Origin of the sequence: Pseudomonas sp. NPDC088368, assembly GCF_044753445.1 — a bacterium.
GTDB classification, from domain to species: domain Bacteria; phylum Pseudomonadota; class Gammaproteobacteria; order Pseudomonadales; family Pseudomonadaceae; genus Aquipseudomonas; species Aquipseudomonas bambusae.
This window is the reverse complement of record NZ_JBIVNG010000012.1, coordinates 1-57,671: the sequence shown is the minus strand read 5'-3', so window position 1 is coordinate 57,671 and position 57,671 is coordinate 1. Positions and strand designations below refer to the sequence as shown.

48 protein-coding genes, 1 tRNA gene and 1 pseudogene (1 of these 50 running past the window's edge) are annotated in these 57,671 nt (G+C 58.9%); 18 read left to right on the top strand and 32 right to left on the bottom strand.

The window, feature by feature from the left end; genetic code table 11:
- The 4 genes from ACIQAL_RS24835 to ACIQAL_RS24820 all read left to right on the top strand — a co-directional run.
- Positions 1-85, top strand: partial view of a pyrroloquinoline quinone biosynthesis protein PqqE gene (locus tag ACIQAL_RS24835; protein WP_166595640.1) — the final stretch only. 212 nt of this gene lie to the left of the window's left edge; 85 of the gene's 297 nt are visible here — the last part of the coding sequence; the start codon falls outside the window, past its left edge; its stop codon occupies positions 83-85.
- A 368-nt stretch (positions 86-453) separates the two neighbouring features.
- Complete coding sequence (locus ACIQAL_RS24830) at positions 454-2,259, top strand: phenylacyl-CoA dehydrogenase (protein ID WP_401150209.1); 1,806 nt, start codon at positions 454-456, stop codon at positions 2,257-2,259.
- A 205-nt stretch (positions 2,260-2,464) separates the two neighbouring features.
- Positions 2,465-3,760 (top strand): GGDEF domain-containing protein, encoded by a 1,296-nt coding sequence (locus ACIQAL_RS24825; protein WP_166595638.1) that lies wholly within the window; start codon positions 2,465-2,467, stop codon positions 3,758-3,760.
- Positions 3,761-3,982: 222 nt separating this feature from the next.
- A complete protein-coding gene (locus ACIQAL_RS24820) occupies positions 3,983-5,761 on the top strand; it encodes an acyl-CoA dehydrogenase C-terminal domain-containing protein (RefSeq protein WP_401150207.1) in 1,779 nt (592 codons plus the stop codon).
- Positions 5,762-6,008: 247 nt separating this feature from the next.
- Here the strand turns inward: ACIQAL_RS24820 and ACIQAL_RS24815 are convergent, their stop codons facing one another.
- Positions 6,009-6,917, bottom strand: a complete 909-nt coding sequence (locus ACIQAL_RS24815) for a LysR family transcriptional regulator (protein WP_401150206.1) — start codon at positions 6,915-6,917, stop codon at positions 6,009-6,011.
- Positions 6,918-7,099: 182 nt separating this feature from the next.
- Between ACIQAL_RS24815 and ACIQAL_RS24810 the strand changes: the two genes are divergently transcribed.
- Complete coding sequence (locus ACIQAL_RS24810; protein ID WP_401150205.1) at positions 7,100-7,801, top strand: aminotransferase class III-fold pyridoxal phosphate-dependent enzyme; 702 nt, start codon at positions 7,100-7,102, stop codon at positions 7,799-7,801.
- Between the two features lie 190 nt (positions 7,802-7,991).
- Complete coding sequence (locus ACIQAL_RS24805; RefSeq protein ID WP_081564967.1) at positions 7,992-8,153, top strand: YqaE/Pmp3 family membrane protein; 162 nt, start codon at positions 7,992-7,994, stop codon at positions 8,151-8,153.
- 139 nt (positions 8,154-8,292) lie between these two features.
- Here ACIQAL_RS24805 and ACIQAL_RS24800 read toward each other — a convergent pair whose 3' ends face one another.
- The 12 genes from ACIQAL_RS24800 to ACIQAL_RS24745 form a co-directional block, all read right to left on the bottom strand.
- On the bottom strand, positions 8,293-10,119 hold the full coding sequence (locus ACIQAL_RS24800) for a S9 family peptidase (protein ID WP_401150204.1): 1,827 nt from the start codon (positions 10,117-10,119) through the stop codon (positions 8,293-8,295).
- Positions 10,085-11,272, bottom strand: a complete 1,188-nt coding sequence (pqqE, locus tag ACIQAL_RS24795; protein WP_401150202.1) for a pyrroloquinoline quinone biosynthesis protein PqqE — start codon at positions 11,270-11,272, stop codon at positions 10,085-10,087. The genes ACIQAL_RS24800 and pqqE overlap by 35 nt, the downstream gene beginning before the upstream one ends.
- Complete coding sequence (gene pqqD / locus ACIQAL_RS24790) at positions 11,244-11,519, bottom strand: pyrroloquinoline quinone biosynthesis peptide chaperone PqqD (RefSeq protein ID WP_166595632.1); 276 nt, start codon at positions 11,517-11,519, stop codon at positions 11,244-11,246. The genes pqqE and pqqD overlap by 29 nt, the downstream gene beginning before the upstream one ends.
- The gene (gene pqqC, locus ACIQAL_RS24785) at positions 11,516-12,271 is read right to left on the bottom strand and encodes a pyrroloquinoline-quinone synthase PqqC (protein WP_401150200.1); all 756 of its coding nucleotides are present in this window, start codon (positions 12,269-12,271) and stop codon (positions 11,516-11,518) included. Before pqqC ends, pqqD begins: the two co-directional genes overlap by 4 nt.
- A 55-nt stretch (positions 12,272-12,326) precedes the next feature.
- Entirely contained in the window at positions 12,327-13,238 is a 912-nt protein-coding gene (pqqB, locus tag ACIQAL_RS24780) for a pyrroloquinoline quinone biosynthesis protein PqqB (protein ID WP_401150198.1), read from the bottom strand.
- Between the two features lie 119 nt (positions 13,239-13,357).
- Complete coding sequence (pqqA, locus tag ACIQAL_RS24775) at positions 13,358-13,432, bottom strand: pyrroloquinoline quinone precursor peptide PqqA (protein ID WP_003422658.1); 75 nt, start codon at positions 13,430-13,432, stop codon at positions 13,358-13,360.
- Between the two features lie 174 nt (positions 13,433-13,606).
- Positions 13,607-15,979, bottom strand: coding sequence for a pyrroloquinoline quinone biosynthesis protein PqqF (gene pqqF / locus ACIQAL_RS24770; RefSeq protein WP_401150197.1), 2,373 nt, complete (start codon positions 15,977-15,979; stop codon positions 13,607-13,609).
- Positions 15,980-16,248: 269 nt separating this feature from the next.
- Positions 16,249-17,049: a carbon-nitrogen hydrolase family protein gene (locus ACIQAL_RS24765; RefSeq protein WP_401150195.1), complete on the bottom strand. Its 801-nt coding sequence runs from the start codon at positions 17,047-17,049 to the stop codon at positions 16,249-16,251.
- Positions 17,050-17,059: 10 nt separating this feature from the next.
- Positions 17,060-18,754: a flavin monoamine oxidase family protein gene (locus tag ACIQAL_RS24760; RefSeq protein WP_401150193.1), complete on the bottom strand. Its 1,695-nt coding sequence runs from the start codon at positions 18,752-18,754 to the stop codon at positions 17,060-17,062.
- Positions 18,755-18,886: 132 nt separating this feature from the next.
- Complete coding sequence (locus ACIQAL_RS24755) at positions 18,887-19,348, bottom strand: Lrp/AsnC family transcriptional regulator (RefSeq protein ID WP_341961515.1); 462 nt, start codon at positions 19,346-19,348, stop codon at positions 18,887-18,889.
- A gap of 562 nt (positions 19,349-19,910) precedes the next feature.
- A complete protein-coding gene (locus ACIQAL_RS24750) occupies positions 19,911-20,678 on the bottom strand; it encodes a class II aldolase/adducin family protein (RefSeq protein ID WP_166595625.1) in 768 nt (255 codons plus the stop codon).
- Positions 20,679-20,710: 32 nt separating this feature from the next.
- Entirely contained in the window at positions 20,711-21,748 is a 1,038-nt protein-coding gene (locus ACIQAL_RS24745) for an ABC transporter substrate-binding protein (protein WP_401150192.1), read from the bottom strand.
- Positions 21,749-22,145: 397 nt separating this feature from the next.
- Between ACIQAL_RS24745 and ACIQAL_RS24740 the strand changes: the two genes are divergently transcribed.
- The 6 genes from ACIQAL_RS24740 (at position 22,146) to ppk2 (ending at position 28,131) form a co-directional block, all read left to right on the top strand.
- Positions 22,146-22,766 (top strand): helix-turn-helix domain-containing protein, encoded by a 621-nt coding sequence (locus ACIQAL_RS24740; RefSeq protein WP_401150190.1) that lies wholly within the window; start codon positions 22,146-22,148, stop codon positions 22,764-22,766.
- Between the two features lie 172 nt (positions 22,767-22,938).
- Positions 22,939-23,943 (top strand): 2-keto-3-deoxygluconate permease, encoded by a 1,005-nt coding sequence (locus tag ACIQAL_RS24735; protein ID WP_401150188.1) that lies wholly within the window; start codon positions 22,939-22,941, stop codon positions 23,941-23,943.
- Positions 23,940-25,232 (top strand): four-carbon acid sugar kinase family protein, encoded by a 1,293-nt coding sequence (locus ACIQAL_RS24730; RefSeq protein WP_401150186.1) that lies wholly within the window; start codon positions 23,940-23,942, stop codon positions 25,230-25,232. The genes ACIQAL_RS24735 and ACIQAL_RS24730 overlap by 4 nt, the downstream gene beginning before the upstream one ends.
- On the top strand, positions 25,229-26,230 hold the full coding sequence (gene pdxA / locus ACIQAL_RS24725) for a 4-hydroxythreonine-4-phosphate dehydrogenase PdxA (protein ID WP_401150184.1): 1,002 nt from the start codon (positions 25,229-25,231) through the stop codon (positions 26,228-26,230). The genes ACIQAL_RS24730 and pdxA (ACIQAL_RS24725) overlap by 4 nt, the downstream gene beginning before the upstream one ends.
- A gap of 53 nt (positions 26,231-26,283) precedes the next feature.
- Positions 26,284-27,054: a DeoR/GlpR family DNA-binding transcription regulator gene (locus ACIQAL_RS24720; protein ID WP_341961525.1), complete on the top strand. Its 771-nt coding sequence runs from the start codon at positions 26,284-26,286 to the stop codon at positions 27,052-27,054.
- Between the two features lie 165 nt (positions 27,055-27,219).
- Positions 27,220-28,131, top strand: coding sequence for a polyphosphate kinase 2 (gene ppk2, locus ACIQAL_RS24715; RefSeq protein ID WP_401150182.1), 912 nt, complete (start codon positions 27,220-27,222; stop codon positions 28,129-28,131).
- Between the two features lie 94 nt (positions 28,132-28,225).
- Here ppk2 and ACIQAL_RS24710 read toward each other — a convergent pair whose 3' ends face one another.
- From ACIQAL_RS24710 to rpsU, 7 genes and pseudogenes are all read right to left on the bottom strand, one after another.
- Positions 28,226-29,272 (bottom strand): FUSC family protein, encoded by a 1,047-nt coding sequence (locus ACIQAL_RS24710; RefSeq protein WP_401150180.1) that lies wholly within the window; start codon positions 29,270-29,272, stop codon positions 28,226-28,228.
- A 34-nt stretch (positions 29,273-29,306) separates the two neighbouring features.
- Positions 29,307-29,882: a YniB family protein gene (locus ACIQAL_RS24705; protein WP_401150178.1), complete on the bottom strand. Its 576-nt coding sequence runs from the start codon at positions 29,880-29,882 to the stop codon at positions 29,307-29,309.
- A 111-nt stretch (positions 29,883-29,993) separates the two neighbouring features.
- A tRNA-Ile gene (locus tag ACIQAL_RS24700) sits at positions 29,994-30,070 on the bottom strand.
- 16 nt (positions 30,071-30,086) lie between these two features.
- Positions 30,087-33,044: pseudogene (locus ACIQAL_RS24695) on the bottom strand (EAL domain-containing protein); the annotation flags it as partial.
- 440 nt (positions 33,045-33,484) lie between these two features.
- Entirely contained in the window at positions 33,485-35,332 is a 1,848-nt protein-coding gene (gene rpoD, locus ACIQAL_RS24690) for an RNA polymerase sigma factor RpoD (protein WP_341961529.1), read from the bottom strand.
- Positions 35,333-35,399: 67 nt separating this feature from the next.
- On the bottom strand, positions 35,400-37,370 hold the full coding sequence (gene dnaG, locus ACIQAL_RS24685) for a DNA primase (RefSeq protein WP_401150176.1): 1,971 nt from the start codon (positions 37,368-37,370) through the stop codon (positions 35,400-35,402).
- A 247-nt stretch (positions 37,371-37,617) separates the two neighbouring features.
- Entirely contained in the window at positions 37,618-37,833 is a 216-nt protein-coding gene (gene rpsU, locus ACIQAL_RS24680; RefSeq protein WP_110951580.1) for a 30S ribosomal protein S21, read from the bottom strand.
- Between the two features lie 192 nt (positions 37,834-38,025).
- Here rpsU and tsaD point away from each other — a divergent pair, with 192 nt between their 5' ends.
- Positions 38,026-39,051, top strand: a complete 1,026-nt coding sequence (gene tsaD / locus ACIQAL_RS24675) for a tRNA (adenosine(37)-N6)-threonylcarbamoyltransferase complex transferase subunit TsaD (protein WP_401150174.1) — start codon at positions 38,026-38,028, stop codon at positions 39,049-39,051.
- A 55-nt stretch (positions 39,052-39,106) separates the two neighbouring features.
- Here tsaD and plsY read toward each other — a convergent pair whose 3' ends face one another.
- Positions 39,107-39,676: a glycerol-3-phosphate 1-O-acyltransferase PlsY gene (gene plsY, locus ACIQAL_RS24670; protein WP_401150173.1), complete on the bottom strand. Its 570-nt coding sequence runs from the start codon at positions 39,674-39,676 to the stop codon at positions 39,107-39,109.
- A 74-nt stretch (positions 39,677-39,750) separates the two neighbouring features.
- Between plsY and folB the strand changes: the two genes are divergently transcribed.
- Positions 39,751-40,104 carry a dihydroneopterin aldolase gene (gene folB / locus ACIQAL_RS24665; RefSeq protein WP_401150171.1) on the top strand — a complete coding sequence of 118 codons (354 nt, stop codon included), beginning with the start codon at positions 39,751-39,753 and terminating at the stop codon, positions 40,102-40,104.
- On the top strand, positions 40,095-40,625 hold the full coding sequence (folK, locus tag ACIQAL_RS24660; protein WP_401150170.1) for a 2-amino-4-hydroxy-6-hydroxymethyldihydropteridine diphosphokinase: 531 nt from the start codon (positions 40,095-40,097) through the stop codon (positions 40,623-40,625). The genes folB and folK overlap by 10 nt, the downstream gene beginning before the upstream one ends.
- Before the next feature lie 127 nt (positions 40,626-40,752).
- Here folK and ACIQAL_RS24655 read toward each other — a convergent pair whose 3' ends face one another.
- The 11 genes from ACIQAL_RS24655 to ACIQAL_RS24605 all read right to left on the bottom strand — a co-directional run bounded on the left by ACIQAL_RS24655 (position 40,753) and on the right by ACIQAL_RS24605 (position 54,898).
- A complete protein-coding gene (locus ACIQAL_RS24655) occupies positions 40,753-41,988 on the bottom strand; it encodes a multifunctional CCA addition/repair protein (protein WP_401150168.1) in 1,236 nt (411 codons plus the stop codon).
- A gap of 79 nt (positions 41,989-42,067) precedes the next feature.
- Positions 42,068-43,630 carry a SpoVR family protein gene (locus tag ACIQAL_RS24650; protein WP_166595604.1) on the bottom strand — a complete coding sequence of 521 codons (1,563 nt, stop codon included), beginning with the start codon at positions 43,628-43,630 and terminating at the stop codon, positions 42,068-42,070.
- Positions 43,627-44,898 carry a YeaH/YhbH family protein gene (locus ACIQAL_RS24645; protein ID WP_166595603.1) on the bottom strand — a complete coding sequence of 424 codons (1,272 nt, stop codon included), beginning with the start codon at positions 44,896-44,898 and terminating at the stop codon, positions 43,627-43,629. Before ACIQAL_RS24645 ends, ACIQAL_RS24650 begins: the two co-directional genes overlap by 4 nt.
- Before the next feature lie 160 nt (positions 44,899-45,058).
- Positions 45,059-46,981: a PrkA family serine protein kinase gene (locus ACIQAL_RS24640; RefSeq protein ID WP_062385212.1), complete on the bottom strand. Its 1,923-nt coding sequence runs from the start codon at positions 46,979-46,981 to the stop codon at positions 45,059-45,061.
- Between the two features lie 287 nt (positions 46,982-47,268).
- Positions 47,269-47,589: a thiosulfate sulfurtransferase GlpE gene (gene glpE / locus ACIQAL_RS24635; RefSeq protein ID WP_166595602.1), complete on the bottom strand. Its 321-nt coding sequence runs from the start codon at positions 47,587-47,589 to the stop codon at positions 47,269-47,271.
- A gap of 56 nt (positions 47,590-47,645) precedes the next feature.
- Positions 47,646-48,527, bottom strand: a complete 882-nt coding sequence (locus ACIQAL_RS24630; RefSeq protein ID WP_401150164.1) for a symmetrical bis(5'-nucleosyl)-tetraphosphatase — start codon at positions 48,525-48,527, stop codon at positions 47,646-47,648.
- The gene (gene apaG / locus ACIQAL_RS24625; protein ID WP_166595600.1) at positions 48,527-48,907 is read right to left on the bottom strand and encodes a Co2+/Mg2+ efflux protein ApaG; all 381 of its coding nucleotides are present in this window, start codon (positions 48,905-48,907) and stop codon (positions 48,527-48,529) included. The genes ACIQAL_RS24630 and apaG overlap by 1 nt, the downstream gene beginning before the upstream one ends.
- A 118-nt stretch (positions 48,908-49,025) precedes the next feature.
- On the bottom strand, positions 49,026-49,832 hold the full coding sequence (gene rsmA / locus ACIQAL_RS24620; RefSeq protein WP_401150162.1) for a 16S rRNA (adenine(1518)-N(6)/adenine(1519)-N(6))-dimethyltransferase RsmA: 807 nt from the start codon (positions 49,830-49,832) through the stop codon (positions 49,026-49,028).
- Entirely contained in the window at positions 49,832-50,818 is a 987-nt protein-coding gene (gene pdxA / locus ACIQAL_RS24615; RefSeq protein WP_401150161.1) for a 4-hydroxythreonine-4-phosphate dehydrogenase PdxA, read from the bottom strand. The genes rsmA and pdxA (ACIQAL_RS24615) overlap by 1 nt, the downstream gene beginning before the upstream one ends.
- Positions 50,815-52,137: a peptidylprolyl isomerase gene (locus ACIQAL_RS24610; RefSeq protein WP_401150159.1), complete on the bottom strand. Its 1,323-nt coding sequence runs from the start codon at positions 52,135-52,137 to the stop codon at positions 50,815-50,817. Before ACIQAL_RS24610 ends, pdxA (ACIQAL_RS24615) begins: the two co-directional genes overlap by 4 nt.
- A complete protein-coding gene (locus tag ACIQAL_RS24605) occupies positions 52,118-54,898 on the bottom strand; it encodes an LPS-assembly protein LptD (protein ID WP_401150157.1) in 2,781 nt (926 codons plus the stop codon). Before ACIQAL_RS24605 ends, ACIQAL_RS24610 begins: the two co-directional genes overlap by 20 nt.
- 129 nt (positions 54,899-55,027) lie before the next feature.
- Here ACIQAL_RS24605 and ACIQAL_RS24600 point away from each other — a divergent pair, with 129 nt between their 5' ends.
- From ACIQAL_RS24600 to ACIQAL_RS24590, 3 genes are read left to right on the top strand one after another with little or no spacing between them, the layout of a single operon-like run.
- Positions 55,028-56,056, top strand: coding sequence for an aminoglycoside phosphotransferase family protein (locus tag ACIQAL_RS24600; RefSeq protein WP_401150155.1), 1,029 nt, complete (start codon positions 55,028-55,030; stop codon positions 56,054-56,056).
- A 36-nt stretch (positions 56,057-56,092) separates the two neighbouring features.
- Complete coding sequence (gene murU / locus ACIQAL_RS24595) at positions 56,093-56,761, top strand: N-acetylmuramate alpha-1-phosphate uridylyltransferase MurU (RefSeq protein ID WP_401150154.1); 669 nt, start codon at positions 56,093-56,095, stop codon at positions 56,759-56,761.
- Positions 56,762-57,532 (top strand): TerB family tellurite resistance protein, encoded by a 771-nt coding sequence (locus ACIQAL_RS24590; RefSeq protein ID WP_401150152.1) that lies wholly within the window; start codon positions 56,762-56,764, stop codon positions 57,530-57,532. It begins immediately after the preceding gene.
- Positions 57,533-57,671: the final 139 nt, after the last annotated feature.

Below are 57,671 nucleotides of genomic sequence, written 5' to 3'. Positions count from 1 at the left end.
AGGGCGCATTCAGGTTCAGTTGGGCGCGAAAGTCGAAAAAGCCTCCGACGAAGCGCTCGGCACGCTGATCGACACCTTCGCCTGATTATTTGCAAAACCGCTCTTCTGACGCGCACTTCTTGTGCGCGTTTTCGTATGCGCCCCCTTTCTGAATAACGCCCTATCACCCGACCGAATCGCGGCGCTCTGACGTCTGCGTCGCGGGTTTGCTCAACTAAACTCTACTCACTGAATCAGGGGCTCGGAGCCGTGCCCGCGTGTGCGCGCTCGTGACGATCGTCTCGGCGTCGATGAAAGGTTCGCCGCGCACCCTTGACATCAATTAGGCGTAAACGTATGTTTCAAACATCTGTTTGACCATCGAATAAAAAAGACATCTCGGTGGAGGGGCAAGTCCCTACAGTGACCCTACGGTCATCCAATTCCAGGATTCATCAGCAGAGGTTTATCGCTATGCCTGACTACAAGGCCCCCTTGCGTGATATTCGCTTCGTTCGTGACGAACTGCTCGGCTACGAAGCGCACTATCAGAGTCTGCCAGCTTGCCAGGACGCCACGCCTGACATGGTCGACGCCATTCTTGAGGAAGGCGCCAAGTTTTGTGAGCAGGTATTGGCCCCGCTGAACCGTGTCGGTGACACCGAAGGTTGCACCTGGAGCGAGTCCGGCGTTAAGACTCCGACTGGCTTCAAAGAAGCGTACAAACAATTCGTTGAGGGCGGCTGGCCAAGCCTTGCTCACGACGTTGCACATGGTGGCCAGGGCCTGCCTGAGTCGCTGGGTCTGGCCGTCAGTGAAATGGTCGGCGAAGCCAACTGGTCGTGGGGTATGTACCCAGGCCTGTCCCATGGCGCGATGAACACCATCTCCGAGCATGGCACCCCTGAGCAGCAAGAGGCTTACCTGACCAAGCTGGTTTCGGGTGAGTGGACCGGCACCATGTGCCTGACCGAACCTCACTGCGGCACCGACTTGGGCATGCTGCGCACCAAGGCCGAACCTCAGGCTGATGGTTCGTACAAAGTCTCGGGCACCAAAATCTTCATTTCCGCTGGCGAACACGACATGGCCGATAACATCGTCCACATCGTGCTGGCCCGCCTGCCTGATGCGCCTGCGGGCACCAAGGGCATCTCGCTGTTCATCGTTCCTAAATTCCTGCCAGCTGCAGATGGCAGCGTGGGCGAGCGCAATGCCGTGAGCTGCGGTTCGCTGGAACACAAGATGGGCATCCACGGCAACGCCACTTGCGTGATGAACTTCGACGGCGCCACCGGCTTCCTGATCGGCCCGCCGAACAAAGGCCTGAACTGCATGTTCACTTTCATGAACACCGCACGTCTGGGCACTGCGTTGCAAGGTCTGGCTCACGCTGAAATCGGCTTTCAGGGCGGTTTGAAATACGCCCGCGAGCGTCTGCAAATGCGCTCCCTGACTGGCCCAAAAGCGCCGGACAAAGCCGCTGACCCGATCATCGTTCACCCTGACGTACGTCGCATGCTGCTGACCATGAAAGCCTTCGCCGAAGGCACCCGCGCGATGGTGTATTTCACCGCCAAGCAGGTCGACATCGTCAAATACAGCGACGACGCTGAAGCCAAGAAGCAAGCCGATGGCCTGCTGGCCTTCATGACTCCGATCGCCAAAGCGTTCATGACCGAAGTCGGTTTCGAATCCGCCAACCACGGCGTACAGATCTACGGCGGCCACGGCTTCATCGCCGAGTGGGGCATGGAGCAAAACGTTCGCGACAGCCGCATTTCGATGCTGTACGAAGGCACCACGGGCGTTCAAGCGCTCGACCTGCTGGGTCGTAAAGTGCTGATGACCCAGGGCGAAGCGCTGAAGGGCTTCACCAAGATCGTGCACAAATTCTGCCAGGCGCAAGAAGGCAACGAAGCGGTCAACGAATTCGTCACGCCACTGGCGGCACTGAACAAAGAGTGGGGCGAACTGACCATGAAGGTCGGCATGGCCGCCATGAAAGATCGCGAAGAAGTCGGCGCCGCGTCAGTGGATTATCTGATGTTCTCCGGCTACGTCTGCCTGGCGTACTTCTGGGCTGACATGGCGCGTCTGGCGGCTGAGAAACTGGCAGCGGGCACCGGCGAAGAAGCCTTCTACACCGCCAAGCTGCAGACCGCGCGCTTCTACTTCCAGCGCATCCTGCCGCGCACCCGCACACACGTTGCGGCCATGTTGTCGGGCGCGAATAACCTGATGGACATGAACGAAGAGCATTTCGGCCTGGCTTACTGAGTCAGCTGTTTAGCTTTACCTCAAAGCCGCTTGTCTTTCGGGACAAGCGGTTTTTTTGTGAGCGTCATTTTGAAGATGACAAATTAATGACGACAAAAAACAGTGATTTCTCTCACCATTTTCCTCATCAAATGAGTAAAGTGGCCGATACAGGCACAATGCCATTTGATTTGCACTTGCTCCACACGGGTAGGAGACCGTCCTCTTGCTGCGCCCTTCAGCTGCACGCCTTAGCCATTTTCTACCGTCACTGGCGTTGTTGATCGCCGGGCTCGCGGCTGCATACGTGAAGGACTTGAACGTGTTCTTCACCTCACTGTTCAACGTGCTGCCCACGTTGGTGCTGTTGCTTGGCGGTGCGTACTGCGGGGTTTACAAGCGCCAGCGCGAACTGTTCCTGATGATCACCGTGTACATCGCCTATTTCCTGCTCGACACCCAGACCGATTACTACCGTGACAATGGAAAAGTCCGAGAGGACGCCGCCGTGGTGTTTCACCTCTGCTGCCTTCTCCTGCCGGTCATGTTCGGGCTGTTCGCCGCTTGGGAAGAACGCACGCATCTGTTGCAGGATCTGGTGGCACGTCTGGCCGTCCTGGTCGCGGTCGGCAGCGTGGCACTGGGGCTGGAGCAAAGTTTCCCGGAAAGCCTCCTCGCCTGGCTCGCCGACATTCGCTGGCCTGCACTGCACGGCGAGTGGATGAGCCTGATCCAGCTTTCCTACGTGACATTCCTGATTGCCTTCGGCGTGCTGATCACTCAGTACATTCGTAAACCTCGGCCGCTGCATGCCGCGCAATTGGTAGGCTTGCTCGGGTTGTTCTGGGCATTGCCGAAAACCTTCATCCTGCCGTTTACGCTGAACATCATGTGCAGCCAGGTCATGCTGATGATTGCTGCCGGTGTGGCACACGAGGCCTATCAAATGGCGTTTCGTGATGAGTTGACCGGATTGCCGGGTCGGCGAGCGCTCAATGAAAGGATGCAGCGTCTGGGGCGCAACTACGTGCTGGCGATGAGTGACGTCGACCACTTCAAGAAATTCAACGACACCCACGGCCACGATGTGGGCGATCAAGTGCTGCGCCTGGTGGCGAGCAAGCTGTCGAAGATCACCAACGGTGGCGGTCGCGCCTACCGCTATGGTGGTGAAGAGTTCGCCATCGTATTCGCGGGCAAGACGATTGATGAGTGCATGCCGCACCTGGAAGTGATCCGCGAGACCATCGCCAACTACGCCATCCATTTACGTAATCAGGACAACCGTCCTCAGGACGATTTGCAAGGACGCCAGCGCCGTGCAGGCTCGCAGGCGTCCACGGTCTCGGTGACGGTCAGTATGGGCGTCGCCGAACGGCTGCCTGAACACCGCAATCCCGAAGAAGTCCTCAAGGCGGCTGACCAGGCGCTTTACGCGGCCAAAGGCGCGGGCCGCAACTGCGTGATCGCGCACGGTCAGACGAACAAACGCGGCGCCGTGCGAATGGCTGCTGCCAGCTAAGACTTCTTCCTTTTCAGGGGTAACTAAGGGCTTCTGTTGCAAGGCAGGGGCTTTTTAAGTGCCTTCATTTTTTTGTGACTTTAATTTGATAAATGGTCACTACTTGACCCTATGTGTCGCAAATGGTGTTCCTGTACACTCGGCCTGACTGACACATTGATGCTGCACCCTGTCTGCTGCGTCTCTTTCCCCGGGTCTCTGTTGCTGTTTGCGAGGTTTGCCATGGCCGACTACAAAGCGCCGTTACGTGATATGCGCTTCGTCCTCAATGAAGTGTTCGAAGTTTCCAGACTCTGGGCCACGCTGCCAGAGTTGTCCGAAGCAGTGGATGCGGAAACCGTCGAAGCGATTCTTGAGGAGGCCGGCAAGGTCACCAGCAAATCCGTCGCACCGCTCAGCCGTGCCGCTGACGAAGAAGGTTGTCATTGGGCTGATACCGTCGTGACGACACCCAAAGGTTTCGTTCAGGCGTACAAAACCTACGCCGAAGGTGGCTGGGTAGGCGTCGGTGGTAACCCCGAGTTTGGCGGTATGGGCATGCCCAAGGCTGTCTCGGCTCAGGTTGAAGAAATGGTCAACTCGTCGAGCCTGGCGTTCGGCCTGTACCCGATGCTGACGTCCGGCGCCTGCGTGTCGATCAACACCCACGCCAGCGAAGACCTGAAAGCCACGTACCTGCCGAACATGTACGCCGGGGTATGGGCCGGTTCCATGTGCCTGACCGAAGCCCATGCCGGGACTGACCTCGGGATCATCCGCACCAAGGCCGATCCGCAGGCGGACGGTTCTTACAAGATCAGCGGCACCAAGATTTTCATCACCGGTGGCGAACACGATCTGACCGAAAACATCATCCATCTGGTGCTGGCCAAGCTGCCGGACGCGCCTGCGGGGCCGAAGGGCATTTCGCTGTTTCTGGTGCCTAAATTCTTCGTCAATGCTGACGGCAGCCTGGGCGCGCGCAACAGCGTTTCCTGCGGTTCCATCGAACACAAAATGGGCATTCAGGCGTCCGCGACTTGCGTAATGAACTTCGATCAGGCTGAAGGCTATCTGGTGGGCGAGCCGAACAAGGGCCTGGCTGCGATGTTCACGATGATGAACTACGAGCGGTTGGGCGTGGGCATTCAAGGGCTGTCGTCGGGCGAGCGCTCTTATCAGAACGCCATCGAGTACGCCCGTGACCGCTTGCAGAGCCGCGCGCCGACCGGGGCTCAGTCCAAAGACACTATCGCAGATCCGATCATTGTTCACCCTGATGTCCGTCGCATGCTGCTGACCATGAAAGCCCTGAATGAAGGTGGTCGTGCGTTTTCCACCTACGTCGCCATGCAGCTGGACACGGCCAAATACAGCGAAGATGACGACGTTCGCCATCGCGCCGACGCGCTCGTCGCGTTGCTGACGCCGGTCGCCAAGGCGTTCCTCACTGACATGGGGCTGGACACCACGGTCCTCGGTCAGCAGGTGTTCGGCGGCCACGGCTACATTCGTGAATGGGGGCAGGAGCAACTGGTCCGCGACGTGCGTATCACCCAGATTTACGAAGGCACCAACGGTATTCAGGCTCTTGACCTGATGGGGCGCAAAATCGTCGCCACCGGTGGGGCGCATTACCGGCTGTTCTCCGACGAAGTTCGGGCATTCATTGCGGCGTCTGACGCGTCGCTGAGCGAATTCACCAAACCCCTGAGCGCCGCGCTGACAAACCTTGATGAATTGACTAACTGGGTTCTGGATCGCGCGCGCAGCAACCCGAATGAAATCGGCGCCGCCTCCGTCGAGTACCTGCACGTGTTCGGCTACACGGCGTACGCGTACATGTGGGCCATGTCGGCCAAAGCGGCGCAGGGAAAAGAGGCTCAAGAAGATTTCTACGCCAGCAAAATGGGCACCGCGCGCTTCTATTTCGCACGCCTTCTGCCGCGTATTCAATCGCTTGCGGCATCGGTTCGGGCGGGCAGCGAGTCGTTGTACCTGCTGGACGCTGCGCAGTTTTGATGGGGTAGACGTCGTGTAAGCTTTGGCTTACACGACGCGCTGACAATTGGCTCTATCGCGTTATGGGATCCAAAGTTAATCTACACACATGGACGTCGCGCAGGATGCGCAAACAGACAACATGGACACGTAGGGAATGCCTGCCAGGATGGTGGGAAGAAAGGGAAGTCAAAAGGGAAACAGTCTGGAAAACCTCGCTTCGGCGGGGTTTTCTTTTATCTGGCTTTTGTAAATGTCTGACCCCGCCTCAAGCGCCATCCGGCAATGCAGGTTTCGGATTCTCCATTTCTTTCAGCACTGACTTCAGCAGCTCCAGCGTGGCTTGCTGTCTTTGCGCATCGCGGTAAACCAGCCCGATTTGCAGGGGCACTCGTGGTTCGCTAAGCGGCTTCCAGAGCAATTCCGCGTTGTCCTGAATATCCTGCGCCCGGCCCGGCAGCACCGTTGCCAATTTCATGTGCGTGAGGCTGTCGAGAATGCCCGCCATGTTATTCAGCTCAGCCTGCACATGCGGACGACGTCCGAGATTGCTCAATTGCGTCTGCCAGATCTGCCGCACTTGAAACTCTTCGCCCAGCAGCAACATCGGCAGTTCAGCCGCTTGGGTCATCGAGACCTTCTTGAATTCCCGCAGTGGATGATTGAAAGGGATGACGAGCTTCAGTTCATCTTCATACAGCAGCATGCCGTGCAAACCCGGTTGGCGGGGCGGCAAGTAGCTGATACCGATGTCCAGCGAGCCGTTGAGCAAGCGGCGCTCGATCTCCATCGCACTCAACTCATAGATCTGCACCACCAGATGCGGTTGTGCCTTGCGCACGTGCTCCAGCATCTGCGGCACCAGGCTTGAGTGCACGGTTTGCATCACGCCAATCGCCAGAGTGCGTTGCGACTGACCCTTGAAGTTGCGCAGTGCATCCCGGGCGCGTTGCATGCCATCGAGTAGCGGGACAGCGTGGTTATAAAGCGTGTGTGCGGCAAGGGTCGGAAGCAGGCGTTTGCTGCTGCGTTCGAACAGGCTGACATCAAGGCTGTGTTCGAGCAGGCGAATCTGCTGCGAAAGCGCGGGTTGCGACAACGACAGACGCTCGGCAGCACGCCCCACATGGCCTTCTTCATAGACCGCGACGAAATAACGCAGTTGGCGGAAATCCATAAGTCATGCTTATCGAAATGGCTGGAAAATCGAAATGGTCGTTAAAGCGCTCGCGGCATAGTCTACGCCCAACTCATGAGGGTTGCAGGGGCATACGGTGCGATGAGCAGTGTTGTAACAGGCAGCATTTGCATAGGCAAAGCGGAAAACCGGATTCATGGCATTGATCAGGGGCAGCGCCTATGAACCTGTTCAACCGTCAGCGCCAAGCCAGTGCCGAGGGTATCGACGGTGCTGAATCGTTGGCATTGCTGTCACCGCTGGAGCGCCTGCGTCAACGCACGAAGAGCGACGAGGCGGGTTTGTTCTCCGCCGAGCAGGACGCCTGTGCAGCGGCCCTCACGCTGGCGCGTCGCTGGGGGGAGCTGCACCGACGGGGCGAGTGCGGCATCGTGGTCGCCAGTGGCGGACGGTTTGATCGGCTGATCGAATCGATGGCCGCTGACGTCAGTCGCGTCCCTTTCAACGATCTGTCTGCGATGGAAGCGGCCGTGGATTCACGAACGGTCGCGATCATCCTGGAGCCGATTCAGGGTTCATCCGTCGTGACACCTGCTTCGCACGCTTACCTGCAAGGTGTGGAAAGACTCTGTCGTGCGCTGAATATTCTGCTGATTCTCAACGAGGCGCGTGGCCCGATTGGACAGCACGGCGGTGTGTTGTGCGAAGACAGCTACGGTGTGCGCGCCGACATCGTCGTGCTGGGCGACCACTCAAACCGGTGTCCGCGCAGCCCTGCGTTGCTGGTTCGTGGCCAAGCCTGCGCCGGTCGGATCGACCAATTGCCGGGCTTCGTCCCAGAGCCGGTGTCGAGCCTTTCGGCGCGACGCCCGCCCGTCATAACCCCCCTACTGACGACGGTGTTCGACGGCCTGATGGCCTGAGCCTCGTTCTCGCGTAAGACTACCGTCTGGCGTTCCGTACGCTTCGCCCTGCACCAGAAGCACTGGGTGCGGGGCGTTTTTTACAGTGGGTAGTGGCTCGATGACATGGGCCGTGGAACCCCTGACGCAGCGCAGAGTCGATTAGCTGTGTGGCCTTGTCAGGCCATCTTCTTAATCTGGAGCATCACCCATGGACATCATTCGCATCATCATCGCCATCCTGCTGCCACCCCTGGGCGTGTTCCTGCAAGTCGGCTTTGCCGGCGCTTTCTGGCTCAACATCTTGCTGACGCTGCTGGGCTACTTCCCCGGCATCATTCACGCCGTTTACATCATCGCCAGCCGGAAGTAAGCACTCTGGATGCTGGGTTGGACGCCACTCTGTGGGAGCGAATTTATTCGCGAAAAATCTTACATTCGATAGAAATTTGTCGACTGTAATGACGAATCGCGAATGAATGCGTTCCCGCAGTGCATTCAAGTTGCCTGTTTTACCCCTCCATCACCTTCCGATAAAACGCCCATTCGGTTTCCAGCGCGTGGGCTTGGTTACTGGCCTTGCGGAAGCCGTGGCGCTCGTCCGGGTAGAAATGCCCTTCAGCGGGGATGCCTTTTTCCAACAGGGCGTTGAGCATGTCGCGTGTCTGGGCGGGAACAACCACGGCATCGAGTTCGCCTTGGAAGAAGATCACCGGCACCTTGATCTGGTCAGCATGTAACAACGGCGTCCGTTCTTTGTAACGGACCATGTCGATGTCCGGATCGCCGATCAGCCAGTCCAGATAATCCGCTTCAAACTTATGCGTCGCCTCGGCGAGCGCGAGGGGATCGCTGACGCCGTAAAGACTCGCGCCTGCGCGGAACACGTTCTTGAACGCCAGTGCACAGAGGGTCGTGTAGCCGCCCGCGCTGCCTCCGCGAATGAACGCGTTATTCGGATCTATCAACCCCTGATTGCCCAGGTATTCGACCACCGCGCAAGCATCCTCCACATCGACCACGCCCCATTCCAGAAACAGCGCCTGCCGATAGGCGCGGCCATAGCCGGTGCTACCTCTGTAGTTAAGGTCGGCGACCGCGAAGCCGCGCTGCGTCCAGTATTGAATGCGCGGGTCGAGCACCGGGTAGCAGGCTGACGTAGGCCCGCCGTGGATGAACACCACCACCGGCGGCTTCGTTTCGCCGTTCATGGCCGGGTAGAAGTAGCCGTGTGCTTCCTCGCCACCACTCGGATAGCGCAAGGTTTGCGGACGGCTGATGCGCTCGATTGGAAGCGGCGCCACTCCGCCCGCCAGTACCTGAACGCGCTGGTCGGCGCGACTGATCGCCAGCACCGCAGAAGGGCTGATGGCCGACGCAGCGATGCAATAGAGGTACTGATCGTCCATCGCCAAGTTGCGAAAACGGCTGTAGTCGCTGCCGAATAGGCTCACCGTATTGTCAGCCGAACGGATGCCCAACACGCCCATGCCGTCTTCCGACCATGGGGCGAGGTACGCGCCGTCATTTAACGGCAGCCAGCTTGAACCTCCCAATTGCCAAGGTGCAGGCGCGTGATCAGCGTTGGCTGTCGGCAAAGCTTCAAAACCTTCCAGAGTCTCGACCCACGGTTGCCAGAACCCGGCGCGGTCTGTCAGGCAATACAGGCGGCCTTGAGCATCGAAGCGCGGTTGTTGCAGGGCTTCAAGCCCCAATCCGCCCGCCAGACAATGGGCCCGACCCCATGTGGCATCCGCTTGGCGCTCAACGCTCAGCAGCCGGGTCGAGGTCCACGGCTGATGCGGGCGCCACCATTCGATCCACACCAGCCGGTTGCCATCCGGGCTCAGCGTCGGTGATGCGTAGAAATCGGCACCTTCGGCCAGGACTTCCCGCCGGCCATCGATCAGGTCAATCGCGACCAACCGATGAACGTCTTTTTCCTCCTCAACGGCCAGAATTTGCCCACGAGCGAATCGGACATCGCCGTAGTGCTTGTCACCTTGGGTAAGGGGTTGCGGGATGCTGGAGTCGAAAGGTTGAACGTAGATCTGCTGATCCGCCTCGTTGACGAACGCCACTGCGTCGTCCGTGAGGCAGAACGATCCGCCGCCATATTCGTAGACCCGGCTGCGAACGCTGAAGCCGTCCGGGGTCAGGCAGGTAGTGGCGCCTTTGCTCCAGCGCCAAATGCGCGAAGCCGCGTCCTGCGGGCGAAATTCATTCCAGAAAAGGCCGGCGGGACTGACGCTCAGTTCAGCGAAATCGATGCCTGCCGCCACAGCTTGGGCGGCAGAGAAGAGGTCAGGATTTGGCGATGAGGCGTGAGTTTCGTTCATTGCGGAAAGCCAGTTGCTCGATGGTCTGGCTAGCATACTCGGCTTCATCGCGCGCTTGGGTGATCAGGCTGTGTTGCGGAGATTTGCTGCATACCGGGTCGGCGTTGCTGGCGTCACCCGTGAGCATGAAGGCCTGACAGCGGCATCCGCCAAAGTCCTTCTCTTTCTCGTCACACGACCTACACGGCTCGGGCATCCATTCGTACCCGCGAAAGCGATTGAAGCCGAAGGACTCGTACCAAATGTGCTGCATCGTGTGATCGCGGACATTGGGAAACTGGATCGGCATCTGCCGCGCGCCGTGGCAGGGCAGGGCGGTGCCGTCTGGCGTGACGGTCAGGAACAGATTCCCCCAGCCATTCATGCAGGCTTTCGGACGTTCTTCGTAGTAATCCGGGGTCACGAAGATCAGCTTGACCGGATGATGCTCGGCGGCGAGTTGCACGCGGTATTCGTTGGTGATGCGTTCGGCACGCACCAGTTGATCCTTGGTCGGCAGCAGGCCCACGCGGTTTAGTTGTGCCCAGCCGTAGAACTGGCAGGTGGCCAACTCGACGAAGTCCGCTTCCAGTGCCACACACAGCTCGATGATCTTGTCGATTTTGTCGATGTTGTGCCGGTGGGTGACGAAATTCAGCACCATCGGATAACCGTGCTTTTTCACCGCACGGGCCATCTCCAGCTTCTGCGCGAAGGCTTTTTTCGACCCCGCGAGCATGTTGTTCACTTGCTCGTCACTGGCCTGGAAACTGATCTGAATGTGATCCAGACCGGCCTCTTTGAAGTCGATGATTTTCTGTTCGGTCAGGCCGATGCCAGAGGTAATCAGGTTGGTGTAGAAACCCAGTCGACGGGCCTCGGCGATCAGCTCAGCGAGGTCTTGGCGCACCAACGGCTCTCCACCGGAAAACCCGATCTGCGCCGCGCCCATCTGCCGTGCTTCGGCCATCACCTTGAACCACTGCTCAGTCGTCAGTTCCTGCCCCTGCTTGGCAAAATCCAGCGGGTTGGAGCAATACGGGCATTGCAGCGGGCAACGGTAAGTCAGCTCGGCGAGCAGCCACAACGGCAGCCCGACCGGAGGCGTAGGCGGAATGTGCACCTTGGATTCAGCTGTCGTTGGCTCAGCCAAGTTCGATCCAGTGTTCGGCACGGGCGACCTCCATGAATTGCTCGACGTCAGTGCCAAGCTCAGGAACACCAGGGAATTTTTCGTCGAGCAACGCAATGATTGCACCGACGCTACGCTGACCGTCGATCAAACCGCCGATCTCGCTGGCGCTCTCGTTCAACTTGATCATCCCTTCCGGGTACAGCAGCACGTGGCCGTTCTGCGCAGGCTCGAACTGGAAGCGATAACCCCGACGCCAGCTTGGCACCTGTTCACGATTGAAGCTCATAGCGCGATTCCTTTATGCCAGACGCGTTGGTCGGTGACGCTGTGGTAGGGCGGGCGGTTCAGCTCGTAGGCCATAGTCATGGCGTCGAGCATGCTCCACAAAATGTCGAGTTTGAACTGCAGGATTTCGAGCATGCGCTGCTGGCCTTCCCAGGTCGTGTAGTGCTGAAGCGTGATCGCCAGACCATGCTCGACGTCGCGACGGGCTTGGCCCAGACGGGTGCGGAAATATTCATAGCCCGCTGGATCGATCCACGGATAGTGCTGCGGCCAACTGTCGAGGCGCGATTGGTGAATCTGCGGCGCGAACAGTTCGGTCAGCGAGCTGCTGGCGGCTTCCTGCCAGTTGGCGCGGCGGGCGAAATTCACATAGGCGTCGACGGCGAATCGTACGCCCGGGAGCACCAATTCTTGCGAACGCAGCTGTTCAGGGTCCAAACCCACGGCTTGACCCAAACGCAGCCAGGCCTCGATGCCGCCGTCTTCGCCCGGGGCGCCGTCGTGATCGAGCACGCGCTGAATCCATTCGCGACGAATCTCGCGGTCCGGGCAGTTGGCCAGAATCGCGGCGTCTTTCAGGGGGATGTTCACCTGGTAATAGAAGCGGTTGGCGACCCAGCCCTGAATCTGCTCACGGGAGGCGCGGCCTTCGTACATCGCGACGTGGAACGGGTGATAGATGTGGTAATACGCGCCCTTGGCGCGAAGGGCCTGTTCGAATGCGGCGGGGGACAGTGGCGTTTGCTCACTCATGTCGTCATTCATCCTCAAAAATAGTGGCAGATCCCACAGGTCGAGCTGCGTTTTCCTACAACTCGATGCTCATGCCATCGAACGCGACTTCAACCTCGCGGCGGGCCAGTTCGGCGCGCTCGGGGGAGTCTTCGTCGAGGATCGGGTTGGTATTGTTGATGTGAATAAGCACCTTGCGCTGCCGTGGCAGTTTTTCCAGCACTTCCAGCATGCCGCCGGGGCCGTTCTGCGCCAGGTGGCCCATCTCTGTGCCGGTGCGCGTGCCCACGCCACGACGCTTCATCTCGTCGTCGTCCCACATCGTGCCGTCTACCAACAGACAGTCGGCGCCGCTCATTTTCTCCATGAGGGCGTCGTCCACTTTGCCCAGGCCCGGTGCGTAGAACAGTTTGCCGCCGGTTCGCGTGTCCTCGACCATCAGCCCGATGTTGTCGCCCGGGTGTGGGTCGAATCGGTGAGGCGAGTAGGGCGGAGCTGCGCTGCGTAGAGGAAACGGCGTAAAGCGCAGGTTCGGGCAGGCTGGAATCACAAAGCTGCCTTCCAGTTCGATGCGGTTCCAGACCAGTCCACCGTTCCAGTGTTTGAGCATATCGAACAGCGGAAAGCCTGTGCTCAGGTCTTCATGAACCATGTCCGTGCACCAGACCTGATGCGGGCACCCTTCGCGCAGGCTCAGCAAGCCGGTGGTGTGATCGATCTGGCTGTCCATCAGGATGATCGCGCTGATGCCGGTGTCGCGCAGGCCGCGATTAGGTTGCATCGGCGCGAAGCCTTGCAGCTGTGCGCGGATGTCCGGAGACGCATTGCACAAGACCCAGTTCACGCCGTCATCTGACAAAGCGATGGACGACTGGGTGCGAGCCTGTGCTCGCAAGCTGCCGTCGCGAAAGCCTGCGCAATTGGCGCAGTTGCAGTTCCACTGAGGAAAACCGCCGCCCGCCGCCGAGCCGAGAATCTGGATGTGCATGTGTGCTCCCTACCAAGTGAGGCCGCGAGGCCCGAGACGTGCGTGAACGCCGCGTCTGAAAATCTTGAATCCTGTAACAAAAAAGCCCCGGCGAACCGAGGCTTTTCATCGCGCAACAATCAGCGGCTTGCGAAGTACATGGTGACTTCAAAGCCGATACGCAGGTCGGTGTAAGCAGGTTTAGTCCAGGACATAAAGAACTCCTTCCGGGTGAGTGCAGCGGTGGGTGGGTACATCTTTAGTACACCTGCAAGAGGAGACGTTCAAATGCTTAGGCAGCTATGTTACTAAAAATATCAGCTCTCCAATGATGAAAGTTTGGATAAAGCTTTTTGCATTTCAGGCAATGATCGTACGGCGGAGAGTGGCTATCCGTGCGGGTTGGCGCGATTTGACAGGTTGAATACCGGGGTTTGAGACAGCGCTATCCGGTTTGCGATGTCTATCAGGTCCTCTCGACGAAGATGTGCAAATGAATGTTGCAGACGAGCGGCATAGTCGGTGCCATGTCCGGCCAAGTGAGCCTGCCACAGCGTCTCGGCTGATTGTTGAGGGTCCATGCCGGCTGGATCGACTTGGGCTTGAAGGGCAGTCAGCTGCGCGGGCAAGTCAGCGTATTCGATCCGCGCGGGCAGGTTTCTCATGAATGTTTCGATGTGCTCGACCAACTCACCGACGTTGGCGCTGGGGGATTGCACGCCGAACAACATCCCGCCGCGCCCGGCAATCTGTCGGAAGCCGCTGAATACCGCGTAGCCCAACTGCAATTCGACACGCAAACGCTGGTAGAACGGCGCCTGCACCAGATGTGAGAGAAATCGCCAGCTCGCTTCGTCTTCGATACTGTTCGTGGGCGTCGGATAGAACATCAGCACGGCATCTTCGGACGATTCCGACGGCTCGATTTGCCAGCGATGATCAGGCATCTGCTCGGCGGTTGGCGTCGCCAGGGTTTTCGGAGCACTTGTGATGCGCGTCATCGCGTGGGCCAACGCGCGTTGACCACTCTGCTGAAATCCGAAGGCTAGCCCTTCCCAGCGTGCCTGGGACCAGACGCCTTGCAGGTCGCGTGATTCGCCAGCACCGGGACTGTTCAGAAAATGATCAGACAAGGTCTTGAGCAACTGGCGGATCGGGATCGGCGTCGGTTCATGGGCTGGCACCCCGTAACGGGTGAGGGTTTCTTCAGACGGTTCGCCGAGGTGTGTCAGCGCTTGCTCCAGGACGGCAGGGATAGGGTCGGCGAAACCGCCCAGTTTGAGTTGCCAGTGAGGGCCGTACGCATCAAAAGCCAGGATGACGCCCGCTTGTTGTGCGTCGGCAATAAGGGGCTTGAGGCTTTCGGCGAGCATGCGATGCAGCTTGGGCTGCGGTGACGGCAGCGTCCAGCGCAGGTAAACCGTGGCCTCGCCGGTTGCCGGGAGGGCATCGCTGATGGTCAGTGCGGGTGGCAAAAGCGCAGCGGTTTGAGACGGCTCGCGAGGTGGCAGGAACGGGTTCGGGCTGGGCAGGTGCCAGGGGATGTCAGTGATGGCGGTGGGCGTGATCGGATGCAGCAGGGTACTTGGCGTGAGTTGATCGAGCAGCGCGTCAATGGTCTCGGCTTGCAGGCCCGATGGGGCGTGATCGGCGCTGTAATGCCGTGCAAGTGCGAGTGCGTTGCTGACGTCCAAGTGGCGCTGTTGCAGGTGCCCGAACTCGTCGAGCAGTGCGTGATAATTCGCTTTGAAGAATTCCAGCCAATTGAAGATCAGGCCTTGGATTTGAGTCGTCCGAGCTGACGCGATGACGTCTGACAGCGCCACCTCGATCTCAAGCAACATCTGCCCTCCGAACTCATAGATCACGCTAGCCTTGAGCGAGTGAATGAGCCCCCGACCACGCAACGTCGCCACCAACCCGCCCGGCTGCCCATTGTTCATCCACGTGCACAAAAAGGCCGTCGCCTGTTCGTGCCCTCGCGGCAGGCTTTCGCACGCAAATATCAGCTGCATCCGACGTGGGTCATCTTCGCTCTGGGACTCGCGGGGTTGATCGTGCATCAGTGCAGGCGGTTTCTGCTGTTGAATCCTACGGCCAGCAGTGAAAGAGCCGCCAACAGCCGTGACCATTGCCTGCAACTCATCCAGCGTCTGCGGCCCGGCAAGGCTCAATGTCATCTGACCTGCTTGATAAAACGTGCGGTAAAAATCCTGCAACGCCCGCTGAAAGATCGGACGCGGAACGGGCAGGCTGAAACGGTTGCCCGCGTGAAACCCACGCAACGGGTGCGAGGGGGACAGAGGCTGAAGCCGTTTCAGTTGGTCGCGTGACGCTTCATCCTGCGACCATGCAATGAATTCTGCGTGCAACACTTCACGTTCACGCATCTGATCGGCCAGGCTCATGCGCGGATGAGCGAGCATGTCGCACAGCCGTTCCAGCCCACCTGCGAAGGCGGCGGGCCCAAGCTCAAAGAAAAAGTCAGTGGTGCGCTCGCGGGTGCTGGCGTTGACCTGTCCACCGTGGCGCTGAACGTAGGCCATCAGATTCTGGTCTGCGGGAAACCGCTCGGTGCCGAGGAAGAAAAGGTGCTCAAGGAAGTGCGCCAGCCCCGGCCATTGCGCCGGCACATCATGACTGCCCGCCGCCACCCGCAATGCCGCTGCACAACGTTTCAGACGCGGCGCGGAACACAGCACCACGCGCAAGCCGTTGGGCAAGGTCAGGGAACGATGGGTGGTTGGGTCGGGCACCTGCATGAAGATTTCCGCGATTGCGTAGGAAAGTGATTCGTCATGCTAGCGGATTGTGAAGTCTATGGCCCGAGTGGCGCGGATTTGTGGACGGCATACGGTAGAACTGTAGGAGCGAATTTATTCGCGATTGGCCGGTGTGGCCGATACATCTCGGCCGCCTGATCCATATTCGCGAATGAATTCGCTCCCACAATTGAGTCCGGATCTGGCTCAAGTTTCGTGGCGCAAAAACATCTACAGGAGCGAATAGGTAAGAGAAAAGCGGGCGTGCTTTAATCTCTCACCAACCCCGAATAAAACCCAGGCCGCCGATCCTTGAAGTAGGTGTTGATCGCCTGGGATTCACTCATCACGTGACGATCCAGGTCTGCAATCACCAACGCCTCGTCCAGACCCGCCAGCCCAACCTGTCTGCCGTCCGGCGCGCAGATGCTGCTCAGTCCGCAGTACTGAATCTCGTCCTCGCTGCCGCAGTAATTCGCGTACACCAGATAGCACTGGTTTTCGAATGCCCTGGCTCGAACCGTCACGTCGCAGACGAAGTCGTAAGGCGCCATGTTGGCGGTCGGCACCAAAATCAGATCAGCCCCCAATAGCGCGAGGCGCCGAGTGTTCTCGGGAAACTCCACGTCATAGCAGATGAGGAATCCCAGCTTCCATCCGTTGAATTCCACCACCGGGAAGTGCTCATCTCCGGCGCTGAACATCGACTTATCCAGCTCGCCATAGAGATGCGTCTTACGGTAATTGCAGAGACGTGCACCTTTTGCGTCGATCAGCTGCACAGCGTTGTAGACCTGATCCTCGGCACCCAGCTCGGGATAGCCATACAAAATCGCCACGCCGGTGGCCTGAGCGATGGCCGCAATGGCCTGCGCTGCCGGTCCATCGCAGTGTTGCGCGAGCGCGCGCGCTGCCTGAGCGCCGATGTTGTAACCACTGAGAAACATCTCCGGGCACACCAACAACGCAGCACCCTCGGCGGCCGCTTCAATCGCCTGAGTGTTGAGACGTTGCAGATTGCCGCTGATGTCCAGCGGCAGCGGCGGGCATTGATACAAAGCAACGCGCATGGCGGCCTCCTTATTCTGGCAGCACAACCGGGCCGATTTCGTGGAACACATCGCCGGGGCCAGGATTCTCGGCGTGAGTCTTGCCGCCGAAGTGGGTCATGATGCCCCACACGGCGTTCAGTGAGGTCTGCACTGCGCCCTCGACCCAGGCCGGGGTCCACGACACGTCGTCGCCGGCGATGAAAATGCCACGTTGTTCGTCAGGCATGTCCTTCTGCATGAAATGCGCGTACATCCGTTGGTTGTAGCGGTAGTGACCCGGCAGCGCACCCTTGAAGGCGCCGAGGAAGTGCGGGTCGGCTTCCCACGATACGGTGATCGGATCGCCGATGATGCGCGCGGCAATATCCACCTTCGGGTAGATCTTTTTCAACGCGCCGAGGGCCAGGCTTACGCGCTTCTCCACAGGGTGCGGCAGCATTTTCAGCGCATCACTCATCCACGAGTACGACAGACAGATCACCCCCGGCTTTTCGGTGCCGTTGGAGTAGGTGCCGTTGTCGAACAGGTAAGTGCCACGGGTCAGGCGGTCGGTGAGGGTCATGCTCATCAGGTCGCGACCGGTTTCTGGGTCTTTGTCCTTCCAGAACGGACGATCAACCATGACAAAGGTTTTGGACGACTGCATGTAGCGCGTGCGGTCCAGCGCCATCCACATCTTTTGCGAGAACAGCGTTTCTTCGCATTCGATCTGGGTGGTCAGCAGCCAACTTTGGCAGGTCGCCAGCACCGCGTCGTAATGGCGGGTGTCGCCCCAGTTATCGGTGACTGCGAACTTGCCGTCGGCGGCGCGGGCGATGCGTTTGACGCCAGTGCGTGGCGCGCCGTGATGCAGGGTCGAAAGGCTGGTGCCTTCGGGCCAGTGGGCGCATCGCTCCGGGGCATGACGCCAGATACCGAGCGGCACTTGCTCGACGCCGCCGACGATCAGGTGCTGATGATCGTCGCAGTTGGTCATGACCACGCGGAAGATTTCCAACATGGAGTTCGGGAAATCGGAGTCCCAGCCACCGGTGCCGAAGCCGACCTGGCCGAACACTTCGCGGTGGTAGAACGACAGCTTGGCAAATGCCTTGGAGGTGGCCACGAAATCGTAGAACGTGCGGTCATCCCACAGCGGCACGAGCTTGTCCCACAGCTCTTTGAGCCGAGGCACGTCACGATCACGGATGGCTTGCTGAATGTCGGCGAACCGCGCGCCATCTTCCAGTGCGTCGGCCCAGGCGTCAGCCACTTCCTGAAACAGCACAGGCAAGTCCGACAGCTTCTGTGCGTAATGTGTGGTGCCTTCCAGGTCGATGACCGTGCTGCCCGACGCGGCAGTCAGCGGGTTGGGGAAGGGCCTGGATTCAAGGCCGAGCTTGTCAACGTAGTGATAGAACGCCGTGGAAGACACCGGAAAACGCATGCCGCCGAGCTCGGCGATGATGCCTTCGGCGCCTTCGAACTGCTGCGAGCGCAAACGACCGCCCATTTTCGAGGCTTCATAAACAACCGGTTTGAGGCCCAGCTTCATCAGCTCATAAGCCGCAACCAGTCCGGCAATGCCAGCCCCGACAATCGCCACTTCCTTGCCCAGGTTGTCGCTCGGAATGCTGCCTAGCCCGGCGGGATGCTCGATCCAGTCGTCGAAGGCAAAGGGAAAGTCCGGGCCGAAAATCGTGATCGGTTTTTTGCCGTCGGCGGGGTGGCGATTGTTCTTCATGGCTGACCTTAATCGGCTGTGGCGCGAAAGAGGAAAGTCTAGATAACAGTTGAGACGTTAATAAGACGCAGAGTGTCGTCGTTTTGTTGAGAATTTGCGCGATGTGACGAAAGAGTTGGTCCTAATGACGAATCAGACCGGCTGCCCGCGGTCAATCTTGCTGCTGAGGATGATGGACGTTGTGGTCTTCTCGACGCCATCGACACTGCCGATCAGGTCGAGCAACTGGTCCAGTTGTTCGGGGGAGTCGGTGCGCAGCCAGGCCACGTAATCGAATTCGCCACTCACCGCGCACAATTGCTGCACTTGAGCCAACGCACTCAAGCGACGCAGTACCTCTTTGCCCGAACGTGGTTGAACGGTAATGCCGACATACGCCTGCAAGCCGCCGTCCACCACCCGCTGACTGAGGCGCACGCCGTAACCGGTGATGATCTTTGCCTTTTCCAGACGCGCGAGACGTGACGTGACGGTCGTGCGCGCGATGCCCAACTGACGGGCGAGGTTGGCGACCGGCTCGCGCGCGTTGATCTGCAGCGCGGCGATCAGTTGACGGTCGACGTCATCGAGGGCAGGTGGGCGTAAATCGGACAAGGGGCGGATCTCCATCGGCAAGCGGGTGATGTTACCCGTTGCCGAGGATGGATGGCAGGCTGCTGCGCCTATAGCGGCCCGGCATAGTCGACGAATCTGCATCGCCTGCGCCGACCAATCGCGAATAAATTCGCTCCTACAGAAGTTCGGGAACGCCGTGAGATATGTGCCTAGCGCGGGCTAACTGTAGGAGCGAATTCATTCGCGAGACGATGGCATGCGCGACGAATCTGCATCGCCCTCACCGGCCAATCGCGAATAAATTCGCTCCTACAGAATTTCGGGAACGCCGCGAGATATGCGCCTGGCGCGGGCTAACTGTAGGAGCGAATTCATTCGCGAGACGATGGCATGCGCGACGAATCTGCATCGTCTGTACCGGCCAATCGCGAATAAATTCGCTCCTACAGAAGTTCGGGAACGCCGTGAGATATGCGCCTGGCGCGGGCTAACTGTAGGAGCGAATTCATTCGCGAGACGATGGCATGCGCGACGAATCTGCATCGTCTGTACCGGCCTATCGCGAATGAATTCGCTCCTACAGAAGGGCTGTCACCTGTTGTCAGTTTTTGTAATCCGGCGCCACGCGGTCCAGCATTCTCAGCAATGCGGCCCAGGCGAAATCGACTGAATCTGTATCGCTCAGCTCACCTTCCGCCACCCCTTGGCCCGGCGCGTTGAACTGCCGCTCAGTACGCACACGCACGTCCTCTGGCGGCAATCGCAGCGTGCCGCCCGCCTGCGCTGCGATCTGAATCTCGCAGGCCTTCTCCAGGTAATACATCCGCAAAAACGCTTGCTTGACCGTGTTGCCGACCGTCAACAAACCGTGGTTGCGCAGGATCATCACCGAGTTATCACCCAGGTCGGCAACCAGACGCTGCTGTTCGCTGAAGTCCAAGGCGATACCTTCGTAGTCGTGATAACCGACGCGACCATAAAACTCCATCGAGATTTGATTCACCGGCAGCAAACCCGCTTCTTGGGCCGCCACCGCACAACCGGCTTTGGTGTGCGTGTGCAGCACGCATTGAGCATCTTCACGGGCGCGGTGAATCGCGCTGTGAATGACAAAGCCTGCCGGGTTGACGGGGTAATGAGAGGCTTCGACTTTGTTGCCGTCGAGGTCGATCTTCACCAGGTTCGACGCCGTGATTTCCTCGAACATCAGCCCGTACGGGTTGATCAGGAAATGATGCTCCGGCCCCGGTATGCGCAGGGACAGGTGGGTGTAAATCAGATCGGTCATCCTGTAATGAGCGATCAGGCGATAGCAAGCCGCCAATTCCTGCCTGAGTTGCCATTCCTGCGGGCTGTACGCGTGTGTCATTTTTCCTCCGATGCTGTCAGTCGCTGGCCCGCTTAGCGTGCGAGCCAGGCGTTCAGACGTTCTTCAAGCTCTTCACCATGATCGACCCAGAACTCGATGTTCAACGGCACGGCCACGGCCATGTTTTGTGGGGAAGTCGGAATCCATGGCGCTTTGCTCGGGTCCAACTTGTCGCTCAATGCCTTGTTGGTCACGCCGTAGGCAATGGATTGTGAGAATGCCTGCTGCGGCGCGCTGTCGTTGGCATAGGTGATGAATTTATTCGCCGCGTTTTTGTGCTGCGAGCCTTTGACGATGGTCCAGTAATCCATGCTGTACAGCGAGCCTTTCCAGATCGGCGCCACTTTCAGGCCTTCGCTCGCCGCCACTGCGCCACGGCCGCTGAAGGTGGTGGTCATGACGATGTCACCCGACGCCAGCCATTGCATCGGCTGCGATCCGGCTTCCCACCATTGAATGTAGGGCTTGAGCTTGTCCAGCTTGGCGAATGCACGATCGACGCCAGCCGGAGTGGCCAGCACTTTGTAGACATCGGCAGGCGCGACGCCGTCCGCCAGCAGCGCGTATTCGAGGGTGTACATGGCGCCTTTGCGCAGGCCGCGCTTGCCGGGGTATTTTTCGGTGTCCCAGAAATCGGCCCAGCTCGACGGCACGGTTTTGACCTTGTCAGTGGCGTACACCAACGGCATGCCCCACACCAACGCTGCCGAGCCACACTCCTGCTGAGCACCTTCGATCAATTGTTGGCCGCCCGCGAGCTTTGGCCACTCCAGCTTCTCGAACAGCCCCTCTGCGCACCCGCGTTCAAGGTCTGGCGCTTCGACCTGAACCACGTCCCAGTCCGCATGCCCGGTTTCAGCCATCACTTTGATCTTGGCCATTTCCCCGTTGTATTCGGTCTGCACGACGCCCACACCGGCTTTCTTGGCGAAGGGTTCGAAAATAGTGGTGTTCTGGATTTTCTGCGCCGCGCCGCCGAAGCCGACGATGACCAGATTTTCCGCCGCGAAGGCGGACAGGGGGGAAAGCATCAATACCGCACACGCAATTTTCAGGTTCTTACTGTTCATCGACATTTTCCTTTGGCCGTAAGGCTCTTTTTTTCGCAGACGAAGGCGCACACAGGCCGACCCTCTGCTGCACAGGGGTAAACGGATAGAAACAGGCAATGGTGTGAAAAACGGGAACGCTGGACTGCAACTTCGCGACTACTGCATGGACGGTCGCGTGGGGTGTTTCATTATTGTTGTTGACCCGCGAGATGGGAGGCGGGCGTGGCTAGAGACTAATCCACGCTTTCTGAAAAAAGAAGATCGGAATGATTATTTAGTGAAAAAAATAGATAAATTTTCACAATGAGTAAAAAACAACGGTATGAACCTCTCAGCGATTAGACTTTTTTCACCTTCAGCCGCTTAAACTGCGCCACGTTTCGCAGACTCAGCACACAGGCATCGGAGCAGCACGATGAGCGACGGAAAAATCAACGACAGTGCCAGGACGGCGGATTCAGTGGCTGATGACCTCACTGCTGGCGAGAGCTTTCTGGGCGAGCGCATTCGAGGCCTGCGCAAGCGACAAGGGTTGACCCTTGCCGAACTGGCGAAACGGAGTCAGCTGTCAGTGGGCTACATCAGTCAACTGGAGCGCGACCTGTCTCGCCCGTCGGTAGATACCTTGCTGAAAATCGGCCGCTGTCTGGGCGTGAACATTCAGTGGTTTTTCTCTACCAGATCCGAGGCCAGCGAAGCCGATGCCGGGTACGTGGTGCGCAAAGAGAGTCGACAAAACATCCATTACGACGACGGCATCTACGACCAGCTCCTCACGCCAAGCCCCAGTGGTCAGATCGAGATGGTCCATTCGCGATTTCCGCCGGGCGCATACAACCGCACCAGCTACACCCACGAAGGCGAGGAAGTCGGCTATTTGCTGAGCGGCACGTTCGAATTGTGGGTCGGGGAGCGGCACTTTGAGCTTGGCGAAGGCGACAGCTTCCGGTTCTCCAGCAACGAACCTCATCGCTACGGCAACCCCGGCCAAACCGATGCTGTCGTGCTCTGGGTGATCACGCCCCCAACGTACTGATCTTTCCGGCCGCTCTTTGTTGAAATGCTCAAATCGATCATATGGCTGATCGATTTGCGCAATTCGCGTCGTTGGAATAAGCTCGTTTGAGCAAATCGATCACAAATATGATCATTTCGCTCAAATTCAGATGCTCCAATCGCACGCACTATAAAAACAAAGAGTACCCGCCATGGCCCAGATTCCTATCAAGCGCAGTATCAAACGAGTACCCGGTGGCATGATGATCGTGCCGCTGCTGATTGGCTCCCTCGTCGCGACCTTTCTCCCTGACATGCCGAAATTCTTCGGTTCGTTCACCAATGCGTTGTTCACCGGTTCGCTGCCGATCCTGGCGGTGTTCTACGTATGCATGGGCGCCAGCATCGACATCAAAGCCACGCCTTACTTGCTGAAGAAAGGCGGGGTGCTGTTCGGCACCAAAGTCGGCACCGCGATTGTGATCGGTGTGATCATGGGTCACTTCCTGGGCGAACAGCCGATTACGTCGGGCATTTTTGCCGGGCTTTCGACCCTCGCGGTCGTGGCCGCGATGAACGACACCAACGGCGGCCTTTATATGGCGTTGATGGGGCAATACGGGCGCTCCGAAGATGTAGGCGCGTATTCAGTGATGTCGCTGGAGTCCGGCCCGTTCCTGACCATGGTGACGCTGGGTGTTGCAGGTCTGGCGGCGTTTCCTTGGCCAACGCTGGTCGGTGCGATTCTTCCGTTGCTGCTGGGCATGCTCTTGGGCAATCTCGACCGCGAGATGCGTGACTTTCTGGCCAAGGCCGTGCCGGTGATGATTCCGTTTTTCGCCTTGGCGTTGGGCGCGAGCCTAGACCTGCACAAGGTCTGGCAAGCCGGTCTGTTGGGCATCGGCCTCGGCCTGGCGGTCGTGGTGCTGACCGGCATTCCGTTGTATTTCGCTGACCGCGTGTCGGGTGGTACAGGCGTGGCCGGGGTTGCCGCCGCGAACACGGCGGGCAACGCTGCGGCGGTGCCTGCGCTGGTGGCAGCTGCAAACCCGGTTTACACCGACGCCGCCACCTCCGCGACGTTGCTGGTCGCCGCGTGCGTCGTGGTCACCGCCGTGCTGTCGCCGATTCTTACGGCCTCTGTCGCCAAACGCTACAAAGAGCGTCACGCTGCAAAAACAGCGGGCGTAAACGCGGAACGGGAGGTCGCTCGATGACATTGCTGATCATTGCCGATGACCTGTCGGGTGCTGCGGATTGCGCGATCGCCTTCGCCGGTGCCGGATTGAGCACGGTGGTGACCCTTGATGCATCCCACGACACGGGCGACGCGAGTGTGGTTGCCATCGACACCGACACCCGTCGGTTGTCGATAGCCCAAGCGGGCGAACGCACGTTGACGGCATGGCAGACCCTGCGCAAACCGGGTCAACGCCTGTACAAGAAAATCGACTCGACCCTGCGCGGCAACTGGGCGGCGGAAGTGGCGGCACTACAACCGCAGGCCGGGCTGGCCATCATCGCCCCAGCGTTTCCTGCCACCGGCCGCACAACATTGCGCGGCCAGGTGCTGGTCAACGGTCAGCCGCTTGAAACCACCGACACCTGGAAGCTCGAACACGCCGATCGCGCGGCGGACATTACATCGATGCTGGGCGATGCCGGTCTGAGTGTCGCCAAGCTCTCATTGGACATACTGCGCGGTGATGCAGCTGCGCTGGCGCAACACATCGCCGAAATAGCCCGCAGCGATACCAACGCGCTGATTGTTGATGCCGAAACCACGGAAGACCTGCACACCCTCGCCGTGGTAACGGCTCAGATGAACGAGCCACTGTTTTGGGTGGGCTCTGGGGGACTGGCCCGCGAGCTGGCGGGGCTGCCGGATCTGTTATCGGCGCCGTCCCGGACATCCACGGCACCGCGTGAAAAATACGCGCCGACGCTGGTGCTGGTCGGCAGCTTGTCGAGCGTTTCGGAGCGGCAATGCGCCTTGTTGAAGGAGCGCGCAGGTATTGGCGAACTTGTGGTGCCGCCTGCGGTTCTGCGGCAAGGCGCGTCTCACCCTGAATGGGCGGGATGGGAACTGCGTATTCGTGCATATCTGCGCGGCGGCGACGATTTGTTGCTGCGTATTGGCCGCGACGACGCGTTCAACCCTGCTGAAGGCGCTCAACTCTCGACCCAACTGGCCGCCATGGTCCGTCCGCATTTCGCCCATGTCGGCGGTCTGGTGGCGACGGGTGGCGAAACGGCTCGCGCCATGCTCGGTGCCGTGGGCATTGGCAGTCTGCAATTGCTGTGTGAAATCGAAGCAGGTGTCGCATTCGGCCATCCCATTTCAACCCGCGAAGGCCACCGCCCCGGCGTGGTCACCAAAGCCGGTGCGTTCGGCACCGACCATGCGCTGTACGCGGCCTGGCTGCACATGAATAACGCTGTAGAACCTGCGCGATACAGCGCAGAACCTGTCCCGATTCCTGCTTCACAAGGTAAAACATCATGAGTAACTATTTGCCCATCATTGGCATCACCATGGGCGACGCGACTGGCGTTGGCCCGGAAATCATCGTCAAAAGCCTCGTTCACGACGTGGTGTACCAGCAATGCCGCCCGCTGGTGATCGGCGATGCGGGGCGTCTGGAATTGGCCAACGAGATCGTCAAAGGCAGCGTGAAGGTGCGTCGCATCAAAGAAGCGGCCGAAGCGCAATACCAGCCGGGAACCATTGACTGCATCGACCTCAACCTGATCCCGACTGGCCTGCCGTTCGGCCAGCTGTCGCCGATTGCCGGTGACGCTGCGTTTCAGTACATCGCCCGCGCCGTTCAACTGGCCGAGGCCGGGCAGATCGACGCGATCTGCACCGCGCCGCTTAATAAAGAAGCGTTGCACGCTGGCGGCCACAAATACCCGGGCCACACCGAGATGCTCGCGCACCTGACCAACGTCGATGAAGTGTCGATGATGCTCGTTGCGCCGCACCTGCGCGTCATTCACGTCACCACTCACATCGGCATCATCGACGCGATTCGCAAGATCGAGCCGGGCCTCGTCCAGCGCACCATCGAACGCGGCAACGCGACGTTGATCAAGGCCGGCATCGCCAAGCCACGCATCGGCGTGTGCGGCATCAACCCTCACGCGGGCGAGAACGGCCTGTTCGGTTACGGCGAGGAAGAAGAGAAGATCATTCCGGCCGTGAAGCTACTGCAAGATCAAGGTCTGGACGTCACTGGCCCGTTGCCTGCTGACACGCTGTTCTTCCGCGCCGGTCGTGGCGATTTCGACCTCGTGGTGGCGATGTATCACGATCAGGGCCACGGTCCGGTGAAAGTGCTGGGGCTGGAAGCGGGCGTCAACGTGACGGTGGGTCTGGAAGTGATTCGCACGTCCGTGGACCACGGCACTGCATTCGACATCGCCGGCAAGGGCATCGCCGACGAGCGCAGCTTGCTGGAAGCGCTGCGTCAGGGTGCCGAACTGGCCACGCGTCGGGGGTGAGGCGTGACGGCGCGGTCGTGTAAGATCACGGCCTTTCCGCAACGAGGCCGCCCATGAAAGCCACCGACCGTCATCGCGCCATTCTCGAATTGGTCCGCGCTCGCGACACCAATGTCGAGCAGTTGAGCGCGGCTTTGGGGGTGTCGGAAGCGACCGTGCGCCGCGACCTGACCATGCTCGCCAAGCAGCGGCATCTGGTGCGCACCCACGGCGGTGCGACCGCGCTGATTGGTGTCCACGAGCCAGAGGCCTCGCTTGACGAGCGCAAGTCTGCGCAGCGCGACCAAAAGGACGCTATCGCCAAAGCCGCAGCGATGCACGTGCAGGATGGCGACACCGTGCTGCTCGACGGTGGCACCACCTGCGCGGCGTTGGCGCTGCACCTGTGTTCGCGGCAAAACGTGCACGTCGTCACCAATAATCTACTGGCCGTGATGACCCTCGCCAATGCGTCGGGCATTCGTTTGACGTTGATCGGGGGGGATCTGCGCGGTTCAAGCATGAGCACGCTTGGCCCACTCGCCGAGCTGACACTCAGCCGTCTGAGCGTCGACAAAGCATTCATGGGGGCGGATGGCGTGGTCGCGGAATTCGGTCTGTGCGAGGCTAGCGATCAGCAGGCTTATCTCAAGGAATGCATCATCAAACGCGCCGCGCAGGTCTTCGTCCTTGCTGACGCCGACAAACTTGGCCGCGCACGCCAGCAACACTGGACGCCTATCGAGCGGGAGTGGACGCTGATCACCGCGGCAGAGGCAGATGAATCATTGCTGGCGCCGTTTAGGGCCGTACAGCAGATTACCGTGGAAACCGCAGGCAATTGAGCGCGTGATACCTCTGTGGGGGTGGTGTTGCTTAAGGCTGTGTAGGTCTCTCGACCCTGATTTGTAGGACTTTTCCCTGTTGTCACCCCGTTGTCATTCAGCTGTCACCCCCGGCATGTCTAAATTCGGACCCTGACCCCTTAAATCCACGCCGGGAGCTCTGTCATGACTCTGGATCTATCCGAAACCGCCCGCTACATCCAAGCCGACATCCTCGACAGCTTCGACGAAGAGCTGGAGATGGAATACGACGACGCGCGCCTGGATGGCCTGCTGTCTGATCTGGGCGAGGAAGTGCCGAAAGGCATCGATCGACGCGTGTATTTCCGCGAGCTGTTGCGTCTGCAAGGCGAGTTGGTGAAGCTTCAGGATTGGGTCGTCAGCCAGAAGCTCAAAGTCGTCGTATTGTTCGAAGGCCGCGACGCGGCGGGCAAGGGTGGCGCTATCAAACGCATCACACAGCGCCTTAACCCACGGGTCTGCCGAGTGGCAGCGTTGACCGCCCCGAGCGAACGCGAGCGCACGCAGTGGTATTTCCAGCGCTACGTTTCGCACCTGCCAGCAGCGGGCGAAATGGTCCTGTTCGACCGCAGTTGGTACAACCGCGCAGGCGTCGAGCGTGTCATGGGGTTCTGCAACAACGACGAGTACGAGGAGTTTTTCCGCACCGTTCCCGAGTTCGAAAAAATGCTCGTGCGCTCGGGCATCATCCTCATCAAATACTGGTTCTCGATCACCGACGACGAGCAATATCGCCGCTTTCTGATGCGCATCCACGATCCGCTGAAACAGTGGAAACTGTCGCCGATGGACCTGGAATCCCGCCGTCGCTGGGAAGACTACACCCGCGCCAAGGAAGAAATGCTGACGCGCTCGCACACCGACGTCGCACCCTGGTGGATCGTGGAGGCAGATGACAAGAAGCGCGCGCGTCTGAACTGCATCCATCACTTGCTGGAGCAAATCCCGCGTGGCGAAGTGGAGTCGCCGCAGATCTCGCTGCCAGAGCGCGAATACAATGCCAACTACCTGCGTGCGCCAGTGCCGCGTGACATGGTAATCCCGTCGGTTTATTGATTGCCGTTGTAGCCCCATGACTTGCTGGTGGTAGCGATCTGGAAATCGCTGCCGCCGACACGTTTGACGGAAGCAGTGCGTGATGTGTCGCGGCTCAGATTTTCCACTTGTTCGCCGTCTTCGCCAGCCGTTGCTGCAGGCCCTCGATGTTCAGCGCGAGCTGTCGATTCATCAACTGATACCCCAGCACGTCCGCCGACACCGCAGGCGCCTCCGGTCCGACTGCCAACGACTCGCTTGGCCGTGCCAGACGCTCAGTTGCACCGCTTTGCAACGCCCTCGCCATGCCAATCAACATACGCCGAATCCGACGCTGCTCAGCGCTCATGCCCACGTTGCCAAGGTCAGTTGGCCTAAGGTTGGAAAGGATCTCCAGCGTGCTCAGGCACATCCGGAAATGCCCCTGAATGGCATCCAGCTCAACCAGCGAAATCTTCACTTCCTTCGACACCGACGGCATCAGCGAGCGTAACTGCAGCATCGTCGCGTTGAGCCGGGCCATCAGCTTCAAATGCTCGTCCGCCGCAATCGACTGGCCACTGCTGATACGCTCATACACCTTCGCGCAATCCCGCAAACCACTGGCCAGGTTGTACCGCCACGAATACACCGCATAGAGCGGCAACGCGAAAGAGAACGCCAGCGCCAAAACGATCCCGATCAGAATATCCACCGTCCGCCACAGCCCGTCTGTAATCGGGTTATCGCCATGCCCTGCGACGATAAACAGCGTGATTGCCGACAACAGCGCCGTGTACCCGCCTTTACCAATCGCGTGATACGCGAAAAAACCGCAGATCAGCGACATGATCACGTACGTCAGCAATGGCATGCCCAGGTAATTCTCCTGCGCCACCACCGCCAATCCCAACGCCGCACCAATCAACGTCCCGTACGCCCGCTCCACCGACTTCTTGCCGATATTGCCGTGATGCTGCAAACCGCCGATCACAATCAACATCGTCACCGACGCCCACTCGCCGTGAGGCAGATGGATGCCGGTGGTGAGCAGAATGGAGACCAATAAACCGACGACGATACGGCCCGCATGGATATAGCGCGCGTGGCGGTAACGACGGTAGGGGTCCAGAAGTGGACGGAGGAGGCGGCGGAGGAACAGGGGCAGGGAAGGTGCGTTCATGGGATTACAGACCTCACCGGGCGTGAATCTATCCTCACGTCAGGCCGGAAATTCGGGTGAGTAACGCTGCAATGTACGTGCTCGCCAAGCCTATGAGAATGATCCCGAGCGGACGCTCCCACCAGTTCTTGATCTCGCCAGGTGGCATCTGCAGCGACAGCACCGTGACGCTTGCGGGCTGGTTGATGACGGCAGTCGCCTGTTCTGGGGGGAGCATCGAACGTAACCAAAGCTCGTCCCTCGCCTTCTTCCGGATCGCAGCAATGTCATTAGAAAGCTGTATTCCCGCTCCGCGAATGTAAGCCCCTGTTGCAATGATGACCATGATTCCGACGAGCATCAGCGTGTCTAGGGTCAAGGGTTGATTGACGTCCAGACGCGGTGTCGCGTCCCACAAAACCTGCAGAAAACTTGTTGCTCTGTACACGATCAAGCTCAGATTCTGCAGTTCGTATCCCAGGCCGTTGAGAAATGAAGCCTTAAGCTGCTCCCCAAAATCGTAAATCGAGAGCACTGCTGCCATCAGCAGTTGAGTGAATCCGATCAGCATCACCGCCAGGCCCAGCCACTTCATGCGGCGCGACTTCTTCATTGCTTCCCAAACTGTCATTTCGTCATGTCCTTGCGTTCATAAAAACTCAGTGTTTTCGCATCCTGCGAGCGATCAGGTGGGATAGCTTCCTCGGCAATAAAAAAGCCGCGCAATGCGCGGCTTTCAAGATGGTGGGCCCACACGGACTCGAACCGTGGACCAAAGGATTATGAGTCCTCTGCTCTAACCAACTGAGCTATAGGCCCTCAGTCAGGCGGCGGATTATAACGATGGTTTCCATGCTGTGCTATCCGAAAAGTCTGAAACGGTTATACGAAGAAACGTCGCGCAGAATTCTTCCGGGCGCAGGGGCAGGCTGACGATGTAGCCCTGGATCTGTTCACAGCCTTCGTCGGCGAGGAATTGCTGTTGCTCAAGGCTTTCCACGCCTTCGGCGATGACGGTCAGTTGCATGCTGCGGCCCAGGGCGATGATGGCGCGGACGATGGCGGCGTCGTGCTGGTCGTCTGGCAGGCCGCGCACGAAGGACTGGTCGATCTTCAGGATGTCCAGCGGCAAACGTTTGAGGTAGCTCAGTGAGGAATAGCCGGTGCCGAAGTCGTCGATGGCCAGTTGCACGCCGAGTTTTTTCAGGCGGTGCAGCACGGAGAGTGCCTCTTCGGTCTGGGACATGATGAAGTTTTCGGTGATTTCCAGTTGCAGGCAGCCTGGCTGCAGTTCGTATTGTTGGAGCAGGTGTTCGATGCGGGTGACCAGATTGGGTTGGCGCAGTTGGGCGCCGGCCAGGTTCACGGAGAGGGGGCCGAAAACGTCATATGTCTGATTCCAGCGATACAGCTGTTGGCAGGCCTTCTCCAACACCCACTCGCCGATCTGCAGGATCATGCCGTTTTCCTCTGCCAGAGGAATGAACCGCTCAGGTGGGACTTCTCCGAAGGTCGGGTGGGTCCAGCGAATCAGAGCTTCGGCGCCGACCAGTCGTTGTGTCAGAAGGCTGATCTTGGGTTGGTAGGAAAGCGTGAACTCGTTGCGTTCGATGGCGCGTCGCAGTTCATGTTCCAGCGCGATGCGCTCGCTGGCCTGGGCGGTGAGGTCGCGGGTGTAGCTTTCGACGCGGTTACGACCTTTCGCTTTGGAGCGGTACATCGCGGCGTCGGCATTTTTGATGAGGGTGGCGACGTCGGCCCCATCTGACGGGAACAGCGCAGTGCCAATGCTGGTGCTGATGAAAAACTCGTGTTCACCCGCCTGGAAAGGGGCGGAGAAGCTATTGAGCAATTTGGTAGCGATGGCCTCCGCGTCGCTGTCGGTTTGCAGGCCGGGGAGCAGGATGATGAACTCGTCGCCGCCCAAACGTGCGACGGTGTCGATGTCACGCAGGTTTTCTTTCAGGCGCTGGGCAATCCCTTTGAGCAACAGGTCGCCGACCGGGTGCCCGAGGCTGTCGTTGATGTGTTTGAAGCGGTCGAGGTCGAGGAACAGCACGGCGCCCAGGCTGTTGGCCTCTTTGCTATGAGTCAGGGCCGCATGCAGGCGACTCTCGAACAGCGTCCGGTTCGGTAGCCCCGTCAGCGGGTCGTGATGGGCCTGATAATCCAGACGGGCCTGAGCCTGTTTGAGGCTGGAAATGTCCGCGAACACTGCGACGAAGTGGGTGATGAATTTGTCGCGATTACGCACGGCGCTGATGGTCAGCCAGCTCGGGTAAATCTCCCCGTTCTTTCGACGGTTACTGATTTCGCCTTGCCAGTGACCCTCTGCCGTCAGTTGATACCACATGGCGGCATAGAACGCGCTGTCGTGCAGTCCCGAGGCCAGCAAGCGGGGCGTCTCTCCGAGGGCTTCGGCTTCGCTGTAGCCGGTGATTTCACTAAAGGCACGGTTGACCGCATTGATCCGCTGTCGGGTGTCGGTGATGAGCACGCCTTCGGCTGTACTCTCGAAAACCGTCGCAGCCAATTGCAGCTTCTCTTGCATCTGGTGGCGGTCGGTGATGTCGCGGGCGATGGTCAGCATGCAGTCTTCACCGCCAATCGGCAGCGGCCGTGATGATATTTCGCACAGTCGAATCTGCCCGTCCCTACGGCGGATATGGCTGGTGAAGTCTTTGACGAAGCCATCGCGGGCAAGTTGCTCAAGCAGTTGCTGCCGCTCGTTGAGGTCGACCCAGATGCCGAGGTCGAGCGTCGTGCGGTCCAGTGACAGCGAACTGTGATAACCGGTAATACGGCTGAACCCGTCGTTGATTTCCACTAATAGCCCGTCGCTCTGCCGGGAAATCAACAAGCCGTCCGGCGACGAGTGGAAAGCTTTGGCGAACTTCTCTTCGGACAACTGCAATTGCTGCTGAGCTTCTTTCAGTGGCGTGATGTCACGCACGACCACCACTACCGCAGGCGTCGAATCCAGATCGAAGGGTTCAGCCGACAGTAAGCCGGTGAAGGTTCGGCCGTTGCTTCGACGGAACGGCATTTCAAGATTTCGAATACTGCCCTTTTGCAGGCGTTGAAGCAGGCTAGGTCCTATGTCCGGGATGCCCCAAATATTCAATTCGCTAGGCGTGCGGCCCACGATATCGCTGGCGCTTATGCCGATTTGCTCGACGAACGCCTGGTTCGCCTCCAGAAAGCAGCCGTCCGACAAGCGGGCAATCACCAGGATGTCCGGACATTGTGCGAACACTGACGCGAATTTCCCTTCGGACTGCCGCAGGGCTTCCTCGGTCTGCTTGGCTTCCGTGATGTCGATCATCAGGCCGCGCATCACGGGTTCGTGGCCATAAGTGATCAGCGTGACGATGTCACGTATCCACAACGTCCTGCCGTCGGCGCTGATAACGCGGTAATCAAGGCTGTGGTCGTTACCCAGCTTGGTTTGAACGTCGCAGTAGGCTTCAGCGGCGTCGAGGTCGGCGGGGTGGACGATGCTGCGCCAAAACCCCGGTCTCAGCCATTGATGCAGCGGGTAGCCGAGCAAGTTTTCTGCGTGCGGGGAAACGTAGTTGTAGGAGTAATCGTGGGTGTTGGCTTCCCAAGCAATCGCCGACAGGCTTTCGATCATGCCTCGGTAATGGTATTCGCTGCTGCGCAGTTCCTGCTCCAGCGCGACGCGACGGGAAATTTCCGAACTGAGGCGGCGATTGATTCGTACCACAATCAACAGGATCGTCGAGAGCAGAAGCAGTCCAGGCAGTCCGTAAAGCAGAAAGTCTCGCCAGAACTTCATGGGTTCGGGGGCGAGTGGAAGCGATGCCGAGCCGTCAGACGGTGAGCCTTCAGCACGGGCATCGGATGGATCGGCATAGGCCAGCGCTTGAGGCGAGCGGATGTCGAAACCTTGAAGGCCATTGCCGACAAGGCCGCTGCCGGGTGAGCGCTCGGTTTCCGGCGGCGCAGCATCCATACTCTGCATTGATCCCTCGTGCACGCTCTGCCAGGTCGTTTCCCTTTGAGGGAGAGCCTGTGCGTCGACGCTGGTCGACCCCATCAAGCACAAGAAAGCAATGGCCGGCATCCAAAACATGGCAGCCTCATTAGTTGCAGCGTTAGGAATGCTTCGAGTGTAGCCGTGCTGAGGGAAGGTGGCACACTGCCGATTTCTTATTCTCTGAAATGCAAAACCCCCAGCAGGGCTGGGGGTCTTGTTCTAGCGCGTTTCGCTTACTCGTCCAGGAACGAACGCAGGTGTTCGCTTCGGGTCGGGTGGCGCAGCTTGCGCAGCGCCTTGGCTTCGATCTGACGAATACGCTCACGGGTTACATCGAACTGCTTACCGACTTCCTCAAGGGTGTGGTCAGTATTCATGTCGATGCCGAAGCGCATACGCAGCACCTTGGCTTCACGGGCGGTGAGGCCCGACAGCACTTCACGCGTTGCCTCTTTCAAGCTTTCCACGGTCGCAACATCGATTGGCGACTGCATGGTCGAGTCTTCGATGAAGTCACCCAGATGGGAGTCTTCGTCGTCACCGATCGGCGTTTCCATGGAGATCGGCTCTTTTGCGATCTTCAATACCTTACGGATCTTGTCCTCAGGCATTTCCATGCGTTCGCCCAGCTCTTCCGGCGTCGGCTCGCGACCCATTTCCTGCAGCATCTGGCGGGAAATACGGTTGAGCTTGTTGATCGTCTCGATCATGTGCACCGGAATACGGATGGTGCGCGCCTGGTCGGCGATCGAGCGAGTGATCGCCTGACGGATCCACCAGGTGGCGTATGTCGAGAACTTGTAACCGCGACGGTATTCGAACTTGTCCACCGCTTTCATCAGGCCGATGTTGCCTTCCTGGATCAGATCGAGAAATTGCAGGCCGCGGTTGGTGTACTTCTTGGCGATCGAAATCACCAGACGCAAGTTCGCTTCAACCATCTCTTTCTTCGCGCGGCGGGCCTTGGCCTCACCGATCGACATGCGGCGGTTGATGTCCTTGATTTCCGCCACGTTCAGGCCGGTTTCTTCTTCCAGCGCCGTCAGCTTCTGCTGGCAACGCTGAATGTCAGCCTGCAAGCGGCCGATGGCTTCAGCGTATTTGCTTTTGCCTTTGGCCAGTGCATCGGTCCAGCTCTGATCGACTTCATTGCCCGGGAACTGGCGCAGGAAGTCAGCACGCGGCATGCGAGCGTCACGGACGCACAGTTGCATAATGGCGCGTTCCTGTGCACGCAGACGCTCCAGAGCGCTACGAACACGTTCAACCAGACCTTCAAACTGTTTAGGAACCAGTTTGATCGGCATGAACAGCTCGGCCAGCGCCAGCAGCTCTTCGTTAGCCTGCTTGCTGCCACGACCGTGCTTTTTCAGGGCCTTGAGGGTGATCGCCATCTGATCGGAGACCGCACCGAAGCGCTGAGCTGCCACGACCGGATCAGGACCGCTTTCGGCCTCTTCCTCGTCGTCGCCGTCGGCGGATTCTTCGTCATCATCGTCAGCGACGTCGGTCTTTTCGGTTTTCTGATCGATCGGTGGCGGCACCTCGGCAGGCGGCGCGATGCCGTCGTCCGGGTCGATATAACCGCTGAGAACGTCAGACAGGCGACCACCTTCGGTGGTGACGCGAGTGTATTCGGAGAGAATGTGCTCGACCGTGCCAGGGAAGTGCGCAATCGCGCCCATCACTTCACGGATGCCCTCTTCGATACGTTTGGCGATTTCGATTTCGCCTTCACGTGTCAGAAGCTCGACCGTACCCATTTCACGCATATACATGCGCACCGGGTCGGTTGTGCGACCGATGTCGGTTTCGACTGCTGCCAACGCGGCGGCTGCTTCTTCAGCGGCTGCCTCGTCGGTGTCAGCTTCGGCCAACAAAAGGGCGTCCGCATCCGGAGCACTCTCGAATACGTTGATCCCCATGTCGTTAATCATGCGGATGATGTCTTCCACCTGTTCCGGATCTGAAATATCCTCCGGCAGGTGGTCGTTGACCTCCGCGTAAGTCAGGTAACCCTGCTCACGACCGCGGCTGATCAACTCTTTGAGGCGAGACTGCTGTTGCGCTTTTCCGGACATAACACCCTATCCACTGAAGGTCTTGGCGGGCAAAAAACAAGCCGAGGATTATACCCGAGCTAGGACCTCACGCGCCAGTTGAGGTCGGGGTTTGTGCAGGAACTTTGCGATTTAACAGGTTGAGTAGCTGAACTTTTTCCTCAGCACTCAGACCGGTCTGCCGTTCCTTCCTGATCAATTGATCGAGACTTCGCTCGCGTTGGCGGGCGGACAAGCTAGTTATAGTGTCGAAAAACTGTTGTTCAAGGTTATCGGCCGAGATAAGCCATTCCTTTTCGGCCAGTTGTCGTAATAATCGTCCTTGATCGGTTCCGTGCCAGCGGGCGATCAATTGCAGCGACCGCAGCTTCGGATTCTTTTGCAGCGCTTCGAGCAATGCCACCAGCAACTGCGAATACACATTATCTTCCGCCGCAAAGTGGCTGGTATCTTCCACCTTCTGTGACAGGTCCGGATGATGAAGCAGGGTCCGGAGGGCTGTCAGGGTCGGTGGCTCCACCGTTGCCGGTGTGCGTGGGGCGCGAGGTTCAAAGTCAGGCCGCTTGCCGTTCTTGTCCCACTTCTTGCCTTTGTCCCACGGCTTTTTTTCCCATTTCTTCTGCTGGCCGCCTGATGAGTTCGGCGTCCATTCTTGCTGTGGTTCGTATGCGTCATGCGGCTGATAATCGCCGTAATCAGGCACTGAATCGTAATCAAACCCCGGGTCGTAAACCGGCGGTGCCTCGGCGGGAGCGCTTTGCACCAGCTGGTTGACGGCGGCGGTGTCCAGCCCGGTTATTTCCTTGAGGCGCCGACGCATCAGCTCCCGAAGGTTGGCGCCCGGTACCTTTTCGATCAGTGGAGCAGCCAGGGTGACCATATGCGCTTTGCCTTCCAGCGAGCGCGGGTCCGCTTCCTTGGTCAACTGCTCGAAAAAATAGTCGGCGAGCGGTTGTGCGTGCTGATTGATCCTTGCCTTGAAGGCATCGGTGCCTTCGGCGCGTACCAGCGTGTCCGGGTCTTCGCCTTCGGGCAAAAACAGAAACCGGGCGCGACGACCGTCCTGCAAGCTTGAAAGCGTGGCTTCCAGTGCGCGCCAGGCGGCATTTCGGCCTGCCTGGTCGCCGTCGAAACAGAACAGCACGTTGGGCACAACGCGGAAAAGCCGCTTCAAATGCTCTTCGCTGGTGGCGGTGCCCAGTGTCGCAACGGCGTTGCGCAAGCCCTGTTGAGCCAGCGCGATGACGTCCATGTAGCCTTCGACAACGATGATTTCGTCTAGGTTGCGATTGTGTTTGCGCGCCTCGAACAGACCGTATAGCTCTTGGCCCTTGTGAAACACCGGTGTCTCGGGCGAGTTCAAGTACTTTGGTTTATCGTCACCTAGCACGCGTCCGCCAAACGCGATGACTCGACCCCGGCTGTCACGAATGGGGAACATCACCCGGTCGCGAAAGCGGTCGTAACGCTTGCCGGTTTCGGCGTTCTCGATCAGCAGGCCAGCGTCGATCATGGCCTTTTGCTGAAGCGTGTCGCTGCTGAGGTGTTTGTACAGATTGTCCCAACCGGGTGGAGCGAACCCCAATCCGAAGTCGCGGGCAATCTCACCTGAAAGGCCACGGCCTTTCAGATAGTCCACTGCGGATTTGCGGGTCGGGTGGCCTTTCAGCGCGGCCCGGTAGAAGTCGGCAGCAGCGGTCAGCAGTGGGTACAGCGGCGAATCGGTGGGTTGTCTGGGCTTTTGGCCTCTGACGCCCTGTTCGCGGGGTACTTCCATGCCTGCGGCTTTGGCCAGTTCCTCGACGGCCTGGGGGAAATCCAGGTTGTCGTGGTCCATGATGAAGCCGAGGGCGTTTCCGCCTGCGCCGCAGCCAAAGCAGTAATAGAACTGTTTGTCGGGGCTGACGCTGAACGACGGTGTCTTTTCTTTATGGAAAGGACAGCAGGCGCTGAAATTCTTGCCGGTTTTCTTTAATTGAACGCGCGAGCTGACAACGTCGACGATGTCGGTGCGGTTAAGCAGGTCGTCAATAAAACCTTGAGGAATCAGTCCGGCCATGGCGTTCTCATCATCAGGCGCCCCGCCAGAAAGATCGTGGCGAATCCAAAGCGTAACGACGGTTGCTTGGTCAGTGTAGACGGGTCAACGCTGCCTGAAGATCAGGCTGGAAGAGTTCGACGGGGGATGTGTAGGTCACAGAATGACATCGACAGCCTTTGTCTGTGTTGCTTGAGGCTAAATCTGCAACTGCCGACAGCCCGGCTTTAGGGCCGGGCAAGGCAGAAGCTTGCGACAGACGTCTGTATTAATACAGACGAACGGCGCGGCGCTGTTCGCGCTGAACTTTCTTGGCGTGACGCTTAACAGCAGCAGCTGCCATACGCTTACGCTTCGAAGTTGGCTTCTCGTAAAATTCGCGGCTACGAACTTCGGCCAGAGTGCCGGCTTTCTCGCAGGAGCGCTTGAAACGACGCAGAGCTACGTCGAAGGGTTCATTCTCTTTAACTTTGACGGCTGGCATCCAGAGCTACCTTCATTCATTACCGGGGTCGGCGCCTCGTACAACACTTGTATGAGTACGCCGGTTTTAAGGGTTGCGGATGTTAACCCCTCGGCGCGAGGAATGCAAAGCCTCTGATCGAAAACCACTGGTCGCAGGCATGAGCGGCGACTATTATGCGCGCCTTCGAATTCAGCCCCCAAGGCGTGCCCCATGTTAGTACTGGGATTGGAAACTTCTTGCGACGAGACCGGCGTGGCGCTGTATGACAGCGAGCGCGGACTGCTCGCCGACGCATTATTCAGCCAGATCGACTTGCATCGGGTCTACGGCGGCGTGGTCCCCGAGCTGGCGTCCCGCGACCACGTAAAACGCATGCTGCCCTTGATTCGTCAGGTGTTGGCCGAGGCGGATTGCGCCGCGACCGAGATCGATGGCATCGCTTATACCGCAGGTCCAGGGCTGGTCGGTGCGCTGCTGGTGGGGGCGTCTTGCGCGCAAGCGCTGGCTTTCGCGTGGGACATTCCTGCATTGGGCGTGCACCACATGGAAGGCCATCTTCTGGCCCCTATGCTGGAGGCGCAACCGCCGGAGTTTCCGTTCGTCGCTTTGTTGGTTTCCGGTGGTCACACGCAACTGGTTCGGGTGGACGGCATCGGCCTTTATGAGTTGTTGGGCGAGACGCTGGATGACGCCGCGGGCGAAGCCTTCGACAAGACGGCCAAAATGATGGGCCTGAATTACCCCGGTGGTCCGGAGATTTCCCGTTTGGCGCTCCAGGGCGTGCCGGGACGTTTCACGTTCCCTCGCCCGATGACCGACCGCCCCGGCCTCACGTTCAGCTTTAGCGGTTTGAAAACCTCCGCCTTGAACACCTGGCAGCAATGCCAGAGCGCTGGGGACGACGGCGAGCAAACCCGTTGCGACATCGCACTGGCCTTCCAGGATGCGGTGGTGGAGACTTTGACCATCAAGTGCAAACGCGCCTTGAAGCAGACAGGCATGAAGCGTCTGGTGATTGCGGGTGGGGTCAGTGCAAACAAGGCGTTGCGTCAGTCTCTGGAGCAAATGCTCGGCGGGATCGGCGGCAACGTCTTTTACGCGCGTCCGGAATTTTGTACGGATAACGGGGCAATGATCGCGTTCGCCGGATGTCAGCGATTGCAGGCGGGCCAGAAAGAAGACCTGAGCATCACTGTGCAGGCGCGCTGGCCAATGGAACAGTTACCGGGGCTGTAAAGCCACGCTGCTTGGAAAGAAAAAGGCTCGAATGAGCCTTTTTTATCTTTTGCCGCTAGAAATGCCGTTCGCGTCCTGCATAGAGGTCGCGTAAATTGCCGCGATGACGCCAGACGATCAGCAAAGTCAGCAGGCTCATGGGCACCAGCGCATGGGGTTCCTGCCAGGCCAGCAGCGGAAGGGTCAGCGGGGTGGCGATCAGCGAGGCGAGCGAACTGGTGCGGGTGAGATAAAACGTCAACAGCCATGCAGCGATTGCCAGCAGCGCGGCGGGTGGATATAGACCCAGTAGCATCCCCGCCGCCGTAGCGACGCCTTTGCCGCCCTTGAAGCGAAAGTACAAAGGAAACAGATGGCCGAGTACGGCGTAAAGCCCGATCCAGGCCTGTTGACGAGGGTCGAGTCCCGCCCAGGTAGCGATCAGCACTGGAATCATCCCTTTGCAGACGTCGCCGATCAGGGTCAGGATAGCGAGCTTCTTGCCCGCCAGACGCAGCATGTTGGTGGCGCCTGCGTTGCCCGAGCCGCTGGCGCGCGGGTCCGGACTGCCGGTCAGACGGCTGAGCAGGATGGCGAAGGACAGCGAGCCGAGCAGGTAGGCGAGAAGTGCCAGTAACCAAAACATGCTAACCATTCCGGGCGGGGAAGCCCTGATTCTAACGGCGCATTGCGCCCTTGTCGTGCAGCGGAGAGAAAGGCTTGGACAGAGTTTTCATTGAGGGTCTGGAGGTCGATACGGTGATCGGTGCCTACGACTGGGAACGCGGCATTCGTCAGTGCCTGCGTCTGGACCTGAGTTTTGCCTGGGACAATCGACCTGCCGCCGCGGGCGATGACTTGAGCAAGGCACTCGACTACGCCAGCGTCTCTGCGCGCATTCAGGCTTTTGCTGAGGTTTCGCAGTTTCAATTGGTCGAAACCTTCGCCGAGCGTCTAGCGGAAGTGCTGATGAATGAATTCAACATTCCCTGGCTGCACCTGAAACTCACCAAACCCGGCGCCGTGCCAGCGGCCAAGGGCGTGGGCGTGGAGATCGAGCGCGGATGCCGCTGACACGGATTTTTCTCGGCCTGGGGAGCAACGTCGACCGGCACCGTCATCTGTGTTCCGGGCTTGATGCGCTGGCCGGTTTTCTCACCGATATGTCCTGCTCGCCGGTGTTCGAAAGCCACCCTGTGGGAATCAAGAGCGGGCCATTCATCAATCTGGTGGTGTCGGCACTGACAGACCTACCGTTGACCGAACTGGACCGTCGTCTGAAATTCATCGAAGCCGACAACGGTCGTTATGCCCCTGACCGTAAAGGGCTGCCGCTGGACATCGACGTGCTGTTGTATGGCGAGCAGGTCGGTAATTTCGATGGGCTGGTGCTGCCCCGTGCTGAAATTCTGAAGAATGCATTTGTGCTGTGGCCGTTGTCGCTAATTGCGCCGGAAAGACTTCATCCCGAAGTGGGATTGACGTTTGCCAAACTGTGGGAAGAATCGCAGATTGAGCAGCAGCTTTGGCCGGTTGCGTTTGAGTGGCAGGGTCGGCCGCTCACCCCGGATACGATGCTGCCCACGGTTCAATAAACACAAACGACCTCCTGTAGGAGCGAATTCATTCGCGTGAGGCCCGTACAGCCGAAACCGCATCTGGCGGATGTACCACCGCATCGCGAATGAATAGCTCCCAAAGGGCGATCAGACGTCTGCAAATTCAGCTCTGACTCTGATACGACGCCTTGTAAAGCGTCAGCGTGTCCAGCCGTTCCCGCTTCAGCGCTTCGCCCAACTCCTGCCCTTGATAACCCTGATCCAGCAGCGGCTGGACCGCCACTTGCCTCGCGGCTTCCGCTGCGCCGCGCAGGTATTCAGCCTGTGGATAACTGCGATCCTCGAAACCCTTGCGACCCCGGGCGTCCATCTCACAGGCGACAATGAACTCCTCGAACCGCTGCGGGCGGCGATAGACGTCGAAGTTCTGCAGCAACTCCAGCAGCGTCGAAGGCTTGAGCTCCAACGCTCGGTGGCCATGGGTGTGGTATTGGCCCACCAGCAGCGCCAGTTCCTGGCAATCTCTCGGCACTTTGAAGCGCTGACTCACTGCTTTGATCGCTTTGAGGCCTTTCTGCTCATGGGCGATATGGCGCGGCCAATCTGCTTCGGGCGTTAATCCTTTGCCCAAATCGTGCAGCAGGCACGCCCAACGCACGCTCAACGGCTGCTTGTGCACCGCTGATTGGTGCAGCACGCTCAGGACATGCAGCCCGGTGTCGATTTCCGGATGGTGCACCTCTGGCTGGGGGATGCCGAACAGCGTATCGATTTCCGGCATCAACACCTTCAGTGCACCGCAGTCCTTCAGAACCTGGATGAACACCTGTGGCTCCCGCTCCATCAGTGCGCGGGAAATTTCCTTCCAGCTGCGCTCCGGCGTGAGGGCTTCCAATTCGCCCGACGCGCTGAGTTGGCGCATCAGCATTAAGGTTTCAGGGGCAATGGTGAAACCGTCCGGTGCGTAGCGGGCCGCAAATCGCGCCACGCGCAAGACCCGTAAAGGGTCTTCCGCAAATGCCGGGGAAACATGGCGCAACACCCGATCCTGCAAATCGCGCTGACCGTGATAGGGGTCGGTCAGGTGGCCGTCCTTGTCTTCGGCGATGGCATTGATCGTCAGGTCGCGGCGGATGAGGTCTTCTTCCAGAGTGACGTCGGGATCGGCGTGAAACACGAACCCGCCATACCCACGGCCCGTCTTGCGCTCGGTTCGAGCCAGCGCGTATTCCTCGCCGGTGAGGGGGTGCAGAAATACTGGAAAGTCTGTGCCGACCGGGCGGTAGCCCTTGATCAGCATCTCATCGGTGGTCGCGCCGACGACAACCCAGTCGGTGTCCGCGACCGGTTTGCCAAGCAGGCGATCACGCACAGCGCCGCCAACTTTATAGATCTGCATATAAAAGCCTCCGTAAGCGCGACAGGATAAACCTTACGTCGCGCTTGCGGAGGGCCATTTTTCAGATACGGCTTATCCCCTAAAGGTGAACGACCGCCAAGTCGAGCCGGGGATATTCACTGTCAGCGTGTTCGCTTCTCGGTGGGACGTGGTGGGTTTTCATGATCTGGTCGCCCTGAAGCGTTTCGAGGTGAATGTCGAACCCCCACAGGCGATGCAGGTGTTTAAGCACTTCATCCGTCGAGTCGCCCAGCGGTTTGCGATCATGTTGTTGGTGACGCAGGGTCAGCGAGCGATCGCCTCTGCGATCGATGCTGTAGATCTGCACGTTCGGCTCACGGTTGCCGAGGTTGTACTGGGCTGCGAGGGTTTCTCTGATCGTTCTGTAGCCTGTTTCATCATGAATGGCAGGAACCAGCAGGTCGTCTTTTTGATCGTCATCCAGAATGCTGAACAGCTTGAGGTCGCGAATGACCTTCGGTGACAGGTATTGCAGGATAAAGCTCTCGTCCTTGAAGCTGCTCATCGCAAATTTCACGGCGGTCAGCCAATCCGTCCCTGCCAGCTCGGGAAACCAGTGGTGGTCTTCTTCGGTCGGGTGCTCGCACATCCGTCGAATGTCTTGATACATGGCAAACCCCAAGGTGTAGGGATTGATGCCGCTGTAATAGGGGCTGTCAAAGCCCGGTTGGAACACGACGCTGGTGTGGGACTGCAAGAATTCGAGCATGAATCCGTCAGTGACCAGGCCTTCGTCGTACAGATCATTCATCAGGGTGTAATGCCAAAAGGTCGCCCAGCCTTCGTTCATCACCTGAGTCTGGCGCTGTGGATAGAAATACTGGGCGATTTTGCGAACGATGCGCACGATTTCCCGCTGCCACGGCTCCAGCAGGGGCGCGTGTTTCTCAATGAAGTAGAGGATGTTTTCCTGCGGCTCGGCTGGGAAGCGCGCATTGTCTTCCTTGTCGTTCTTGCTGGCATTTTTCGGAATCGTGCGCCAAAGATCGTTGATCTGCTTCTGCAAATGCTCTTCGCGGTCTTTCATGCGGCGACGTTCTTCCTCCGCCGAAATCGGGTACGGCCGCTTATAGCGGTCAACGCCGTAATTCATCAAGGCATGGCAGGAGTCGAGCAGGTCTTCGACCGCGTCGATGCCGTGGCGCTCTTCGCATTGCATGATGTACTGCTTGGCGAACACCAGGTAATCGATGATCGAACTGGCGTCTGTCCAGGTGCGGAACAGGTAGTTGCCCTTGAAGAAACTGTTGTGGCCGTAGCAGGCATGAGCCACGACCAAAGCCTGCATACAGATGGTGTTTTCTTCCATCAGGTACGCGATGCACGGGTCGGAGTTGATGACGATCTCGTACGCCAGACCCATCTGGCCACGGGAGTAGGATTTTTCCGTACTGAGGAAGTGCTTGCCGTAGGACCAATGGTGATAGCCCAGCGGCATGCCGACCGACGCATAGGCGTCCATCATCTGCTCAGCGGTGATCACCTCAATCTGATTGGGGTAAGTGTCCAGGGCATAACGCTCGGCGATGCGACTGATTTCCCGGTCGTAGGCCTGGATCAGTTCGAACGTCCACTCTGAACCCGTGGAAAGGGGTTGGCGCTTCTGCTCTCTAGCGGTCATGTCACTAACCTGCGCTGGAAGAGTTCACGGAATACCGGATAGATATCACCGGCAGAGACCAGCTGCTGCTGGGCGAACGTGTCGGCGAAGGCTTCGCCGATGCGCTCGTATTCGAACCACAGTGCCTGATGCTCGCGAGGGGTAATTTCGACGTAAGTGTAGTACTGCACGAACGGCATGATCTGCTTGATCAGAATGTCGCGGCAGATGGGTGAGTCGTCATTCCAGTTGTCGCCGTCGGAGGCCTGGGCAGCGTAGATGTTCCACTCGTTGGTGGGGTAGCGCTCGGCCATGATCTCCTGCATCAGTTTCAATGCGCTGGACACGATGGTGCCGCCGGTTTCCCGTGAATAGAAAAACTCTTCCTCGTCGACTTCGCGCGCGCTGGTGTGGTGGCGGATGAACACGACTTCGATCTTGTCGTAGTTCCGCTTCAGGAAAAGATACAAGAGGATGAAAAACCGCTTGGCGATGTCTTTGGTCGCCTGCGTCATCGAGCCGGACACGTCCATCAGGCAGAACATTACCGCCTTGGAGCTGGGGTTAGGCTGTTTCACTAGCAGGTTGTATTTGAGGTCGAAGGTGTCCAGATAGGGCACGCGTTTGATCCGCGCCTGTAAGCGTGCTGCTTCTATTTCCAGCTCTTGAATGTCGCCGAAATTGTCGGGTTCTTCGCGTTTCAAACGCTCAAGTTCAGCGAGCACTTCACGGAGTTTGGCGCGGCTGCTGCCAGACAACGCAATGCGTCGTGCGTGGGCTGAACGCAGCGTGCGAATGATGTTGATGCGTGACGGGTTGCCTTCGTTGCTAATGCCCGCACGTACGGTCTTGAAGGTATCGGTACCGCTCAGGTTGCGTTTGACGAGGTTGGGGAGTTCGAGGTCTTCGAACATGAACTCAAGGAATTCTTCTTGAGTGATCTGGAACACGAACTCGTCCATGCCTTCGCCGGAATTGCTCGCCTTGCCAGGCCCTTTGCCCCCACCACCGCCCTGAGGACGGGCGATGTGTTCACCGGTGGTGAACTCTTTGTTGCCGGGATGCACGACGGTCTGTTTGCCGCCGCGACCATGATGCAGCACCGGCTCGTCGATATCGCGACCGGGAATGCTGATCTGTTCGCCATGTTCCATGTCAGTGATGGAACGGCGGCTGACCGCTTCTTCCACCGCTTTTTTAATGTGGTCACGGTAGCGACGCAGGAAGCGCTGCCGATTCACCGTGCTCTTGTTCTTGCCATTGAGACGTCGGTCGATCACATAACTCATACGAGGGCCCCTTCGGGGAGCTGCAAGCCATAAGCTGCGAGCTGCAAGTTTTGACCGCAAATACCACACTTCAAGCTACAAGCCTCAAGCCATGCGGTGGTCTATCGAACACGCCGGATCGCTTTTAGCTTGCAGCTTGAAGCTCACAACTTGTCGCTGCTTATTGTGATTTGCGGACGCGCAGGTACCACTCGGACAGCAGCCGCACCTGTTTGTCGGTGTAACCCCGCTCGACCATTCGGGTGACGAAGTCGTTGTGTTTCTGTTGATCCTCTTTGCTGGCTTTGGCATTGAAGCTGATCACCGGCAGCAGGTCCTCGGTGTTCGAGAACATTTTCTTCTCGATCACCACGCGCAGCTTCTCGTAGCTGAGCCAGGTCGGGTTTTTGCCGTTGTTGTTGGCACGGGCGCGTAGCACGAAGTTGACGATCTCGTTCCGGAAATCCTTCGGATTGCTGATGCCAGCCGGTTTCTCGATCTTCTCCAGCTCCTCGTTAAGCGCCACGCGGTTAAGGATTTCGCCGGTTTCAGGGTCGCGGTATTCCTGATCCTGAATCCAGAAGTCTGCGTACAAGACGTAGCGGTCGAAGATGTTTTGACCGTATTCGCTGTAGGACTCCAGATAAGCCGTCTGGATTTCCTTGCCGATGAACTCGATGTAGCGCGGGGCCAGGTATTCTTTGATGAAGCGCAGATAGCGCTCGCGGGTTTCGGCCTGGAATTGCTCTTGCTCGATTTGCTGCTCCAGCACATACAGCAGGTGAACCGGGTTGGCGGCCACTTCGTGCGGGTCGAAGTTGAAGACTTTCGAGAGGATCTTGAACGCAAAGCGCGTGGACAGACCATTCATGCCCTCGTCTACGCCTGCGCTGTCGCGGTACTCCTGGATGGATTTGGCTTTCGGGTCGGTGTCCTTGAGGTTTTCGCCGTCGTACACCCGCATCTTGGAGTAGATGTTGGAGTTTTCCGGCTCCTTGAGGCGCGACAGAACGGTGAACTGCGCGAGCATTTTCAGTGTGTCTGGCGCGCAATGGGCCTTGGCCAGCGAGCTGTTGAACAGCAACTTGTCGTAAATCTTGATCTCGTCGCTGACACGCAGGCAGTACGGCACCTTCACGATGTAAATACGGTCGATGAAGGCTTCGTTGTTCTTGTTGTTGCGGAAGCTGTGCCATTCCGATTCGTTGGAGTGGGCCAGCAGAATACCGGTGAACGGAATCGCGCCCAGGCCTTCGGTACTGTTGTAGTTACCTTCCTGAGTGGCGGTGAGCAGTGGGTGCAGGACCTTGATCGGCGCCTTGAACATCTCCACGAATTCCATCAGGCCCTGGTTGGCCCGGCACAGCGCGCCTGAGTAGCTATAAGCATCGGCGTCGTTCTGTGGATATTCTTCGAGCTTGCGGATATCGACTTTACCCACCAGCGCCGAAATGTCCTGGTTGTTCTCGTCGCCGGGCTCGGTCTTGGCAACGGCGATCTGGTTGAGGATCGACGGATAAAGCTTCACCACCTTGAACTGGCTGATGTCGCCCCCGAACTCGGCCAGACGTTTGGTCGCCCATGGCGACATGATGGTATTCAGGTACCGGCGCGGGATGCCGTAGTCCTCTTCGAGGATCGTCCCGTCTTCGGTGGGTTTGAACAGGCCCAAGGGCGACTCAAAAACCGGCGAGCCCTTGATGGCGTAGAAAGGTATTTTCTCAACAAGCTGTTTGAGCTTTTCAGCCAGGGACGACTTACCGCCGCCGACAGGACCGAGCAGGTAAAGGATCTGTTTCTTTTCTTCCAGACCCTGAGCGGCGTGGCGGAAGTACGAGACGATCTGCTCGATGCAATCCTCCATGCCATGGAAGTCCTCGAACGCTGGATAGCGCCGGATGACTTTGTTGGAGAAGATCCTGGATAGCCGCGAGTTGGTCGAAGTGTCGAACAACTCTGGCTCGCCGATGGCCATCAGAAGACGCTCTGCGGCTGAGGCGTATGCACTGCGGTCGGTTTTGCAGAGCTCCAAGTACTCCTGTAGCGAGAGCTCTTCCTGGCGTGTCGATTCAAAGCGTTGTTGGAAGTGGCTAAAAATACTCATGACGTCACCTCGCTCGATACGTGGAGCCGGCGGCGGATCGTCAGTCGATGTTGGATGACAGCTATCAGTCAGCCGTCATTTACCCCCCAAACACCATAAAAGTAGCTACCGATGACCCACGCGCCGGTGTACCGGCTCTCCCCTGATTCGGATGGCCTGAGCACAAGGATAGTTCGGATTCGCACACAGAAAGAAGGAAGGCGTATGAATGTGGTGCAACCGTTCGTCAGTTACCCTCGCGAGGCCGCGTAGCACGCGGCTTCGCGGCCTGAAAAAATATTTTCCGATCAGCCTTGCGCCGTTTCGGCCGGGAAAGTGTTTTTCCACAGCTCGAAACCGCCGTCCATGCTGTAGACCTCGGAGAAGCCCTGTCCTACAAGATAGGCCGCGGCGCTCTGACTTGAGTTGCCGTGATAGCAAACGACGACGAGCGGTTTATCCAGGTCGGCGTTACGAATGAAGTCAGCAATCGAGTGGTTATCCAGATGATGCGAATCGGGAATGTGATTGCTGGCAAAGGTCTGTGCGTCGCGAACGTCGACCAGCACGGCACCGTTTTCACGCAGGGCCTGGGCCTGCTCCGGCGGGATGCGTTTGAAATCGGTCATGGCATAGGCTCCTGGGCCGTTGGGTTCTCGAACTGTCGAGAACGGAAATGGGGATTCTAACGCTGGGCTGCGGTTTGGTCGCCAGCCGATGTGTTTGGAGGTTTTGACGGGTCGAGGGTGCCACGTTCATCACACTCGCAGCGAATCAGTTCGCGGGTGTCGACGTTGAGCATCGTCATCGCTCCACCCCAGACACACCCGGTGTCGAGGGCGTAAACGCCGGGCTCTTCGCAGCGGCCTTCAAGGGCGGCCCAGTGTCCGAAGATGATGTTCAGGCCTTTGGTCTTGCGGTCCTTGTGGCTGAACCATGGCGCATAACCCGCCGGTGCGCTGTCCAGACCTTCTTTACTCTTGAGGTCGAGCTTGCCGTCTGCGGTGCAGAAACGCATGCGGGTGAAATAGTTGGTGATCACACGCAGACGGGTGACGCCGTGCAGGTCCTTGTCCCATTTGGCAGGCTCATTGCCGTACATGCCATCCAGAAAAGGCTCAAGCAGGTTGTCGTCGCGCAGGGCTTCTTCGACTTCTTCGGCACAGCGGAGGGCTTTTTTCAGCGTCCACTGCGGCGGGATGCCGGCGTGGACCAAGGCGATGTCACGCTCGGCGTCGTAGTGCATCAGTTTCAATTGACGCAGCCAGTCGAGGAGGACTTTGGCGTCAGGCGCTTCCAGGATTTCCCGCAGCGTGTCGCCTTTTTTCAGCCGCTCAATGTTGCGTCCCGCAGCGAGCAGATGAAGGTCATGATTGCCGAGCACGCTGACAACAGAGTCGCGCATGCCATACAGGAAGCGCAGGGTTTCCAGCGACTGAGGTCCTCGGTTCACCAGATCACCCACCAACCACAGCTTGTCACTGGCCGGATCGAATGACACACGCTCCAGCAGACACTTCAACGGATCAAGGCAACCTTGCAGGTCGCCGACTGCGTACACCGTCATCAGTGAAGCGCCCCTGGCACTGCCAGCCGGAAAGGCGCGATAACGGCATCGAAGCGTTTGCCATCATCCGCCAGCATTTGATAAGTGCCCTGCATGTTGCCGACCTTGGTGGTCATGACCGTGCCGCTGCTGTAGGTGTGGCTTTGTCCGGCCTGAATCAGCGGCTGCTGGCCAACGACGCCTTCCCCGCGAACTTCTTCGACGTGCCCGTCGCCGTCGGTGATCACCCAATGGCGCGACAGCAACTTGGCTGGCAGCTCGCCATTGTTGTGGACGGTGACGGTGTACGCAAAGGCAAAACGGTTCTGATCCGGCTGCGATTGTTCTGAAAGAAAGCGGGTGACGACGCTGACGTCGATCTGATAACGAGGATCGGACATGCAAGAGGCCTTAAAAGCGGGAGCGGAAAAAGCCGGAAAAGCCCGGAGAAGGTTGAGTCTAGGACATGTGGCGGTGAAAAAACCAACACGGGCTTCAACCGGACATGTCCTGAAGGGTTTAAGCGACGACAGGTTTGTCAGTCAACTTGTCGGCCAGACGCACGAACGCTGCCAGATCCAGTTGCTCTGGACGCAGGCTGCCATCCACGCCCGCCTCAGTGATTTCCTCACTGGTGAGCAGGGCTTTCAGCGTGTTGCGCAACGTCTTGCGGCGCTGATTGAACGCTTCGCGAACGACGCGTTCCAGTGTGCGGTGATCCTTGGCCGGATGCGGGAGCGTCTCGTGAGGCACCAGACGCACAATGGCCGAATCGACTTTTGGCGGCGGATTGAACGCGCCAGGACCGACATTGAACAGATGCTCCACGCGGCAGTGGTACTGAACCATGATCGACAGACGGCCCCAATCACCGCCGCCGGGACCCGCGGCCAGACGCTCGACCACTTCTTTCTGCAACATGAAGTGCATGTCACGAATCAGGTGTGCGTTCTGCAGCAGGTGAAAGATCAGTGGCGTGGAGATGTTGTACGGCAGGTTGCCGACCACACGCAGGCTGCTGGGCGCTGCGTTCAGGCTGGTGAAGTCGAACTTCAAGGCGTCGCCCTGATGCAGGTTGAAGTTCGGCATGCCGCTGAACTGCTGCATCAGGATCGGTACCAAGTCCTTGTCCAGCTCCACGACGTCCAGCTGCGCACCGCTGCTCAAGAGGCCTTCGGTCAGAGCGCCTTGGCCCGGACCGATTTCAAGCATGCGATCTTCGGCTTTGGCACGGATCGAGCGCAAAATTTTGTCGATCACGCCTGCATCGTGCAGAAAGTTCTGGCCGAAGCGCTTGCGCGCCTTGTGTTGGTATTGCTCAGTCATTAACGGGTCTCGGCCATCTGATAGGCGGTTTCCAGAGCAACCTTGAGGCTGCCGGTGTCGATCTTGCCGCTGCCTGCCAAATCCAGTGCAGTGCCGTGATCCACGGACGTGCGAATGATGGGCAGGCCCAGCGTGACGTTGACGGCGGCGCCGAAGCCTTTGTACTTCAGCACGGGCAGGCCCTGGTCGTGGTACATCGCCAGCACTGCATCACAGTGCTCCAGATATTTGGGGGTAAAAAGCGTATCGGCGGGGAGGGGACCACGCAGGTCCAAACCATCGCCGCGCAGACGCTCAAGGGTGGGTTCGATGATGTCGATTTCTTCGCGGCCGAGGTGGCCGCCTTCGCCCGCATGGGGATTCAGTCCGCAGACCAGAATGCGTGGGCGAGGGATACCGAACTTGCTCACCAGATCGGTATGCAGAATGCGCGTCACACGCTCCAGCTTCTCAGGTGTAATGGCGTCAGCGATGTCGCGCAGCGGCAGGTGAGTGGTCACCAGGGCCACGCGCAAGTTGCCGGTGGCAAGCATCATTACCACTTGTTCGGTATGGGTCAGTTCAGCCAGAAACTCGGTGTGGCCAGAGAAGGCAATGCCGCCCTCGTTGATCACACCCTTGTGCACGGGGGCGGTGATCATCCCGGCGAAGTCGCCATTGATGCAGCCTTGTCCGGCGCGGGTGAGGGTTTCCAGTACAAAAGCGCCGTTGGCCTTGTTCAACTGTCCGGCCGTGACCGGCGCGTTCAGCGGCGTGTCCCAGACATACAGGCTGCCCGCAGGGGCAGGAACATCGGGCCAAGCGGAGGGTGTGACGGGAATCAGGCTGACAGCCACGCCCAGTTGAGCGGCCCGTTCATTGAGCAGGTCGCAACTGGTGATGGCAATCAGGGGGTGGGGCTGGGACTGCGCGGCGAGCAGCAGGCAAAGGTCAGGACCAATGCCAGCGGGCTCGCCGGGTGTCAGGGCGAAACGCCGGGGTTTCACTTGGCAGCCTGGTCAGCGCCAGGGAGCTTGATTTCAACGTAGGCTTCGTCGCGAATCTGACGCAGCCAGGTTTGCAGCTCTTCGTCGTATTTGCGGTTACGCAGTACGGTCATCGCTTGTTGCTCGCGAGCCTGGTTGGTGCCGTCGGTGGCGCGACGACCCAGGACTTCCAGTACGTGCCAGCCGAATTGTGTCTGGAACGGCTTGGACACCACGCCTTGCGGCGTCTCGTTCATTACGTCGCGGAATTCAGGCACCAGCGAACGTGGGTCCACCCAGTTCATGTCACCGCCGTTAAGCGCCGAACCCGGATCTTCGGAGAAGCTCTTCGCCAGAGCGCCAAAGTCTTCGCCGTTCTGGATGCGGTCGTAGATGCGCTGAGCCAGTGTCTTGGTTTCAGCTTCGCTGCGAATCTCGCTTGGCTTGATCAGGATGTGACGAACGTGAACCTCGTCGCGCATCTGGGTCTGATCTTCACCGCCGCGTTTCTCCAGCAGCTTCAGGATGATGAAACCACCCGGCGTACGGGCTGGTGGGGTTACCTGACCTGGGCTCATCGAGCGCAACATGTCGCCGAATGGGGGCGGCAGTTGAGCGGCTTTACGCCAGCCCATGTCACCGCCGTCCAGTGCGCTTTCGCTGGCCGAAGAGGAAATCGCCAGTTGCTCGAAGTTCGCACCCTGTTGCAGCTTGCCGTAGATGTCCTTGGCCTTGGCTGCGGCGGCCTGGATCTGGTCCGAGGTCGCGCTGTCAGGGGTAGGCACCAGAATGTTGGCCAAGTGGTACTCTTCCGAGAACTGAGCCTTGCCCAAGTCCGAGGCGAGGAAGTTCTTCACTTCCTGCTCCGACACCTGGATACGCTCGGCAACGCGACGCTGACGTACGCGGCTGATGATGATTTCCCGACGAATCTGCTCACGGGCGTTATTGAACGACAGGCCGTCATGAGCCAGTGCGGCCTTGAACTGGTCGATGCTCATGTTGTTGCGCTGAGCAATGGTGCCGACCGCCTGGTTCAGCTCTTCATCGGTGATGCGAATGCCGGAGCGCTCGCCAATCTGCAGTTGCAGGTTTTCGAGGATCAGACGATCCAGAACCTGCGACTCCAGCGCGCTGGCAGGAGGAACGCCCTGGCCGCGCTTGGCGATGGTTTGCTGAACTTCGCGGGTGCGCTGATCGAGCTGGCTTTGCATGACCACGTCGTTGTCGACGATGGCTACCACCTTGTCGATGGTGCGCACTTCAGCGTGCGCCACCGAACCGATGAGCAGTGCGCCCAGTACTAGCGGGCGCAGAGAATCAGAAAGCTTGGTCTTCACGTTCACGATAACCTTGGATGCCTTTGTCGAGGAAGCTTTCAACTTTTTGGCCGACTACGCCACCAAGTCCCTTCAACACGATTTGTAGGAATACGCCGCGGTCGCCTTTCTCGTTCTGTGCAACCTCTTGAGTGGACTCGTCATAGTCGACCCAGTAACGGTTGATCAGGCGCAGCTTCCAGCAGCAGTTGTCATATTCAAAACCACCAAAGGCTTCGAGGGTGCGATCACGGTTGTAGTCATATTGCCAGCGACCAATGGCGCTCCATTGAGGCGCGACAGGCCAGATGACCGAGAAGTCATGCTGCTGGATTTTGTAGTAGTCCTTGATGACCGAGCCATCAGGCAGGGTTGCGTCGCCGCCGCCCACGGACCAGCGGCCAGTCGTCTGGTCGTAACGGACCTGGTCGTTGCGATAGCGGTAGCCGGCGTTGATGATCTTGCCGGGATTGTCTTCAGGCTGGTAGTGAACCATCGCGCTGCCGGAGCGAGTGCTGCGGCTGTCCGGGTCCCAGTTGAAGTCCGACGTGGCACGCCAGTCGCGGTTGAAGCGGTATTCGTATTCCAGCGCGTACGGAGACACATCAGACTGTGCGTCTTTGCGGTCCTGATAGCTGATGCCTGGCAGCTGCACCTTGCGATCGGCGAAGTAGACCGCCTGACCGAAGCTGACACGCTGACGTTCGAAACCGTTGTCTTCGATCCAGCGGTTGGTTACGCCCAGCGACAGTTTGTTCTCGTCACCGATGCGGTCAGAGCCGACGAAGCGGTTGTCACGGAACAGCGACGCGTAGTTGAACGTCGTTTCGCCCGTGTCGAAAATCGGAATGTCAGTCTGGTCCTTGTTCGGTACGTACAGGTAGTACAGACGCGGTTCCAGAGTTTGACGGTAGTCCTTGCCGAACCAGTTGGTGTTGCGGTCGAAGTACAGGCCGCTGTCCACGCTGAAAATAGGGACAGCGCGGTCTTGGGACGAGTTGTAGCTCTCGTCAGCCAACAGAGTGCGCTTGCCTTCCGCATCCAGATCCAGGTCGTACTTGGTGTAAACGTATTTCAGTTTCGGGGTCACAAAACCATACGAGGCCGTCAAAGGCAGGCTGATCGACGGCGCCAGATTCAGCCGGTCGCCATTGGCGCGCGCCAGACCCTGAACGTTGTTGTCCAGGCGGCTTTGCGGAATCCCGTCTTCATCCACGAAGCTGCCGTCGCGCAGGTCGCGGTCGAAACGCACCAGCTCAGACTCGTAATCGAACTTCAAACCGCCCGGATTGAAAGGCAATGTGCCGTTCAGGGTCAGTTGAGGCAGACGGGCGTACGGCGTGATCTGAGTGATCGTGGTCAGTTGATACTGCTGAACGTTCAGACGTGCCCAGTAGCTGTCGCCACGGTAAGTCAGATCACCCTGCTGGTTCAGGAAGTTGTGCGTGCTGACGCCTTCCTGGCCGCTTTTCAGGTCCTTGAAGTAGTAAGGATCGCTGACTTTGGTGTAGTCGACATGCGCAGTCAGGCGCTCGTCCAGACCACTGCGGTTCTGCCAGTTGATCATCCAGCGAGTGTCCTTCGAATCGGACTCAAGCTTGCGATCGTCGTTGTCGTCGTTCAGGTAAGCGGCGCCGAACTGACCTTCGCTGCTCTTGGTCAGGTAACGGAACTCACCTTCAAGCAACAGGCCACGTTTGGCCATGTACGTCGGGTACAACGTGGCGTCGTAGTTCGGCGCCAGGTTGAAGTAGTAAGGCGTGAGCAACGAGAAGCCAGTGTCGCTGCTGGCACCGATGGTCGGTGGCAGGAAGCCGGACTGACGACGATCGTCGATCGGGAAATAGATGTACGGGGTGTAGAGGATCGGAATGTCCTTCACACGCAGGGTGGCGTTGGTTGCCGTACCGAAACCGGTGGCCGGGTTCAGGGTGATGTTGTTGCCCTTAACCGTCCAGGCGTTGCTGCTCGGTTCACACGTGGTGTACGTACCGTCCTTGAGGCGGATGATCGCGTTTTCTGCACGGCGGGCGTACAGCGCGTTACCACGCACGTTGGACTTGTGCAGCACATATTCGGCGTTGTCGACTTTCGCTTCACCGGTGTCCAGCTGGACTTCAGCGTGGTCGCCGACGATCAGGGCGCCGTTGTCGCGCAGACGGACGTTGCCGTTCAGCTCGCCACGGTTTTCGGCCTGATGCAGCGCCGCTTCATCGGACTCGACCTGCATGGAGCCCTGGCGCATGACGACGTCACCGGCCAGGCTCGCGATCTGTTCTTCCTGCTGATAACGCGAAGCCTTGGCGCCAATGAAGGTCGGGGCGTCGCTTTTCGCGGTCTTGTCGTCCATGCCAGGACGAATCGGCTCGATGTACGCGCCAGAGCAATACGGACCCGTCTCTGCCAGTTGGGCAGCGGTCAGTTTCTCGCGTGGCACCCAGTCCAGATGGCTGTAGTCTGCGCTGCGCGATTGCAGGCCCCGGCCCTTGGCCTCGGTGACCAGCATCGTTTTAGGCACGACTTCACCGCTTTCAGTGGTGATCGTGGACTCCGTCGTCCCGTTGCTGTTGGACGACACGCTGTTGGCGTCGTGCACCGGCCGCGGAGGCAACTGGGCTGCATTGGTTTTCGGGGAGCAATCCCACGCACCTGTTGCCGACACGGAGCAGTCATACTGCTCGGCCGCAACCACGTACTGGGTGGCCAGAGGTTGCATCGCCAGCAAACTGCCGGTTACGAGCAACGGAAATTTTTTACGAAACGCGGGGGATTTCAATGCCATCTTATTAGTCCGGGCTTCCTGCGCGCCATCTGCCCGCGGGGGGGCCGCACGCCTCTCGATGGGCTGAAAAAGATGTCGGATAATAAAGCATGACCCGCTTGACGGCTAGCGCCGTCGGAGACCCTTGCAATGCCAGATCAAGATGTACGCCTGCAACACCTGAAAGTTTGGCTCGATGAGCAACTGCCAACGTTGTTCGCGGCCCAAGGCTGGGGCGCCATACCCCCGGCCACGTTGACTGCGGCCAGCAGTGACGCGAGTTTCCGACGCTATTTCCGCTGGGAAGGTGAGGGGCGCACTTTTATTGTCATGGACGCGCCACCCCCTCAGGAAAACTGCAAACCCTTTGTCGACATCGCTCATTTATTGAGCGAATCAGGGATTAATGTTCCGAAAATTTATGCCGAAGACCTGAATCAAGGCTTTCTGCTACTCAACGACCTGGGCCGAAAAACGTATCTCGACGTGATCGATGAGCACAACGCCGATCAATTGTTCGCCGATGCCATTGAGGCGTTGCTGGCGTATCAGCAGTCGCCGATGGATGCGCCATTGCCCAGCTATGACGTCGCGCTGTTGCGCCGTGAGCTTGAGCTGTTTCCTGAGTGGTACGTGAAGCGGCATCTCGGGGTGACGTTAGATGAGGCCCAGCAGGCCAGTTGGCAGCGGGTCAGCGGGCTGTTGATCGACAGTGCGTTGGCGCAGCCCAAAGTGTTGGTCCATCGCGATTACATGCCCCGTAACCTGATGCTCAGCGAGCCGAATCCCGGCGTGCTGGATTTTCAGGATGCTGTGTATGGCCCGGTGACCTACGACATCACCTGCCTGTTCAAGGACGCGTTCCTGAGCTGGCCGGAAGAGCGCGTTGCGGGCTGGTTGAAGGCCTACTGGGACAAAGCCGCTGGCTTGGGCATTCCCGTGCAGGATGATTTCAATGAGTTTCGGCGCGCCAGTGATTTGATGGGTGTGCAGCGTCACTTGAAGGTGATCGGTATTTTTGCGCGCATTTGCCACCGTGATGGCAAGCCGCGTTACCTCGCCGATGTGCCGCGTTTCTTCTCTTATATAGAAGCAGTGCTGGCGCGTCGGCCTGAACTCGTTGAGCTGAGCAATCTGCTGACCAGCCTGCGTCAGCCGAAACCCGAAACGGCCGTGTGAAGGAATGGATGTGAAGACTGTTTTGAAGAGGGACGCATGAAAGCGATGATTTTGGCGGCCGGCAAAGGTGAGCGGCTGCGGCCGTTGACCCTGCACACGCCCAAGCCACTGGTGCGTGCCGGCGGTGTCCCGCTGATCGAATACCACCTGCGTGCCCTGAAAGCTGCGGGTTTCAGCGAGGTCGTGATCAACCACGCTTGGCTGGGGCAACAAATCGAAGACTATCTGGGTGACGGTCATCAATTTGGGCTGCGCATTCGTTACTCCCCTGAAGGCGAGCCGCTGGAAACCGGCGGCGGGATTTTTCGCGCGTTGCCATTGTTGGGTGATGAGCCGTTTCTGGTGGTCAACGGCGACATCTGGACCGATTGCGATTTTACGGCGCTGAAGGCGCCCATTCACGGATTGGCCCATTTGGTGTTGGTGGACAATCCGCTGCATCACCTCTCCGGCGATTTCGCGTTGGTGGGCGGCGAGGTGCGGGACGAATCCGCGCCTGCGCGGCTGACCTACAGCGGTATTGCGGTGCTGCACCCGAAGCTGTTCGCGGGGTGTAGCGACGGAGCGTTCAAGCTGGCGCCCCTGCTGCGCGACGCGATGGCGAAAGGGCAGGTGACTGGCGAACATTTCACCGGGCGATGGGTGGATGTCGGAACCCATGAACGGCTGGCGGAAGTCGAACAGATTGTCGCGGTGAAACCCTAGATGCTCTGGCCTTTCACACTGATCGGAGGCGGCGCCGGGTACGCAATTGCCAGCATTCCGGGCGCGATGCTCGGCGCTTTGTTGGGGCAGGCGCTGGATCGACGGCTGCATGTCCAAAGCCTTGCGGAGCTGCGCGAACGCCTCGCCGGTCGCAAGGTGCCACGGGATGACGAGCTGATTTTCATCCTGCTGGGTCGCGTCGCCAAAACAGATGGCCGTGTGGTCGATGGCCATATTCAGCAAGCCCGCGTCGAGATGCGTCGTCTGGACTTGAGCGAACCTGCCACGCGTCGTGCGATTGCGGCGTTCAACCGGGGCAAGGATGGCCGCGACAATCTGCGCGTGCACCTGACGCGGCTGAAAAACCAGCCTCATGCGGCCGAGGGTTTGCTGCGTGCATGCTGGCGCATGGCCTGGGCCGATGGCAGGGCGTCAAGGGGTGAGCGCGAGCTGATCGTGTCGTGGGGCAAATGGCTGGGCTGGACGGCAGAGAAAGTCGAGGCGTTGTCAGCGACCGAAGATGAACAGCGCACCCGTTCCCCGGCCAGCAGCGGCGGTGAATATCAGGAGGCCTTACGCTTGCTGGGCGTGCGGTCGGATGCGGAGCCTGCACAGATCAAGCGGGCGTACCGGCGTCTGTTGAGTCGGCATCATCCGGACAAAGTGGCAGGGTCGGGCGCCAGTCCGGTGCAGGTGCGCGACGCCACCGAAAAAACCCGGGACCTGCACCACGCCTACGCGGTGGTGCGGGAGAGGCGCGGGTTTCGGTGAATGGGTCTGCCGAAGGCGTGGGAGATTCTATGGTTGAGGGCAAAGCTTTTTAGCCCTCTTTCCTGCGTCATATTCGTCTTCGTTCTGCATCAGGGAAAATGCGACGCGGGCGAGCTTGCGAGCCAGAATCACCAGTGAT

What these genes read in the sequence shown, in the direction of transcription:
- ACIQAL_RS24830 (WP_401150209.1), top strand. Translation starts at nt 454, where the DNA reads ATGCCTGACTACAAGGCCCCCTTGCGTGATATTCGCTTCGTTCGTGAC.
- ACIQAL_RS24820 (WP_401150207.1), top strand. Translation starts at nt 3,983, where the DNA reads ATGGCCGACTACAAAGCGCCGTTACGTGATATGCGCTTCGTCCTCAAT.
- ACIQAL_RS24815 (WP_401150206.1), bottom strand. Translation starts at nt 6,917, where the DNA reads ATGGATTTCCGCCAACTGCGTTATTTCGTCGCGGTCTATGAAGAAGGC.
- ACIQAL_RS24810 (WP_401150205.1), top strand. Translation starts at nt 7,100, where the DNA reads ATGAACCTGTTCAACCGTCAGCGCCAAGCCAGTGCCGAGGGTATCGAC.
- ACIQAL_RS24805 (WP_081564967.1), top strand. Translation starts at nt 7,992, where the DNA reads ATGGACATCATTCGCATCATCATCGCCATCCTGCTGCCACCCCTGGGC.
- ACIQAL_RS24800 (WP_401150204.1), bottom strand. Translation starts at nt 10,119, where the DNA reads ATGAACGAAACTCACGCCTCATCGCCAAATCCTGACCTCTTCTCTGCC.
- pqqD (WP_166595632.1), bottom strand. Translation starts at nt 11,519, where the DNA reads ATGAGCTTCAATCGTGAACAGGTGCCAAGCTGGCGTCGGGGTTATCGC.
- pqqC (WP_401150200.1), bottom strand. Translation starts at nt 12,271, where the DNA reads ATGAGTGAGCAAACGCCACTGTCCCCCGCCGCATTCGAACAGGCCCTT.
- pqqB (WP_401150198.1), bottom strand. Translation starts at nt 13,238, where the DNA reads ATGCACATCCAGATTCTCGGCTCGGCGGCGGGCGGCGGTTTTCCTCAG.
- pqqF (WP_401150197.1), bottom strand. Translation starts at nt 15,979, where the DNA reads ATGCAGGTGCCCGACCCAACCACCCATCGTTCCCTGACCTTGCCCAAC.
- ACIQAL_RS24765 (WP_401150195.1), bottom strand. Translation starts at nt 17,049, where the DNA reads ATGCGCGTTGCTTTGTATCAATGCCCGCCGCTGCCGCTGGACATCAGC.
- ACIQAL_RS24760 (WP_401150193.1), bottom strand. Translation starts at nt 18,754, where the DNA reads ATGAAGAACAATCGCCACCCCGCCGACGGCAAAAAACCGATCACGATT.
- ACIQAL_RS24750 (WP_166595625.1), bottom strand. Translation starts at nt 20,678, where the DNA reads ATGACACACGCGTACAGCCCGCAGGAATGGCAACTCAGGCAGGAATTG.
- ACIQAL_RS24745 (WP_401150192.1), bottom strand. Translation starts at nt 21,748, where the DNA reads ATGAACAGTAAGAACCTGAAAATTGCGTGTGCGGTATTGATGCTTTCC.
- ACIQAL_RS24740 (WP_401150190.1), top strand. Translation starts at nt 22,146, where the DNA reads ATGAGCGACGGAAAAATCAACGACAGTGCCAGGACGGCGGATTCAGTG.
- ACIQAL_RS24735 (WP_401150188.1), top strand. Translation starts at nt 22,939, where the DNA reads ATGGCCCAGATTCCTATCAAGCGCAGTATCAAACGAGTACCCGGTGGC.
- ACIQAL_RS24730 (WP_401150186.1), top strand. Translation starts at nt 23,940, where the DNA reads ATGACATTGCTGATCATTGCCGATGACCTGTCGGGTGCTGCGGATTGC.
- pdxA (WP_401150184.1), top strand. Translation starts at nt 25,229, where the DNA reads ATGAGTAACTATTTGCCCATCATTGGCATCACCATGGGCGACGCGACT.
- ACIQAL_RS24720 (WP_341961525.1), top strand. Translation starts at nt 26,284, where the DNA reads ATGAAAGCCACCGACCGTCATCGCGCCATTCTCGAATTGGTCCGCGCT.
- ppk2 (WP_401150182.1), top strand. Translation starts at nt 27,220, where the DNA reads ATGACTCTGGATCTATCCGAAACCGCCCGCTACATCCAAGCCGACATC.
- ACIQAL_RS24710 (WP_401150180.1), bottom strand. Translation starts at nt 29,272, where the DNA reads ATGAACGCACCTTCCCTGCCCCTGTTCCTCCGCCGCCTCCTCCGTCCA.
- ACIQAL_RS24705 (WP_401150178.1), bottom strand. Translation starts at nt 29,882, where the DNA reads ATGACAGTTTGGGAAGCAATGAAGAAGTCGCGCCGCATGAAGTGGCTG.
- rpoD (WP_341961529.1), bottom strand. Translation starts at nt 35,332, where the DNA reads ATGTCCGGAAAAGCGCAACAGCAGTCTCGCCTCAAAGAGTTGATCAGC.
- dnaG (WP_401150176.1), bottom strand. Translation starts at nt 37,370, where the DNA reads ATGGCCGGACTGATTCCTCAAGGTTTTATTGACGACCTGCTTAACCGC.
- rpsU (WP_110951580.1), bottom strand. Translation starts at nt 37,833, where the DNA reads ATGCCAGCCGTCAAAGTTAAAGAGAATGAACCCTTCGACGTAGCTCTG.
- tsaD (WP_401150174.1), top strand. Translation starts at nt 38,026, where the DNA reads ATGTTAGTACTGGGATTGGAAACTTCTTGCGACGAGACCGGCGTGGCG.
- plsY (WP_401150173.1), bottom strand. Translation starts at nt 39,676, where the DNA reads ATGTTTTGGTTACTGGCACTTCTCGCCTACCTGCTCGGCTCGCTGTCC.
- folK (WP_401150170.1), top strand. Translation starts at nt 40,095, where the DNA reads ATGCCGCTGACACGGATTTTTCTCGGCCTGGGGAGCAACGTCGACCGG.
- ACIQAL_RS24655 (WP_401150168.1), bottom strand. Translation starts at nt 41,988, where the DNA reads ATGCAGATCTATAAAGTTGGCGGCGCTGTGCGTGATCGCCTGCTTGGC.
- ACIQAL_RS24650 (WP_166595604.1), bottom strand. Translation starts at nt 43,630, where the DNA reads ATGACCGCTAGAGAGCAGAAGCGCCAACCCCTTTCCACGGGTTCAGAG.
- ACIQAL_RS24645 (WP_166595603.1), bottom strand. Translation starts at nt 44,898, where the DNA reads ATGAGTTATGTGATCGACCGACGTCTCAATGGCAAGAACAAGAGCACG.
- ACIQAL_RS24640 (WP_062385212.1), bottom strand. Translation starts at nt 46,981, where the DNA reads ATGAGTATTTTTAGCCACTTCCAACAACGCTTTGAATCGACACGCCAG.
- glpE (WP_166595602.1), bottom strand. Translation starts at nt 47,589, where the DNA reads ATGACCGATTTCAAACGCATCCCGCCGGAGCAGGCCCAGGCCCTGCGT.
- ACIQAL_RS24630 (WP_401150164.1), bottom strand. Translation starts at nt 48,527, where the DNA reads ATGACGGTGTACGCAGTCGGCGACCTGCAAGGTTGCCTTGATCCGTTG.
- apaG (WP_166595600.1), bottom strand. Translation starts at nt 48,907, where the DNA reads ATGTCCGATCCTCGTTATCAGATCGACGTCAGCGTCGTCACCCGCTTT.
- rsmA (WP_401150162.1), bottom strand. Translation starts at nt 49,832, where the DNA reads ATGACTGAGCAATACCAACACAAGGCGCGCAAGCGCTTCGGCCAGAAC.
- ACIQAL_RS24605 (WP_401150157.1), bottom strand. Translation starts at nt 54,898, where the DNA reads ATGGCATTGAAATCCCCCGCGTTTCGTAAAAAATTTCCGTTGCTCGTA.
- ACIQAL_RS24600 (WP_401150155.1), top strand. Translation starts at nt 55,028, where the DNA reads ATGCCAGATCAAGATGTACGCCTGCAACACCTGAAAGTTTGGCTCGAT.
- murU (WP_401150154.1), top strand. Translation starts at nt 56,093, where the DNA reads ATGAAAGCGATGATTTTGGCGGCCGGCAAAGGTGAGCGGCTGCGGCCG.
- ACIQAL_RS24590 (WP_401150152.1), top strand. Translation starts at nt 56,762, where the DNA reads ATGCTCTGGCCTTTCACACTGATCGGAGGCGGCGCCGGGTACGCAATT.